Annotated in this window: 42 protein-coding genes (2 of these 42 only partly in view); 21 read left to right on the top strand and 21 right to left on the bottom strand. The window is 48.3% G+C overall.

Annotated elements, in window-relative coordinates:
• Positions 1–329, bottom strand: the 5' end (the start) of a protein-coding gene (locus KW844_RS03360; protein ID WP_218375300.1) for a YihY/virulence factor BrkB family protein. The gene continues 568 nt to the left of window position 1, outside the view; 329 of the gene's 897 nt are visible here — the first part of the coding sequence; the start codon lies at positions 327–329; its stop codon lies beyond the left edge, outside the window.
• A 79-nt stretch (positions 330–408) separates the two neighbouring features.
• On the opposite strand from KW844_RS03360, the gene KW844_RS03355 reads away from it, so the two are divergent.
• Together KW844_RS03355 and KW844_RS03350 are read left to right on the top strand one after the other, a co-directional pair.
• Positions 409–936: a dihydrofolate reductase family protein gene (locus KW844_RS03355; RefSeq protein ID WP_218375299.1), complete on the top strand. Its 528-nt coding sequence runs from the start codon at positions 409–411 to the stop codon at positions 934–936.
• Between the two features lie 151 nt (positions 937–1,087).
• Positions 1,088–3,325, top strand: a complete 2,238-nt coding sequence (locus KW844_RS03350) for a cation:proton antiporter (RefSeq protein WP_218375298.1) — start codon at positions 1,088–1,090, stop codon at positions 3,323–3,325.
• Between the two features lie 86 nt (positions 3,326–3,411).
• Here the strand turns inward: KW844_RS03350 and acnA are convergent, their stop codons facing one another.
• Together acnA and KW844_RS03340 are read right to left on the bottom strand one after the other, a co-directional pair.
• A complete protein-coding gene (acnA, locus tag KW844_RS03345) occupies positions 3,412–6,138 on the bottom strand; it encodes an aconitate hydratase AcnA (protein ID WP_218375297.1) in 2,727 nt (908 codons plus the stop codon).
• Between the two features lie 40 nt (positions 6,139–6,178).
• Positions 6,179–6,814 carry a metalloregulator ArsR/SmtB family transcription factor gene (locus KW844_RS03340; RefSeq protein ID WP_218375296.1) on the bottom strand — a complete coding sequence of 212 codons (636 nt, stop codon included), beginning with the start codon at positions 6,812–6,814 and terminating at the stop codon, positions 6,179–6,181.
• A 75-nt stretch (positions 6,815–6,889) separates the two neighbouring features.
• Here KW844_RS03340 and KW844_RS03335 point away from each other — a divergent pair, with 75 nt between their 5' ends.
• The 10 genes from KW844_RS03335 to KW844_RS03290 all read left to right on the top strand — a co-directional run bounded on the left by KW844_RS03335 (position 6,890) and on the right by KW844_RS03290 (position 23,789).
• Positions 6,890–7,447 carry an NADPH-dependent FMN reductase gene (locus KW844_RS03335; RefSeq protein WP_218375295.1) on the top strand — a complete coding sequence of 186 codons (558 nt, stop codon included), beginning with the start codon at positions 6,890–6,892 and terminating at the stop codon, positions 7,445–7,447.
• Between the two features lie 182 nt (positions 7,448–7,629).
• A complete protein-coding gene (locus KW844_RS03330) occupies positions 7,630–8,628 on the top strand; it encodes an LLM class flavin-dependent oxidoreductase (RefSeq protein ID WP_218375294.1) in 999 nt (332 codons plus the stop codon).
• Positions 8,629–8,808: 180 nt separating this feature from the next.
• Positions 8,809–9,981 carry an MFS transporter gene (locus tag KW844_RS03325; protein WP_218375293.1) on the top strand — a complete coding sequence of 391 codons (1,173 nt, stop codon included), beginning with the start codon at positions 8,809–8,811 and terminating at the stop codon, positions 9,979–9,981.
• A 162-nt stretch (positions 9,982–10,143) separates the two neighbouring features.
• The gene (locus tag KW844_RS03320) at positions 10,144–10,770 is read left to right on the top strand and encodes a TetR family transcriptional regulator C-terminal domain-containing protein (protein ID WP_218375292.1); all 627 of its coding nucleotides are present in this window, start codon (positions 10,144–10,146) and stop codon (positions 10,768–10,770) included.
• Positions 10,771–10,772: 2 nt separating this feature from the next.
• Positions 10,773–12,104, top strand: coding sequence for an AarF/ABC1/UbiB kinase family protein (locus KW844_RS03315; RefSeq protein ID WP_218375291.1), 1,332 nt, complete (start codon positions 10,773–10,775; stop codon positions 12,102–12,104).
• A gap of 73 nt (positions 12,105–12,177) precedes the next feature.
• Positions 12,178–13,212 (top strand): sensor histidine kinase, encoded by a 1,035-nt coding sequence (locus tag KW844_RS03310; RefSeq protein ID WP_218375290.1) that lies wholly within the window; start codon positions 12,178–12,180, stop codon positions 13,210–13,212.
• A complete protein-coding gene (locus KW844_RS03305; RefSeq protein WP_218375289.1) occupies positions 13,212–13,925 on the top strand; it encodes a LytTR family DNA-binding domain-containing protein in 714 nt (237 codons plus the stop codon). Before KW844_RS03310 ends, KW844_RS03305 begins: the two co-directional genes overlap by 1 nt.
• A 119-nt stretch (positions 13,926–14,044) precedes the next feature.
• On the top strand, positions 14,045–16,606 hold the full coding sequence (locus KW844_RS03300) for an outer membrane beta-barrel protein (protein ID WP_218375288.1): 2,562 nt from the start codon (positions 14,045–14,047) through the stop codon (positions 16,604–16,606).
• 191 nt (positions 16,607–16,797) lie between these two features.
• Complete coding sequence (locus KW844_RS03295) at positions 16,798–17,847, top strand: helix-turn-helix domain-containing protein (RefSeq protein WP_218375287.1); 1,050 nt, start codon at positions 16,798–16,800, stop codon at positions 17,845–17,847.
• Positions 17,848–17,963: 116 nt separating this feature from the next.
• Entirely contained in the window at positions 17,964–23,789 is a 5,826-nt protein-coding gene (locus KW844_RS03290; protein WP_218375286.1) for an Ig-like domain-containing protein, read from the top strand.
• Positions 23,790–23,849: 60 nt separating this feature from the next.
• Here KW844_RS03290 and KW844_RS03285 read toward each other — a convergent pair whose 3' ends face one another.
• On the bottom strand, positions 23,850–24,527 hold the full coding sequence (locus KW844_RS03285) for an epimerase (protein ID WP_218375285.1): 678 nt from the start codon (positions 24,525–24,527) through the stop codon (positions 23,850–23,852).
• A gap of 50 nt (positions 24,528–24,577) precedes the next feature.
• Here KW844_RS03285 and KW844_RS03280 point away from each other — a divergent pair, with 50 nt between their 5' ends.
• Together KW844_RS03280 and KW844_RS03275 are read left to right on the top strand one after the other, a co-directional pair.
• Positions 24,578–25,888: a PAS domain-containing sensor histidine kinase gene (locus KW844_RS03280; RefSeq protein WP_218375284.1), complete on the top strand. Its 1,311-nt coding sequence runs from the start codon at positions 24,578–24,580 to the stop codon at positions 25,886–25,888.
• A 4-nt stretch (positions 25,889–25,892) separates the two neighbouring features.
• Positions 25,893–26,939 carry a response regulator gene (locus tag KW844_RS03275; RefSeq protein WP_218375283.1) on the top strand — a complete coding sequence of 349 codons (1,047 nt, stop codon included), beginning with the start codon at positions 25,893–25,895 and terminating at the stop codon, positions 26,937–26,939.
• A 129-nt stretch (positions 26,940–27,068) separates the two neighbouring features.
• On the opposite strand, the gene KW844_RS03270 is transcribed toward KW844_RS03275, so the two are convergent.
• The 3 genes from KW844_RS03270 to KW844_RS03260 all read right to left on the bottom strand — a co-directional run bounded on the left by KW844_RS03270 (position 27,069) and on the right by KW844_RS03260 (position 29,847).
• On the bottom strand, positions 27,069–27,446 hold the full coding sequence (locus KW844_RS03270; RefSeq protein ID WP_218375282.1) for a hypothetical protein: 378 nt from the start codon (positions 27,444–27,446) through the stop codon (positions 27,069–27,071).
• Position 27,447: 1 nt separating this feature from the next.
• Positions 27,448–28,137: a hypothetical protein gene (locus KW844_RS03265; protein ID WP_218375281.1), complete on the bottom strand. Its 690-nt coding sequence runs from the start codon at positions 28,135–28,137 to the stop codon at positions 27,448–27,450.
• Between the two features lie 210 nt (positions 28,138–28,347).
• Positions 28,348–29,847, bottom strand: a complete 1,500-nt coding sequence (locus tag KW844_RS03260; RefSeq protein ID WP_218375280.1) for a glycosyltransferase family 39 protein — start codon at positions 29,845–29,847, stop codon at positions 28,348–28,350.
• 611 nt (positions 29,848–30,458) lie between these two features.
• Between KW844_RS03260 and KW844_RS03255 the strand changes: the two genes are divergently transcribed.
• Both KW844_RS03255 and KW844_RS03250 read left to right on the top strand, forming a co-directional pair.
• Complete coding sequence (locus tag KW844_RS03255) at positions 30,459–31,421, top strand: D-glycerate dehydrogenase (RefSeq protein WP_218375279.1); 963 nt, start codon at positions 30,459–30,461, stop codon at positions 31,419–31,421.
• Between the two features lie 112 nt (positions 31,422–31,533).
• Positions 31,534–33,801, top strand: coding sequence for a glycoside hydrolase family 3 protein (locus KW844_RS03250; protein WP_218375278.1), 2,268 nt, complete (start codon positions 31,534–31,536; stop codon positions 33,799–33,801).
• Positions 33,802–33,925: 124 nt separating this feature from the next.
• Here the strand turns inward: KW844_RS03250 and KW844_RS03245 are convergent, their stop codons facing one another.
• From KW844_RS03245 to KW844_RS03185, 13 genes are all read right to left on the bottom strand, one after another.
• Positions 33,926–34,330 (bottom strand): DUF6691 family protein, encoded by a 405-nt coding sequence (locus KW844_RS03245; RefSeq protein WP_218375277.1) that lies wholly within the window; start codon positions 34,328–34,330, stop codon positions 33,926–33,928.
• 10 nt (positions 34,331–34,340) lie between these two features.
• Positions 34,341–34,913, bottom strand: a complete 573-nt coding sequence (locus KW844_RS03240; protein ID WP_218375276.1) for a YeeE/YedE family protein — start codon at positions 34,911–34,913, stop codon at positions 34,341–34,343.
• 2 nt (positions 34,914–34,915) lie between these two features.
• Positions 34,916–36,328: a rhodanese-like domain-containing protein gene (locus KW844_RS03235; RefSeq protein WP_218375275.1), complete on the bottom strand. Its 1,413-nt coding sequence runs from the start codon at positions 36,326–36,328 to the stop codon at positions 34,916–34,918.
• Positions 36,329–36,395: 67 nt separating this feature from the next.
• Entirely contained in the window at positions 36,396–37,019 is a 624-nt protein-coding gene (locus tag KW844_RS03230; protein ID WP_218375274.1) for a Crp/Fnr family transcriptional regulator, read from the bottom strand.
• Between the two features lie 84 nt (positions 37,020–37,103).
• Positions 37,104–38,531 (bottom strand): glycoside hydrolase family 30 beta sandwich domain-containing protein, encoded by a 1,428-nt coding sequence (locus KW844_RS03225; RefSeq protein WP_218375273.1) that lies wholly within the window; start codon positions 38,529–38,531, stop codon positions 37,104–37,106.
• A gap of 20 nt (positions 38,532–38,551) precedes the next feature.
• Positions 38,552–39,973: a glycoside hydrolase family 30 beta sandwich domain-containing protein gene (locus tag KW844_RS03220; RefSeq protein ID WP_218375272.1), complete on the bottom strand. Its 1,422-nt coding sequence runs from the start codon at positions 39,971–39,973 to the stop codon at positions 38,552–38,554.
• 12 nt (positions 39,974–39,985) lie between these two features.
• Positions 39,986–40,828: a family 16 glycosylhydrolase gene (locus KW844_RS03215; RefSeq protein ID WP_218375271.1), complete on the bottom strand. Its 843-nt coding sequence runs from the start codon at positions 40,826–40,828 to the stop codon at positions 39,986–39,988.
• A gap of 124 nt (positions 40,829–40,952) precedes the next feature.
• Complete coding sequence (locus tag KW844_RS03210; protein ID WP_218375270.1) at positions 40,953–41,831, bottom strand: hypothetical protein; 879 nt, start codon at positions 41,829–41,831, stop codon at positions 40,953–40,955.
• Between the two features lie 30 nt (positions 41,832–41,861).
• Positions 41,862–43,388: a RagB/SusD family nutrient uptake outer membrane protein gene (locus tag KW844_RS03205; protein WP_218375269.1), complete on the bottom strand. Its 1,527-nt coding sequence runs from the start codon at positions 43,386–43,388 to the stop codon at positions 41,862–41,864.
• Between the two features lie 21 nt (positions 43,389–43,409).
• A complete protein-coding gene (locus KW844_RS03200; protein WP_218375268.1) occupies positions 43,410–46,784 on the bottom strand; it encodes a TonB-dependent receptor in 3,375 nt (1,124 codons plus the stop codon).
• A gap of 342 nt (positions 46,785–47,126) precedes the next feature.
• Positions 47,127–48,314, bottom strand: coding sequence for a FecR family protein (locus KW844_RS03195; protein WP_218375267.1), 1,188 nt, complete (start codon positions 48,312–48,314; stop codon positions 47,127–47,129).
• Between the two features lie 95 nt (positions 48,315–48,409).
• Positions 48,410–48,997, bottom strand: a complete 588-nt coding sequence (locus tag KW844_RS03190; RefSeq protein WP_218375266.1) for an RNA polymerase sigma factor — start codon at positions 48,995–48,997, stop codon at positions 48,410–48,412.
• 157 nt (positions 48,998–49,154) lie between these two features.
• Positions 49,155–50,120, bottom strand: coding sequence for a YheT family hydrolase (locus KW844_RS03185; RefSeq protein WP_218375265.1), 966 nt, complete (start codon positions 50,118–50,120; stop codon positions 49,155–49,157).
• A 158-nt stretch (positions 50,121–50,278) separates the two neighbouring features.
• Here KW844_RS03185 and KW844_RS03180 point away from each other — a divergent pair, with 158 nt between their 5' ends.
• The gene (locus KW844_RS03180; RefSeq protein ID WP_218375264.1) at positions 50,279–51,478 is read left to right on the top strand and encodes an MFS transporter; all 1,200 of its coding nucleotides are present in this window, start codon (positions 50,279–50,281) and stop codon (positions 51,476–51,478) included.
• 2 nt (positions 51,479–51,480) lie between these two features.
• Positions 51,481–52,899 carry an amidohydrolase family protein gene (locus tag KW844_RS03175; protein WP_218375263.1) on the top strand — a complete coding sequence of 473 codons (1,419 nt, stop codon included), beginning with the start codon at positions 51,481–51,483 and terminating at the stop codon, positions 52,897–52,899.
• 79 nt (positions 52,900–52,978) lie between these two features.
• Here KW844_RS03175 and lepB read toward each other — a convergent pair whose 3' ends face one another.
• Positions 52,979–54,145, bottom strand: a complete 1,167-nt coding sequence (gene lepB / locus KW844_RS03170; protein WP_218375262.1) for a signal peptidase I — start codon at positions 54,143–54,145, stop codon at positions 52,979–52,981.
• 213 nt (positions 54,146–54,358) lie between these two features.
• Between lepB and KW844_RS03165 the strand changes: the two genes are divergently transcribed.
• The 3 genes from KW844_RS03165 to KW844_RS03155 all read left to right on the top strand — a co-directional run.
• On the top strand, positions 54,359–55,333 hold the full coding sequence (locus KW844_RS03165) for a sugar phosphate isomerase/epimerase (RefSeq protein WP_218375261.1): 975 nt from the start codon (positions 54,359–54,361) through the stop codon (positions 55,331–55,333).
• Between the two features lie 176 nt (positions 55,334–55,509).
• Positions 55,510–56,727 carry a tetratricopeptide repeat protein gene (locus KW844_RS03160; RefSeq protein ID WP_218375260.1) on the top strand — a complete coding sequence of 406 codons (1,218 nt, stop codon included), beginning with the start codon at positions 55,510–55,512 and terminating at the stop codon, positions 56,725–56,727.
• A gap of 119 nt (positions 56,728–56,846) precedes the next feature.
• Positions 56,847–57,671 carry the 5' portion of an XdhC family protein gene (locus KW844_RS03155; RefSeq protein WP_255578188.1) on the top strand. 321 nt of this gene lie beyond the right edge of the window, so only the first 825 of its 1,146 coding nucleotides appear in the window; its start codon is at positions 56,847–56,849; its stop codon lies off the right edge, out of view.

Genomic DNA, 57,671 nt, shown 5'->3' with positions numbered 1-57,671 from the left:
TTAAACAGCGTAGTAGCCACAAACAGCAGAAATACAAACCCCAGTGTAGTGATCAGCTGATTTTGCGCAATACCGCGTATAGCCTGCAACGTGTCTGCCACCATATGGGCAGTTTCCACTCCTATGATGCCCTCCAGCTGTTCAAACAGGCGCTTGCCGGAGCGTGGCACCCGGAAAATCAGCCTCAGCAACTGGATTACTATTACGAGGATAGCTGGAAGCGCAAACGTGGCAAAAAATGCGGTAGCCCCTGCCAGTCGCAGCGGATCATTAATCATGAGGTTCTTAAAAGCTTCCTTAAAGGCTGTCAACAGTCTCTTCCAACGCATACACGAAATTACGACAGTAGTCATTTGTAAAAAAAGAAAAAAAAGTGTATCCTTATCTGGAACCAAAAAATACGGAAATATGCGAAAGATTAAACTTTACATTGCTGTAAGTTTGGATGGTTACATCGCCACCAATGACGATAACCTGGACTGGCTGATCAACTTCCCTCCCCTCGAAGGAGTAGATTACGGCTACACTGACTTCCTCGCAGGAATCGACACCTGCCTGATGGGCAATGAAACCTACCGCTGGTTGCAACGCAACCAGGAGGAGTGGGCTTATCCTGATCTCACAACTTACATTTTCACGCGTAATGCCAACACACCGGAAGCACCATATGTCAAATTTTTCAGCGGTGATATGGTATCTCTAGTGAAAGAGCTAAAATCCGGCACCGGCAAGGACATCTGGCTGATGGGCGGCGGGCAGATCAATTCCATTTTACTGGAAGCAGGCCTAATTGATGAAATGATTATTACCCATATGCCGGTAACATTGGGAACCGGTAAACCATTGTTTGGTGCGAGGGTTTCGCAACAGTTGTTTAAACTAACAAACCTGGAAAAATACAATAACGGTGTCACTCAAATGCACTACAGCAAATAAGGAAATGCACACCTGACCGCGGTTTCCTCGAAAAAAATTAATATATTAGCGAGCAGGCAAAGAATCTCGATTCCGGGCTTTGATCAATAGAATAGCACATTTCTGTGCTGGCACAAAGAATATTCACGCGTAATTAAACCACCTTTTCTGTATGCATGTACCACAACTAATTATTGACCTGGCCTTGATTTTAGGCGCCGCTGGGATAATCACCTTACTGTTCCGGCGGCTGAAGCAACCCATGGTGCTAGGTTATATAATTGCAGGTTTTATCGTAAGTCCTAACTTCAGCCTGTTCCCTTCCATCGGGGATACTACCGGGATCAAGACCTGGTCTGAGATTGGGGTGATATTCCTGTTATTTTCCCTTGGCCTTGAATTTTCCTTCAAAAAATTAATGCGGGTAGGAGGCACCGCTGCCATTACGGCCTTCACTGAAATTGCCTGTATCACCGTTGCCGGTTATTTTGTAGGGCAATGGATGGGATGGTCCTTCATGGATAGTATTTTTCTCGGCGGCTTGCTCGCCAGCTCCTCTACCACCATCATTATCCGCGCCTTTGAGGAGCTGGGTATTAAAAAGAAATCCTTTACCAAAATAGTTTTCGGCGTACTCGTTATTGAAGATATTGTAGTGATCCTGATGATGGTATTGTTGTCTACAATGGCCGTCAGCAAACAATTTGAAGGCGTAGAGATGATCCTCACCATCGGCAAACTGATGTTCTTCCTCGCACTCTGGTTTATTGCCGGCATATTTCTGCTGCCAACTTTTCTTAAGAAAATGGAAAAATATATCAACGGTGAAACGCTGTTGGTAATAAGTATAGCCCTCTGCTTCGGCATGGTCATCCTGGCCACTAAAGTAGGTTTCTCGGCTGAACTCGGCGCCTTTATCATGGGCTCCATTATCGCAGAAACCACCTCTTCTGAAAAAGTAGAACACCTGATCCAACCGGTAAAAGATTTATTTGGTGCCATCTTCTTCGTATCCGTGGGTATGCTCATCAACCCGGAAATGATCATTGAATACAAATGGCCGGTGCTGTGGATTACACTGCTCACCATCGTGGGTAAATGCATCAGTACCACCCTCGGTGCGCTGCTATCCGGCCAGCCACTCAAGCAAGCCTTACAGGTAGGTATGAGTATGGCGCAGGTAGGTGAGTTTGCATTTATCATTGCTACGCTGGGTATGACGCTGGGTGTTACCAGTGACTTCCTCTTCCCGGTAGCTGTTGGTACGTCTGCCATCACCACATTCACCACACCTTACATGATCAAATTTGCGCTGCCATTCTATAACTGGCTGGAAAAAGTACTGCCGGCAAAATGGATGGAATCGCTCAACCGATACAGTGCCAGTTCCCAAACCCTGCAAGGGGAAAGCGATTGGAGGCGCGTACTGCGTTCATACGTTCGCGTGATAGTGCTCAATGGTATTCTGATGCTGGCCATCACGCTGCTGTGTAAGTATTACATCGGACCATTCTTCATGAAACAGTTTGCCAGTCCGTTCTGGGCACGCATGGCCACAGTATTGCTCGGCATGATTGCCATGGCGCCCTTCATATGGGCCATGGTGGTGCAAAAGATCCAAAGTATTGCGTATAAGTCGCTCTGGCTCGACTCCAAGTACAACCGTGGCCCGCTCGTGGTGGCGGAGCTGATGCGCAGCGTGGTAGCTGTACTGATTGTAGGTTTCTTCATCAACCAGTTTTTCCCGCTGCTGCCGGCCCTCATAGGTACTATCCTGGGTATGCTGGTAGTATTGATTTTAGTGAGAAGTCAACTGCAGAAGTTTTATAACCGCATAGAAAAGCGGTTTATGACCAACCTCAACATGCGGGAAACAGCGGCGGAAGAAGCGAAGGCCAAACAGCTGGTAACACTGCCATGGGATGCCCAGGTGAGTGAAATCGACATTGATCCGTGGAGCACCCTGGTGGATATTCCGCTGGAACAACTGGAACTCCGCGAAAAATATGGCATTAACATCGGAGCTATCCGCCGGGGCGATGTGATTATTTACACCCCCAGCCGCTACGAAAAGTTATTCCCTTACGATAAAATCACGGTGATAGGCACTGATGCCCAGCTGGAAGAATTTAATAAAATCGCCAGCAGCAGCATCGATCATTCCAAAGGGGAAGAAAACGGCTCCAGCGAAAATATAGGCCTGGTAAGTATTGTAGTAGATGAAAATAATGGCCTCACCGGTAAAACACTGCGTACCTCCGGTATTCGTGAGAGTACACAGGCACTGGTAGTAGGCATCGCCAGAGGTGGGGAGAAAATGCTCAACCCTTCTTCTGATACGGTGTTTGAGTGGGAAGATGTAGTTTGGCTCGTGGGTAACCGCAAGCGGATACAGGATTTCCGCGGGTAATTTTTTCAGGCAACGCAAGAGGGGCGGCCAGGTGGCCGCCCCTCTTGCGTTTTATCGATCGCCGAAGGCGATCGATAAAACGCACACTATGATTTCTTCAAAAAATCCCTCAATACATACTGCAATATGCCACCATTGGTATAATACGCTATTTCAATGGCAGAATCCAACCGGCATTTTACGTTAAATACAATGTTGTTACCTTCAGCCGGTGTAGCCGTTACCGTTAATAACTTTCCTGGTTCCAGCGCCTCGGCAATGCCGCTGATACTGTACAGCTCCGTGCCGGTAAGCCCCAGCAGTTCTGCTGTTTGCCCATTAATATACTCCAGCGGCAACACGCCCATCCCTACCAGGTTACTACGGTGAATACGTTCATAACTCTCTGCCAGCACTGCTTTCACACCTAACAGGTTGGTACCCTTTGCGGCCCAGTCGCGCGAAGATCCGCTACCATACTCTTTTCCGGCCAGTATCAACAGTGGCACTTTATGTTGTGCATACTGCACACTGGCATCATAGATAGACATCACCATACCGGAAGGAATCACAGTAGTAAATCCTCCTTCTTTAGGTGACAGTTCATTTTTGATACGCACGTTCGCGAACGTTCCGCGGATCATCACTTCGTGGTTGCCACGGCGTGAGCCGTAGGAGTTGAATAAGCGCGGGTCGATCCCGTGATCTATCAGGTATTTTCCTGCGGGAGTATCTGATTTAAAGGACCCTGCGGGAGAGATGTGATCCGTTGTTACTGAGTCGCCAAGTTTCAGCAGTACCCTTGCACCTGCAATATCCTGTGCCGGTGCAGGTGTATCAGGCAGATCCTCAAAAAAAGGTGCCTCGCGGATGTAGGTACTGTTGCGGCTCCAATGGTAATTTTCTCCAACCGGCGCCAGAAGTCCCTGCCACTGGTCGTCCCCATCAAAAATCACGCGGTAGGTTTCCGCATAATCTGATTGCAGCACGGCTCTTTCAATGGCTTCATTTATTTCTTCCTGTGTAGGCCATATATCACGGAGATATACCGCTTCCCCGTTGGGGTCGTAGCTGAGTGGTTCTGTGAGCAGGTCGGTATCGATGCGCCCAGCCAGCGCATAAGCCACCACCAGCATAGGCGAAGCCAGGAAGTTCATTTTTACCTGCGGATGCACCCTTGCTTCGAAGTTGCGGTTGCCGGAGAGTGCAGAGGCCACTACCAGGTTGCCTTTGTCCACCGCCTCGGCAATATGTGGCGGCAGGGGCCCACTGTTACCAATACACGAAGTACAGCCATAGCCTACAATGTGGAAGCGCAGCGCTTCCAGGTCGGTGAGGAGGCCACTTCGTTTAAGGTATTCCGTTACCACCCTGGAACCGGGCGCCAGGCTGGTTTTCACCCAGGGCTTCACGCTCAGGCCGCGTGCTACTGCTTTGGCTGCCACAAGGCCTGCGCCTATCATTACGCTGGGGTTGGAAGTATTGGTACAACTGGTGATGGCAGCAATCACCACTGCCCCATCACTCAGCACATATTCCTGGTTTTTCAGCTTGATTCTTACGGATTGTAAACTGTCCTGTTCCACTTCTACGTCTTCTGTGGGCTTTTGTATCTCGTAGGTAAAAGTAGTACCGGAGCCTCCTTCCGACAGCCAGGCGGTATCGCGGCGCTTACTTTCCGGGGTGTACATCCGTTTGAACTCCTTACCAAGCAGTTCTTCAAAGCGGGCATGTACATCTTTGACCGGGATGCGGTCCTGTGGGCGCTTAGGACCGGCCACAGCGGATTCTACGCGGGCGAGGTCCAGCTCCAGGATGTCGGAATATTCGATCATATCTTCTCCGGTGCGCCACAGCATATTTTCCTTGCAGTATTCCTCTACTTTACGCACCAGCTCTTCCGGGCGATTGGTGCGGCGCATGTAACGTAACGTTTGATCATCAATCGGGAAGTAGGTAACTGTACAGCCAAATTCCGGCGACATATTGGAGATGGTGGCCCTGTCGGGAACGGTGAGGTGATCGAGACCATCGCCGAATACTTCCACGAACTTGTTTACCACGCCGTATTTACGCAGCAGCTCCGTGATGGCCAGCACCATGTCAGTGGCGGTAACGCCTTCTGAAAGTCGGCCGGTGAGCCGGAGGCCCACTACCTGCGGACATGTAAAGTACAGCGGCTGCCCGAGGATAGCGGCTTCCGCTTCGATGCCACCTACGCCCCAGGCGATCACTCCAATGCCATTCACCATAGGTGTGTGGGAGTCGGTACCTACCAGTGAATCCGGGAATATCCAGCCATCGCGCTCAATGATGCCGTGGGCAAGGTATTCCAGGTTTACCTGGTGACAAATACCCATACCTGGTGGTACTACGGTAAAGTTTTCAAATGCCTGCTGGGCCCATTTCAGCAGCTGGTAACGTTCCGTATTACGTTCATATTCGTAGGCTACATTTTTGGTGTAGGAGTAGTTGGTGCCGTAGAAGTCCACCTGCACGGAATGGTCCACAACCAGGTCCACCGGAATCAGCGGGTTAATGCGCGTACCATCTTTTCCTCTGCGTATTACCTCTGAGCGGATGGAGGCGATGTCCACCACGGCGGGCACACCGGTAAAATCCTGCATCAGCACGCGTGCCGGCTTGAAGGGAATTTCTTTATCTATTGGCGCAGGTGTCCAGTTGACAAGTGTTTCCACATGTTCATCCGTGATGGCAAACTTATCATAGTTACGAAGTACGTTCTCTAATAGAATCCTGATGGAAAAGGGGAGCCGGGAAATAGGTTTTCCCTGTTTTTCCAGCTCTGTCAGCGAGGCTATTTTTGCTTGCATTAGTATAGATTTTGACCATACTCTACAACCAGTAAGCCGCCTATATTGTTCGCGGAGAAATGCGGTAGGCGCAGCGGCGGGCGCCTTGTACGATATGATCTATACGGTTGACAATCACCTCCTTACCGAGCACCGACTGAAAAGCCTCCAGTTCTGCTTTGCAGAAGTTCTGACAGGCTTTGGCGGCCGCGCAAATGGGGCAATGATTTTCTACGAGCAGCAGCCCTTGTTCATCCTCGATACATTCGGCCATATAGCCTTCGCTGTTGCGGATGCCAGCCAGGGCGGCTACTTTATCTTTCAGGTGGGAGTATTGTTTTAATTCCGTGTTATATTTACGTATACTGTTTTTCTGCTGCGATTTTATCACTGCTTCGAGGGCGTCATCACCCAGTGTGTCGCGGATGGAGTTGATGAGGCGGACGGTGAGGTCCGCATGGGTATCCGGGAACTTTGCCTGGCCATTTTCTGTCAGGGACCAGATTTGCTGGGGGCGCCCCCTACCCTTGACAGCGGTGGCTGCCTGCACCAGCCCTTCTGCCGCCAGTTTATGCAGCTGAAAGCGGGCGCCTTCGGTGGTTACGCCTAATGCATCGGCGAGGGCCTGTAAAGGCAAAGAACCCTTTGTTTTAAGGATCCACAGCGCCTGCTCATTATCCGGCAAATTATTTTTCATAATAAACAAAGTAATTATTTGGTTTATTCACAAAACTACTAACTTTGTTCCACACTAAAAATTCAGACTGCCAGTATGAAAGTTTTATTATTTAACGGTTCGCTGGAGAAAAAGCCTACCAGCACCTCCTTTGCTATCATTGCCTACCTGCGTGAGCAGCTGGAGCGAAAGGGCATGGAAGTAACTGTATTCAACCTGGCGGAAGCATCTATCCCATTTTTTGATACCGCAGGCCTGCAGGAAATCCCTGATGCCGCCAGAGAAATGACTAAAATCTTCCGCGACGCGGATTTGCATATATGGCTGACGCCATTGTACCACGGCAGCATGACGGGCGCCATGAAAAATTGCCTGGACTGGATTGAAATCAGTTCACGCGAGCCCGTACCATACCTGACCAATAAAGTAGTTGGTATGGTTTGTTGGGCAGAAGGCGGTCATGCGATGCAGGGCATCAACACCATGGAAAACGTAGCCAAGGCATTACGCGCATGGGTACTGCCCTACTCTGTGCCGGCAGTCAGGGGCCACCTGTATAATAAGGCCGACTACAGCATTTCGGAAGAATACGGAAAGAAATTTGACCTCCTTGTAAATCTGTTAACAGACGTTAAATTCCAGTTTGCAGAGTAACAGCCCTGCCTGGAGATGTAGCAATGGCAGCATCGGGCTGCTGCTATTGCTACATTACGTTATTGCGCCCCACGGGAGTTATACCCTTTTATCTATACCCGCATAGTTATTACCAATACCTTATTCCCTTCTGATACTTTTTTCAGCGGTAAATTTGTATCTCTCCACAAATACCTGAAAATATGAAGAAAATTAAGCTGGGCATATTGGATCAATCGATTATAGCAAGACAAGATACCGCTGTGGATGCCATTCGCCGTACATCGGCGCTGGTAAAGCTGGCGGACGAGCTGGGGTACACCAGGTTCTGGGTATCGGAGCATCACAATTTCCCAAGAATTGCGGGTTCTACGCCGGAAGTGCTGCTGGCACACCTGGCCGGCGAGGCTAAACGCATCCGTGTTGGCTCCGGTGGTATCATGCTGCCTAACCACAGCGCCCTGAAAATGGCGGAAAACTTCCGTATGCTGGAAACGCTCTTCCCTGGCAGGATTGATCTGGGTATTGGCCGCGCCCCCGGCGGCGACCGCCAGACTGCCTCCCTGCTCAATCCATCCAACACCTTTAACGACCAGGAGTTTTTGCAGCAGCTTAAAGACCTTCGCAGCTGGCTCACGGATCATAAAAGCGGCGAAGGAAATTATGATAACATCATCGCCATTCCACAGGCCGAAACAGTCCCTGAAATGTGGATACTGAGCTCCAGCGGCGGCAGTGGCTATTTTGCGGCACACCTGGGCATGGCGCTGTCTTTTGCGCACTTCATCAATCCAAACGGTGGCCCGGAGGCGGTACAGCAATACCGCCAGCATTTCCGGCCTTCCGAGCTGCTGAAGGAGCCACAGGTAAATGTGGGCATCTTCGGGTTCACCTCAGAAAAGCAGGAAGAAATTGACCGCTGGCTCGCAGAAATGGATTTCCGCATGCTCTGGATCGAAACAGGCGCACGCGGGGAATACCCTACCTACGAAGAGATCCTGGAAATTGAATACACACCGGCACACCTGGCACGTATTGAATATAACCGCAAACGGATGCTGTACGGTACACCGGACCAGATGAAGGCAAAGCTGCTCCAGATCGCGGAAGATTATGATACAGACGAAATCATCCTCTCTACTTTTGCAGATGATTTTGAGGCGGTGAAAAATTCAGTGACGATCTGCGCTAACTTATTTTAATAATCACTATCTGCCCCGGCTTTCAGTCGGGGAGGCCGCGAGGCCGGGATTAGCGAGGCCAGGAACCTGAGATCCAACGCCCTGAAGATTTCTCCTACCTTAGCGGGAGAAATCTTCCGACCTGATAAAATATTTCTAACTAATTTTGCACTCTTCTAATAACTGAAGAACCGCGCGAGGATGTTTTTAAACTTACACAACGAGACCCGGGAACTCACTGCCAAACAATACAGAATAGCTACTTCCGTATTTTTCTTTATTTCAGGACTAGGTTATTCTTCCTGGGCTTCCAGGATTCCTTCTATTCAGGCGCAACTGCACCTGAATGAAGCGCAGCTGGGATTTGTACTGCTGGCACTCCCCATTGGCCTGATGGCCACCATGCCTATCACCAGCCACCTGCTGGGAAAATACAGCAGTCGTAAGATCATGATGTTTGGTGCGCTTTTCTTCAACCTCATCCTCAGTATGCCCGGATTCACGCAATCCATCTGGCAGCTGGCGCTGGTGCTGTTCTGCTTCGGCTCCGCACGTAACCTGCTCAACCTGAGCATGAACGGGCAGTCGGTGCTGGTACAAAAACTCTTCTCCCAATCCATTATAACTACTTTTCACGGAATATGGAGCATTGCCGGTGTAACCGGTGCAGGCCTCGGTTTCCTGATGATCAAATACAATGTGGCTCCCAGCTGGCACCTGTTTGGCGTAAGCTTGTTGCTGCTGGTGTTTACGATACTTTATTATCCCACTACGTTCCCGGATACACCTACCCCTGCCAGGGAATCGGAGAAAAAGCCGGCTTTTTCTCTCCCCGACAAATCCCTGCTCAAATTTTCGTTTATCTGCTTTGCGTGTATGGCTACAGAAAACACCATGTACGACTGGAGCAGCATTTATTATGAGAAGGTAGTAGGCGGCACCAAGGCTGATGCAGCCACCGCTTTCTGGATTTATATGAGCGCCATGACGCTGGGCAGGCTGTTTGGTGATAAGGTAGTGCAGCGTACCGGCATCAAACCTATTCTTAAATACAGCGGGGTGCTGATCCTTGTTGGACTCGGTACCGCTATCATTTTCCCGCATCCGGCAACGGCTATCGCCGGATTTATCTGCGCCGGCCTCGGCGTGGCTTGCGTGGTACCACTGGTATTTAGCCTGGCAGGCAAAACCGGCCATGCCAACAGTGGCCAAACCATTGCCAGCATATCCACCATTGGCTATCTCGGATTCCTCGTAGTACCACCACTGGTAGGCTTTGTGGCACAGGCTTCCAGCCTCCGTATCTCCTTTTCCATCATGGCCGTTTGTGGTCTGGTGATTATCTGGATGGTCAGCAAAATCAAGGAGGATTAATTCGTTTCCATCATTGCCATCTCCAGCCTTGGGATCATTCCCGCGGTCAGCAAATCATGGAGGATTAACGCGTTAAGAGATTTAACATTTCCAGGTGCAAAAAATTTCACTTTGTATTACAAAGTGACGTAAATTTGTTGTGTGACCCAAAATTGTCATTCTATGGACAAACAACAAATCCGCAACGCATATAAGATGTATTTGCTGGAAAACGGGAAAGAACCAGTATCGGTGTACATGCTGTGCAAAAGCATTGACATGCCGGAAAGTGATTTCTACGGATATTACAGCTCCCTGGAAGCAGTGGAAAGAGACATCTGGCTGGCTGTGTTTGAAGACACCATCCAGCAACTACAGGCCGACGAAACCTACCCGCAGTACAATGCGCAGGAAAAATTACTCTCCTTCTACTTCTTATGGGTATCCAAACTGCGGGAAGACCGCAGCTACTTCCTGCTGCAGCGGGATATTTTTACCGTTCCTTTAATTTACCGTAATAAACTGTCCACTTTCAAAACGGCATTTTACGATTACATTTCAGGCCTGGTAAAAGAAGGATATGTATCTACCGAAATAAAAGAGAGAAAATATATTTCCGACCAGTACGTACACGGATTTTGGGTACAGGCCCTGTTTGTACTCAAATACTGGCTGGAAGACTCCAGTGAGAACTTCGAACTCACCGATGCCGCCATCGAAAAAGCGGTGAACCTCAGCTTCCAGCTGATAGGCTCTAATACACTCGATAGTTTGCTCGATTTTGGCAAGTTTATTTTTATGAAGAAATAGTGATGAAGGAACAATCTAATATACCCACCGGAAAAGTTGAACGCGCCGGAAAGTTTGTTACCACCGGCCTTAAAGTAGGCACCAACTATATCAAGCATTACACCCGTAAGCTGATGGACCCTTCTGTCAGTAAGGATGAACTCCACCAGGATAATGCCGCCGATATTTACAATACCCTCAGCAACCTGAAAGGCAGTGCCCTCAAAGTGGCGCAAATGCTCAGTATGGACAAGGGTATGCTCCCAAAAGCCTATTCAGAAAAGTTTGCCATGTCCCAATACAGCGCGCCGCCGTTATCCGGCCCGCTCGTGGTAAACACGTTCATAAAAACACTGGGCAAAACGCCCACACAGCTGTTCGATAAATTTAACATGCATGCCTCCAATGCCGCATCCATAGGGCAGGTACACAAGGCAGAAAAAAATGGTAAACAGCTGGCCGTTAAAATCCAATATCCGGGCGTAGCCTCCAGCGTGAAGTCGGACCTGCGCATCGTAAAACCTTTCGCCATGCGTATTGTAGGCATGAACGAAGTGGATATGGATAAATATTTTGAAGAGATAGAAACCAAGCTGCTGGAAGAAACCGATTACCACCTGGAACTCCGCAGATCCATGGACCTGTCGGCCGCCTGCGCCCACATTCCCGGACTCCTGTTTCCCGGCTACTACCCGGAATATTCCTCCGACCGCATCATTACCATGGACTGGCTCAACGGCCTCCATCTCAAAGAGTTTCTGCAAACAAATCCCAGCCAGGAAATACGTAATAAAGTAGGGCAGGCACTGTGGGATTTTTACCAGTTCCAGGTGCATAAACTCCGCCAGGTACATGCTGATCCGCATCCGGGTAATTTCCTCATGCAACCGGATGGTAGCGTGGGCATCTTCGACTTTGGCTGTGTAAAAGTAATACCCGACGATTTTTACGAAAACTACTTCCAGCTGGTAGATAAGGAGATATTGAAAGATACCGCCCGCCGCCATCAGATCTATATCAACCTGGAAATGCTGCATCCTAACGATACCCCGCAGGAAGTGGCGTTTTTCTCAGAGCTGTTTCAGCATATGATCGACCTGATGACATTACCGTTTACGCTGGAAACGTTTGACTTCGGCAACGACAGTTACTTCAACGAGGTGTATGCCTACATGGATGAACTGTACAACATGAAAGAAGTACGGGAATCCAAGGTGGCACGCGGCTCCAGTCACTCCCTTTATATCAACAGAACGTATTTCGGCCTGTACAGCATCCTCAGCGATCTGAAAGCCAATATCATCACTGGCCAGCACCGCATCCAGCAACTGGTAGACGGTCATCAGCCCGAATAAGGATTCGTCGTATATTTTTCGCAGTTGGTCGCATTATGGCCCCCTAAAAAGCTATTATCTCTACCTTTATCGGATGAAACAAGGGTGGTATAATAATAAGTGGGCCATAATTGCCATGCATATATTTGCCTGGCTGCTGCTGTTTATGTTGCCCCGACTGCTGAAGCCTTCCTACGAAGATCCAAAGCCATCACCGGACCACGATGCATGGACCATTTTTTCTTTCATTTACTTCATGGCGCTGATCGGCTTCTTTTATCTCAATGCATTGGTATACATCCCTTCCTTTGTATATAAAAAGCGCTACCTGGAATATGCCGCCAGCATACTTACCGTACTCCTGGCCCTTTACAGCCTGCGCTACGCGTTTGAAATGGTTTTTACCCAGGCACATAAGGTAGATGTAAAACCAGCTTTCCTCTTTACTTTTTTCACTGCTTTCTTTATACTTTCTACCAGCACAGCGTTTCAAATGATACGCGACCGTTTACGGGAGGAAAGGCTGGCATCTGAAAAAGTAAACGAAAACTTACAGACCGAATTATCGCTGCTACGCTCACAGGTGAGCCCGCACTTTATGTTTAATGTGCTTAATAACATGGTGGCGCTGGCAAGGAAAAAGTCCGATGCCCTGGAACCCTCGCTGATCAAGCTCTCCAGCCTGATGCGGTACATGATTTATGAAACCGATGAGCAACAGGTGGAACTGGCAAAGGAAATAGATTACCTGCAAAGCTATATTGATTTACAGCAACAGCGTTTCGGGAAGAACGTGACCATCTCCTCAAAACTAAATGCACCTGAAACAGGCTACCAGATTGAACCTATGCTGCTGATACCCTTTGTGGAAAATGCATTTAAACATGGTACCGGAATGATCCAGGATGCACTGATTGCCATCAACCTGGAAGTACAGGAGAATGTGCTGTATTTTACCGTGAGGAATAAATATATGGACCTGCCACAGGAGATCAAGGACAAAACCAGCGGCATCGGACTCGTGAATGTGAGTCGCCGCCTCAACCTCCTGTACAATCAACAATATAAGCTCGATATCCGTAAACAGGATGGCTGGTTTTCTGTATTATTGCAACTAAATCTGCACTGATGCTGAAATGTATTGCCGTCGACGATGAACCACTGGCACTCGACCTCCTGGAAGATAATATTGCCAAAGTTCCCTACCTCCAGCTGATAGCCAAATGTAACAATGCGTTTGAAGCCATTGAGGTGTTGCAGCGCCAGTCGGTAGACCTCATTTTCCTGGATATACAGATGCCCGGCCTTACCGGGCTGCAGTTTCTGCAGTCGATGGCCAGCAAGCCCATGGTCATCCTCATTACCGCCTACGAAAAGTATGCGCTGGAGGGTTTTAATTTAGACGTGACCGACTATCTGGTAAAACCCGTGGCCCTGGAGCGTTTCATCAAGGCATGTAACAAAGCCCACGAGCTGTTTTTATTGAAAAGTGCCAGCAAAACCGGCAAAGAAGCGGCCCCGGAATTCTTCTTCGTAAATGTGGACTACAGCCTGTTTAAAGTGGTGTTCGACGATATCATCTGGATCGAAGGGCTTAAAGACTATGTACGAATTCACTTACGCAGCAGTTCCAAACCTGTTGTAACACGTATGTCCGTTAAGTCTATGGAGGAGCAATTACCTGCCAGCAAATTCCTGCGCATACATAAATCCTATATCATAGCGGTGAGCCACATTACCGCCATCCGCAAAAACAGTATTTTCCTGGATGAGCTGGAACTGCCTGTAGGCGATACTTTCAGGGATGCCATACAAGCGCTTACCGGTAAGTCAGGATTTTAAACTTTCGCAACACAACGAAGAATTCGGCATTTTCGTAGCATTATTTTCACCACTGGTCGCATTTACTGAAAAACATAATTTCTGCGGAATACTTTTGCATATTCATAATTCCTTCTATAATGCAAAAGTATTACTTGTTAATTACCATGTTGCTGTTGACCCTCGGTGTTTGGGCACAAGCCCCTGCCGGCGCACCTCCGCGCGGTGGCGCTATGCCGGCTATGGGTGGTATGACCGGACATTTATATGGTAAGATTCTCGACAACGATGGTAAAGCAATCCCCTACGCATCTGTAATCATCCTTCAACCAAAACTGGACCCGGCCACCAAAAAAACGAAGGATGTGCTGGTAAAAGGTGCACTCACAAAAGTAAATGGTGAATTTAGTCTGGACGAAATCCCCATGGGCCGCGGACTAAAAATGCGTATCAGCATGACGGGCTTCAAAGCGATAGAACGCCCGGTAACATTTCCTCCTTTCGATAAAGACCTGGGTAACATCAAAATGGCAGCAGATGTAAGTCAGCTTCAGGGTGTAACCGTTGCCGGTAGCAAGCCGCTCATGCAGCTGGATATCGACAAAAAGGTGTTCAACGTAGAAAAAAACCTCACCAGCGCCGGCGGTACAGCCGTAGACGTGATGAAAAACGTTCCTTCCGTAAACGTAGACATCGACGGAAACGTATCCATCCGAAATGCCAGCCCACAGCTGTATATCGATGGCCGCCCCACCACGCTCACCCTCGAACAAATCCCTGCTGATGCGATCGAAAGCGTAGAGGTGATCACCAACCCATCCGCCAAATATGACGCCTCCGGTGGTAATGCCGGTATCCTCAACCTGGTACTGAAGAAGAACCGCAAAACAGGATACAACGGTAACCTGCGCGCTGGGGTGGATAAACGCGGTGCGGTAAATGGCGGCGCCGACTTCAACCTGCGTCAGGGCAAATTTAACATCAGCGCCAGTGCAATGGGCAACCAGTCCAAAAGCAGAAGCACCGGCTTCACAGATAGAAATAACTTCGGTGATCAAACCCCATCCCACGTCCATCAGGACAATAAAAACAGAACCGACGGTGGTTTTGTATTTGGGAAACTGGGTGTTGATTACTTCATGAACAACCGTACTACTTTGTCCGTTGCCGGTATCAAAGTACATGGTTCCATGAAACCTAACGAAGTAATTGACATCACCACAGACAGCCTCTTCTCAGGCACTAAGGAGAGCTATTACAGTCAAAGGGTATCAGATATGAAGAATGAATTCAATGCCAACGGGCTGGTATTGGGCATGAAACACCTGTTCCCTAAAGAAGGTAAAGAACTGACGGTTGATGTCAACTACTTCGGGGGTAAAGCCGAAAACAATTCGCTGTATACTACCAACTACCTCAAGGCTACTGAGCCTGCCAGTATGGACCAACAGCGCATCAACGGCGGTGGTAAGATCTCTTTCCTCACCGCACAAACCGATTACGTAGATCCGCTCACCAAAACCATGAAGCTCGAAACGGGGCTGCGTTTCTCCAGAAGAACGACCGACTCCCGCAGCGACAACTACTTCCTGGATGCGGCCACCGGCGAGTTTAAATACCAGGATGCTGCCAGCATTCACTACAAAAACTACGATAACGTATATGCAGCATACGCCAGCATTTCCGATAACATCGGTAAGTTTGGTTATAAGGTAGGGTTGCGCCTGGAAAGCAGCAGCTATGATGGTGAAATTTTAGGCAAGAGCGAAAAGTTCAGCAACAGCTATCCTGCCAGCCTGTTCCCTTCGCTGTTCCTGAGCCAGAAGCTCAACAAAAACCAGGAGCTGCAACTGAGTTATACCCGCCGTATCAACCGGCCTAACTTCATGCAGCTGATTCCTTATACGGATTCTACTGACCGGCTGAATATCAATAGGGGTAACCCAGACCTGGTACCGGAGTTTACGCAGTCGCTCGAGTTTTCTTACCTGAAAACCTTCGATAATAAGGCAACGTTCATGGCTACACTGTATTACAAATACACCACTAACCTGATCACCCGTTACCTGACCAAGGAAGCCAATCCTGCTACCGGCGACAGCATCCTGATCAACACCTACATCAACGCTAATTCCAGCTATGCTGCAGGCGCGGAGTTCACTGCCACTAGCAACATTACCAAATGGTGGAATTTGTCGGCCAACGTGAATATTTACAACAGTAAAATCAATACTGACATTGCCGGTGCTTCGCAGGACGCGCTGTGGAGCTGGTACGGTAAACTGAACAACAACATCAAACTGCCGCTGGCATTTGAGTTACAGCTGTCAGGTACCTATCAGTCCAAAACCAACCTGCCTGTAAACAAAGAACAGCGCATGGATGGCCCGCCAATGCAGCAGGCGCAGAACGCATCTCAGGGTTATATCAAAGGCTTTTATGGAGTAGATGCTGCGTTGAAAAAGAGTTTCCTGAAAAATAATGCGGCCAGCGTCACCTTTGCTGCCAATGATATTTTCAGGAGTCGCATCAACGAGCAGTATTCAGAAAGCACTTTCTTCAATCAAACGTATAGCCGTTTGCGTGATCCCCAGATGTTCCGCCTCACCTTCGCTTACCGCTTTGGTAAAATGGATGTGTCCCTCTTCAAACGTAAGAATATGGGCGCAGGCATGGAAGGGATGTCAGGTGTAATGCAATAACACACACAAGTCCTATAGTTTATAAGGCCGGGCAGCGGAAAGGTTCACTCCGCTCCCGGTCTTTTTTTGTGCCCTACACCACATTTTTTCATGATTTGCCTGGTGCGGAAGGCGCTGTCTGTTGATGATAACACGACTGAAGATTTGCAACTATTTTGTTATTTTTACCCCATACCTATACCACTATTCCAATGCCTGAAGCGCCAAAAAGTGCCAGCCTGAGCTGGAAAGTACGGGACCTTGATAATATAGCTGAAACACAGTCGCTGCCAGCCAAAACCGGCAAACCAGATGCACATACCCGGCTTGCACCACGCATTACCGAAACGGAACAGCGTTACGAACGCGTGTCATACGAAATGTTGGAAAAAGGCTGCATGCTGGTATCGGTACATATTCAGGCAAAGCAGGACACCCATTATCACCTGGCACCCAACTCCAACAGCGATTTTTATTACCTGGCTTACGCCAACTATACAGGCGATGTGGAAAGGAAGCCACTGGTACCCAACGCTGGTGGTGAAGTGTTGGGCGGCAAAGAAATCTGTAGCTTCTACAACAACCAATATGGCTACGAAACCACGATGAAAGCCGGCGCTGTGATCGACTCCCGCATTTTCGCATTTACACGCGAGTGGCTGGAGAAACGGGTGAACCTGGCTGTCATACCGGAGGAGCACGCGCTGATGTGCATTATCAACAAAACATCGGACCGCATTGCCATACGTTCTCATCATTTCAATACAGACCCCTTACGCGAACTGAATGCACTGCTGGAGGAAACGCCGCGCTCCCCACTATTTCCACTGCTGCTGCGCAAATTTGCGTATAGCCTTATCAGTAATATTTTCTCTTTGCTTTCACAGCCGGCGGAGGCATTGCTGGGCAGCAATGGTTCCCACGAAATGTCCGTAAACCGCATCATACATTACCTCGAACAACATTACCGCGCGGGATTTCCGGGGATTCCGTTCCTGGCGGCACTTGCAGGCATGAGCGAGGCCACCATGCGCCGACATTTTTTACATCTCACCGGAAATACAACACATGAATATTTCACGAAGGTACAAATGAACTTTGCCTATGAAAGCCTGCAACAGCAGGTAAGTGTGAAGGAAGTAGCGCTCACATTGGGATTCCGCAATCCGGCCAATTTCACCCGCCTGTTTAAAGCTAATTTTGGCATTACGCCTTCTGCGTTCAGGCAGAAGATTTTTCCTGCCACCGCTGAACACAAGTGAGTGGTATATGAACACATTGGAGTAAGCCCCCCGCCTATCTTTGCACGTTTAAACCGATACATCCCTGCCGTTTAAACATGCCATTTAGTATGCGTCCCTTTCAAATTTTCATATACATGAAAAAAGTTTGCACCTCCTTCCTGTTCCTGCTGATATCCTTCCAGCTCTTTGCACAAAATATCTGCTACGTAAAAAAGTTAGCCACACCTGGCGGCGATGGCAGAAGCTGGGCTACGGCATTCAACAACATGGATGATGCTATTGCAGCCAATACCAACGACCCTGCTGTTAACAAAATATATGTGGCAGAGGGCACCTATGTTCCCGCCATCCCCGTTTACTCCTCCGTACCAGGTACCAAAACGTATAACGTTTTAAATAACCTGAGTATTTATGGTGGCTTTCCTTCCAATGCCTCCGGAACAATGGGTTTGGAATCAGCAAACCCCACCCTGTATATCACCACTTTCGGAGATCCATCCCTGGCCAATAACAACAAGCCTATACGTATATTTACAGTATTGGCCCGTTCACTGGAACTTCAGGGTGTTACCATTGCCGGCGGTTTTGCCCAGAACAGGAATCCACCTGCACACATATATTATTCTGCCAGCATTGTGGCCAGCGAGTCAGCCGGAGGCGGTATCCAGGTGAACAACGGTACGCTTACTTTGCGGCAATGTATTTTGAAAAATAACAGCTCCCTCAATGGCGGCGCTGTTTATAGCACCAACAGTACCGTAGTGATAGACCGCTGCTTGTTTAAGAACAACTACGGCTACCAGGGAGCGGCGCTATATTTCACAGCTTCCCCTGCTACTGTTTCCAACTCCATTTTCATTGGCAATACGACTGATGATGATGATGGTAACATTATTACAAACAATTCCTACGACCCGCGGGAATTAAAAGTGATGAACTGCAGCTTCTATGACAATCGCGCCCCGAGATTTGTGTTAGGAAAAATTAATATCCTTGTTTATAACAACATTTTTGCACTGAACAAGACCAATGCAAATGGAATGGTGGCCTCTTATGATCCAGGAGCCGTTACTTCCGGTTTCAATTTTACCCTGCACGATGAAACGGGGATTGAGCGCCTTTGGCCTGGCTATGCCCAGGAGAACTTTATGCCTGGTGAAAATTCAGATGTAATAAATAATGGGAACAATACAGTGGCAAGTGGTTTAACGCAGGATTATAACGGCAATAACAGAATTTTTGCAGGCACGGTGGATATGGGCGCAATAGAATCGCCCTGGCGTAACACAGCTACCACTACCTCCTTTACGGGAATGGATAAATTAAGAACAAATGCCGCCAGCGTGAGATTTCGGGTAATGTTTACCACGGCCATTTCAGGGCTTTCGGTAGCCAACTTCCAGCTATCCGGAACTGCCACCTCTGCTATCACTAATCTGCAAAACGATCCAATGGACTTGCGTGCCTGGATCATTACAGTTACCCCAAGTACTGAAGGAACCGTTGGCCTGACCATGATTAACGATAATGGCCTTGATTACAGGGTTTTAAATTTCATGATGTCGGATCAGGGGTACACCATTGATCGTACGCCGCCGGAGCTACGTACGCCTGTGATGGGCTCCAACAATGGCATTACTCCGTCCCGTTTTGCAAAGGCTGGCGACGTTGTATCGATCACCTTTAACACGAACGAACCAGTGACGTCGGCAGGCGGCACTATCTCCGGCATTAATATGTCCACCACTGCTACCGGTAATAACTATCGGGCCTATGTAATAGTACAAAGCAACACTCCGGAAGGGTTAGTGGTACCAGATTGTAGCTTTGGTGATGCAGCGGGAAATATTTCAAAAATCACCAGTACCTCATTTACTGCTGGTGTACCTATCACTATTGACAGAACAGCACCTGCATTAACGGTGAACCCGCTGACGGTATATCCCAATAGCCAGGGGGCTGCCACTGTAACCATGGCGGACCTTACGCTTTCGGCCACCGATAACTATACAACACCGGGTGAAATGGTATATGGTTTTAATACCACTACCCTAAACTGGGCATCTAACATGGGTACCACTAACCTGAATGTAACCGCAAGGGATCTCGCAGGAAACGTGACTACCCAGGCAGCAGCAGTAACGCTGGCGAAACGGAAGATAGTAGCTATTGCCTCGCTGCCATCCATGAATATCCCTTTTGGCACCGCACCTGCTACGGTAGTTTTACCTGCTACGGTTAAGATAACCTACAATACCGGCGAAATAGAAGACAGGCCACTGTTATGGAATACAGACAATTTACAAACACAGTCTGTGGGTCCGAAGATTTTATATGGCGGTATTATTTTCAATGTATTTGATGATGGAGATAATAAAACTGTCATTAGCCAGCCTTATGTTGTTGGCCCAAAGATCATCCGGAGTATTGCAGCAGCAGGTGATATTACCAGGCCATATGGCACTTCACTGAGCGGGTTGACTCTGCCATCCAAGGTATTTGTAAATATAGTAAACCAGGGGTTCCAGGAACAGGTACCGGTTACCTGGAACACGACCAGCTATAACCCTGCCAGTCCGGGAACTTACACGTTTACCGGTACACTGAATCCTCCTCAAGGGTATACCAATCCGAATGGTTTAAGTACATCCATTACCGTTATCCTGGAGAAAAGGCACCTTACAGCGTATACGACAATTCCTGTTGCAGTGTTGCCGGTAGGCTACTCCGGCCCATTGGTAAAACCAGCTCAAATAGCCGTAAGCCTCAGCGATGGTACTAATACCAGTTACCCTGTAATCTGGAATGGTACTGCTGATTACAATACCATTGGCAATTATGTTTTTACCGGCAGTATACAACTGGATAGCAAAACAGATAATGCCCTGGGTATCATTCCTACGTTTACCATCAGTGTGGTAAAACGTAATATGCAAACACTGGAATCACCAGCGGGAGCCACTGTTGCTTACGGCACTGCGTTTGCTCAACTGCCTTTGCCAGCCACCTTATACACCATCTATAACAGTAATTTAAAAGAAAATATCGCTATCAACTGGCAGGAAGGAACTTACAATCGCCTGATACCAGGTACTTACACCATCAATGGAGATCCAGTGGCAGATGCCATCTCCACCAATAACTTAAATTTAAAAGCCATTATAAACATCACGGTAGATAAACGATATATAACAGCAACGGCTACACTGCCACCGATACATGTGCCGTTTGGCAGTAATGCATCCGCGTTAGTGCTGCCATCAACCGTAGCAGGTACCTATATTGATAATGCTACGGTTAACACCGGTATCACCTGGAATGGCAACGCTGATTTCTTCACTGCCGGCATCTATACCTACACCGGTACGCTGGTAATGGATAATGTATCGGACAATCGTAACAACCTGCAGGTAACGCAGGAAGTGATTGTGGATAAACGTAATCTCACCGGTATCGCGCCTGTAGGGGATATTACCGTACCCTACAATACAACGTTTTACAACATTGGATTGCCGGCAACAACGCAGCTTTCTTTTGATGATCATACATCAGTTGCTGCCAGCATCAGCTGGGATGGTGCGGCATACCAGCCGGCCACTCCCGGTGAATACCTCCTCCCGGCTACATTCACGCTGGATGCTAACACGCTGAACCCGGATAATATTAGCCTGCATGCGAAAGTGATAGTAGACAAACGCTATGTAACGGCAACGGCTATACTCCCGCCGATCCATGTGCCATATGGAAGTTCCGCAGCGGCTTTACAGCTACCTGCAAATATCCATGCTGTGTACAGCGATCAATCAAACATTATTACGAGCCTTACCTGGAACGGCAACGCTGATTTCTTCACTGCCGGCACCTATACTTACACCGGTACGCTGGTAATGGATAATGTATCGGACAACCGCAATAACCTGCAGGTAACGCAGGAAGTGATGGTGGATAAACGTTACATCACCGCTATCACCGCAGCGGCGGATATTACGGTACCACTCAGCAGTGACCCTGCCAGCATTACTTTGCCGGCTAACCTTTCCACCACCTTCAGCGACGGCACTACCGCCATGGTGCCATTCAGCTGGACAGGAAGTACGGATACGGAAACTGCCGGAACGTATACCTACCAGGGTGTCCCGGTATTGGATGCCGAAACGGACAACCGTAATAATGTACAGACCAGTACGCAGGTGATAGTGAAAAAACGCCTGGTAAGCGTGGTGCATTCACCAGCAGCCATCAACGTAGCTTATAACACGGCTTTCAACCAGACAGGATTCCCGGCCAGCATCCAGGTAGATTTTGATAATGGAAGTAAGGCCCAGGTGCCTGTCAGCTGGCTCACCGGCAGCTATGATCCGGTATTACCGCAAACATATACCCTCACAGGCAACTTACAGATAGATGTTAATACGGATAATCCGGCCGGAGCAACTGCCCAGGTGCAGGTAACAGTGGATAAGCGTTTTATCAGTAGCATCAGCAGGCTCGCCGACATACACGTAACACTGGGCAGTGATCCTGCGGATATTCGTATACCCGCCACCGTTAACATTATTTATAGCGATGTAACCTCCGCCGCGGCCGGCATCAGCTGGGCGGGTAATACAAACACTGCACAAGCGGGCCACTATACCTATACCGGAAAGGTTATCATGGATGCCGTTACTGACAACCGTAACCAGTTATTCGCAGGCATGCAGGTAATAGTGGACAAACGGAATATGACAGCGGTAGCAGCGCTTAACAATGTCACCGTACCGGTAGGTACAGCGTTCCAGCAGCTTACACTACCAGCTACCGCCCGCATCAGCTATGATAATGGCGACCATGCTGATGCGGCCATCACCTGGCTGCCTGGTAATTTTGATGGTAACACTGCTGGTACTTACGGATTAGCAGGCACCTTAGCTGTAGACGCTAATAGTACCAACCCGCAAGGGCTTGCCGCCACTATCACCGTCAATGTGAACAAGCTGCAGCAGCAAATACAGTATACCGCCCCGGGAGTTATCCACGAAGGGGACGCAGACTATGACCTAAAAGCTTTATCCAGTGCAGGTTTGCCGGTAAGTATTCAGTCGGGCAACCCGCAGATTGTTAGCATCCAGGGTGGCCATCTGCGATTTGAGCAGCCAGGTAAAGCCATCATCACTCTCTCGCAAACTGGCACCGGGACTTATGAACCAGCCGCACCAGTCACCTTTGACATAGAAGTGCTCGCATGGCCGGAGGCAGCAATCAGCGCTGGTAGCGGAGTAGTTTTTTGTCAGGGAGATAGGGTGGTACTCACCGCCACACCCGGGGCAGCCTGGCAATGGCTGCACGATGGCATAGCCGTCACTAACGCCACCGCACAAACGCTGGAAGCGTCGGCATCCGGCAACTATCAGGTGCAAGTCACCTATGCCAATGGTTTCCGTAAAACGAGCGTACCTGTAACAGTTACCGTACATCCGTTACCGGTAGGAACCATATCTGCCAATAATACCAATATCAGCAAAGGCTCCGTGGTACAATTGCAGGCTGATGGTGGCGACAGCTACAACTGGACTTCCACGGCCACACTCAGCAACAGCAGTATTGCCAACCCGGTATCCCGCCCGGAAAGCGATGCCCGGTATGAGGTAACTATCACCAGCACCGCAGGTTGCAGCGTGAAAAAAGATATCACCATCAGCGTGAAAAGCGATTTCAACCTGACAGCAACGAATATGCTCACTCCAAATGGGGATGGTATAAACGATACCTGGGTGATTAAGAATATTGATATGTACCGCCAGAATGAGTTAAAGATTTTTGACCGTAGCGGCAGGCTCGTATATAGTGCCAAACAGTATACCAATAATTGGAATGGTACTGTAAACGGACAGCCGTTATCAGAAGGGACTTATTATTATATATTGGAATTTGAGAATGGTAAGCACCGGATGAAAGGGTTTATTACCATTATCCGATAATACCCCGGACTTACCTTTCGCCGATGGCGAAAGAATTAAAAAAGCGCCTATGGCGCTTTTTTAATTCCCGGAAGAAGAAGTTTTTAACACCCGCACAATATCCCCCGACTCCAGCGTATTTTTACTATATCCTTGTCTTGTTACCGTTATCATAGCCCTACCGAGCTCTCCCAGGGTACATACATAACTCCGAAATCCCCATCGCCATAGGGGGTAAAGCCATGCCAAAGCGTAATAGAATCTATGAGTGTTCTTTGAACCGCGCATAGGCTGTATATAGGCTGGCCGGAAATTGTATACTGCCTTAAAAGGTAGCTGCTGCAGGTCGTTTTCCGTCTGCCCCTTTATTTTTGCCCACATGCGCCTGCTGGTACCGGTGGTATCTGTGCCGGCGCCCGACACGTAGCAGAACGTCATTCCAGGGTTTTGCTCCGCAAACACACCTGCCATATGCAAGGTGAGATCGTAGGTAAAATGCCTGTAAATTTCCTCTTTCATACCGAGGGAGGAAACGCCCAGGCAAAAATAACAGGCATCATATCCGCGTAACTGCGGAACAATTGCAGTAATATCAAAGAAATTGTGGTGAATTATTTCTTTGAGTTTGGGATGCACTACGCCACAGGTCTTGCGATTAATGACCAGAACAGCGGCAATGTCAGGATGTTCGAGGCATTCATACAAAACGCCTTCGCCCACCATACCGGTCGTACCTGTTATGATCACATTAATTTTCATCGAAATATGTCATTGGAAAGTTACAGAAAGTAACTGGAATCCTTAAATTTATGTATGACCGTATTCATATGACCATCAGCAACAAGGGGCAAATTATAGGGTTTAGTGCCGAACAGCAGGCTTTGTTTGACAGCCAGCTGGAAGAGCGTACGCGCGCACTTACCCATTCAGTGGAAGAACTGAAAAACAGGCTCCGTGCGGAAGAGGCCAAGGACAATGCCTTGCAGCGCATGAACAGCTTCCTGAACAGCATCTGGAACAATGCCGATGCCATTATGATGGTGTTTAGTCCGGAAGGCTATATCCGTTACTTTAACCCTACGGCCGAGCGTCTGCTGGGTTACAGGGCCGTGGATGTGATTGAGATAGAATCCCCCCTCCTGTTTCATGACGTTGCAGAAATGGAAACCCGGGCCGCCGAGTTTTCCCTGCAGCTGCAGCAAATTGTTGACCCGGGCCTGGACACACTTACCATAAGAGCAAAGCTGAACATGCCTAATGAGTACGAATGGAACTATCTTCGCCGGGATGGCACTAAGCTGCCGGTCTCACTCACTATCAGCGCCATCAGGAATGCCAACCAAATTACAGGTTATGTTGGCATAGCTATCGATATATCAGAAAAGAAAAGTGCAGAAGCGGAATTAAGGCAGGCCCTGGAGAAAGAAAAAGAGTTGAATGAGCTGAAATCCAGGTTTGTGTCACTGGCTTCCCACGAGTTCCGTACTCCTTTAAGCACCATCTTATCTTCTGTATACCTGATCAGCCAGTACCAAACCAGTGAAGATCAATTGAAACGAGATAAACATATCCAGCGGATCGTTTCTTCTGTTAATATGTTAACTGATATTTTGAATGATTTCCTTTCTGTAGGTAAAATAGAGGAAGGAAAAATTCAGGTCCGGAATAGTACCTTTGAGCCGGGCAAACTAATAGGCACTGTCATTAGCGAAATGCAGGGACTACAAAAGGCATCACAACAGGTAGCGTATACACATGAAGGGGAGCAGGAAGCAATGCTCGACCCGGGCCTCCTGAAACATATTGTGATGAACCTGGTGTCCAATGCCATTAAATTTTCACCGGAAGGATCTGTTATCACTGTCCGGAGCAATAGCGATCATCGACATCACCTGCAACTGTATGTCAGGGACAATGGAATCGGCATTTCGGAGGAGGACCGCCAGCATTTATTTGAGCGGTTTTTCCGGGGTAGCAATGTATCTCATATCCAGGGTACTGGCTTGGGCTTACATATCGTATCGCGGTACACCGAAATAATGGGCGGTAACATCGAATGCCACTCTCGTATCAACGAAGGGACTGAGTTCATTGTAACCTTTCCTGTGCGGGAAATTTAAGCTTATGGAGAAAATTTTATTGATTGAAGACAATCGGGAGATTTTGGATAACATGACCGAAATCCTTGAATTGGCCAACTACCAGGTGTTAACTGCAACCAACGGTAAAACAGGCGTGGCTATGGCTATAGAGCATAAGCCCGACCTGATTGTATGTGATATTATTATGCCGGTCCTGGATGGATTCGGCGTGTTGCACCTGCTACATAAAAATGAAACACTTCAGCATACTCCTTTCATATTCCTGACCGCTAAAACGGAGCGCAATGATATGCGCAAAGGCATGGACCTGGGAGCTGATGACTATATTACCAAACCTTTTGAAGGCACGGAATTACTAAATGCGATCGCATCCCGGCTGCGCAGGCGCACAGAACTGCAATATGAACCGGTAGCAAGCACTACACAGCTCCTGCAGCATTTAAGCGCGCAGGAACTGCTCGAAACCCTGAAGCAGCATAAGCCCACCAATCACTTCAAAAAGAAGCAGCAGGTATATGCCGAAGGAAACCAGCCGCAGTACCTCTACTATATAATCCAGGGGAAAATTAAAATCTCCAAAAGAAATGAAGAAGGCAAAGAACTGATTGTTGGATTATATAACGAAGGCGATTTCTTTGGCTACCAGGCCATGATGCAGGAAAGCGCTTACCAGGAAGATGCCGAGTGTATGGAAGACAGTGTGCTGGGACTCATACCAATGGCGGATTTTGAGCTACTGATCAATCAGCATCCGCAGGTGATGCGTAAGTTTGTGCAGCTGCTGGCCAGGAATGCGGCAGAACGCGAGCAGCAGCTGATTGGGCTCGCCTACAATTCGCTCCGTAAAAAAGTAGCGGAAGCCCTGCTGACGATGGATAAAAAATTCAATGATACCGGTAACGAATATACGCTGCATATCAGTCGCGAAAACCTGGCTGCCATGGCTGGTGTAGCCAAGGAATCACTGATAAGAACGCTCGGGGATTTCCGAAATGAATCGCTGATACAGTTAAAAGAAGGAGATATTATTATAACTGACAGAGAGAAGTTAGCGACTATTATAGCGTGATTTTTTTGTTCTCTAAGGCTTTCAAAAAGCAGGATCACCCTATGCGACCCTGCTTTTTGAAAAAGTCCCGGTGCTATATAGCACCGGGACTTTTTCAAAAACATAAAATACAATCTAATACAAGTAATACTATTTGTGCTCCCCCCCTGCAAATTGCAGGAAGTTGGCCCTGAGTGTTACAAAGTCCAGCTCAGTACGGTCTATATCGCGTTGCAATCTTTCGGGCGAATGTGGATTTGTACCTTTTTGTTTGCCTTTAAGCCATTGCCTTTGTTCACCTATTTCATGACGTAATAAAAGTAGTCCTTCTTCAACAATAAGAAACCTGGCCTGGTATTTTTCAGCGGCTTCCACAAACTCCTGAGAAACGGTGGTCGATAATACTGCAGCCAGCAGCCGGATTAACAACGCATTTTCTTCTCTCAGATCCTCTACTATTGTTAACCATGAACAACAAATCCTGTCCAGTTCCGCCTTTGAATGAGTGCTATTCTCTAAATATTGCATACTAGTTCAGATATACCTGCCTGTTGTGCTGCTGTTGCCGCTGGTTCCACTGCTGGAGTACGGAAATAAGCTGGTACTGGATAGTATTAAAGGCTCTGATAGCCACTATTACTTCTTCTACATCCTGACGGGTACAATCGGATGGCAGGTGGTTATAACTATTTTCTGTGTCAAGGTTTTCCTGTAAAAATTCTATGACCGTATTGCCGTTTAAAATAAACTGCTTGATCAGGTGCGACCACTCATTGCTGTATACATTGCCGGCATTGGTACAGTCAGGCGCACGCTTCACCATGGGCTTGGCCGCCTCCTGCTGACGCAGTAATACCACCGACTGATAGTTGGATAACTCATTGTAATAAGTGCTGAGCATATCCGTAAAGGTGGTAAATACCGCAGCAGTAGTATGCTCCGACCTGTTATTGCTTTCAAACAACCGTTCTACCTGGCGCATCAGTGCTATTCCGTTTGGAATGGCCACCTTGTTGATCTTCTCCAACAACTGCTGTGCAAAGAAAACATGAAAATCAAACGCCACTTTCCGTTCCTCCAGCACCTGGCGGATACCGGAATTAGGCTTATACTGCTTGTATATATAGTTACCTGACTTCTTCAACTGCTTAAACGGAAAAAACAGAAAACCTTCGCAGAATCTTTGTTGAATTGAGTTGAGAGAAAATTCAGTATACATATGATGGTACTTTTAATTGTAATTGTCACTGGAAAAAATGTCACCGCAGCTAGCTGCGGTGACGAGATACCGGTAAAGACCGCCATCCGTTTAACTTTAGATAGATGTTAACTGTACAACAAATCTAATACACCTGACATCTAAAACAAAATGATGTTTATACAATCGATGATGATTCTAATCAATAAAACCATTGACGACAATCATCGGTTATTCTACAACCTTTTCTGCCGGCGGATTGTATCCGATACACCGAAACACCAGCCATTTCCTTACCAGCCTGCCGTTACGCTTCACCACGATTGGCTCCAGCGGTATCACACTGCTGAAATAAGGCTGCAAATCCTTCACAAAGGCCTGCTCGTCAATATCATCTTTTACATCCGTCAGCGAATTGATAAAAATAGCATTCCTGCCTTTCAGCGACTGCAGGTCAGTGCCCACATAGTCAAACTCCAGCGCCCTTTTACCAATTATGTTCTGAGAATAAACCATCTTACCCATATAAAGGTTGAGTATAGCACTGGTTTTATAGTCGTCCGCTGAAAAAATAAAATCATCTGGATAAGTTGCGTGAATTTGCTGCACCGCTTTTCCCAGGCCAGGCCAACCCGCCCAGGTATCGTCCGACTTCACCGGCACCGGATAAAATAATATCTCTGCCGCCAAAGCCAGGTGCACCACCAGCGAAATAATGTATTGCCACCGCAGCCAGCGATTACCCAACCAAACACTTACCCATATAATTCCCGTAATGTAACCAGGCATCATCCAATTGAGTTTCACCCAGTAAACAGGGCTTATCAGGAAGAAGCCAATGAAAACAGGTAAAAAGAAACATAGCAGCCAGAGTTCTTTCTCCGGCACACGCCACCACCGCCATCCGTAGCGCCGCGCAGCTTTCCAGATAAAATAACACAGTGCAAAAAATAATACCGGTATCAATATAGCAGCCTGATGCCCCACTACTCCCAGTACATCCAGCCAGTTTAATTCAATATCCCCTGCACGCTCGGACGACTGAAACTTAAACGAGGCAAATCCATTATTCACATTCCAGATGATCACAGGAGAGATTGCCACAAAAAAACAAACAATGGAAAGCAGGAACCACGGAGATATTAACCACCGCCTGCTACGGGCACTCAGTAATAAAAACAATACGGTACCAGCCGGCAGCAACACTGCGGTGTATTTACTATCAAAAGCCAGCCCCATGGCCATTCCTGTCCATATCCACCAATGGCCCTTATGCTCGAATATCACTTTATACAAACACAACAGCGATACTGCCCACCACAACATCAACGGCACATCCGGCGTAGTCACCAACGACAAAATGGTGACCATCAGCGTGGAAAGCATCAGCAGTAAAGACTTCCAAACTTTATGCGGGCTCAGAAACTTTTTCGCAAGCAGGTAAAAGCAACCCACCATCAGCAAGGTGACTACAGTATCACCCAACTTAATAGCAAAACTATGCCGCCCGAAAATATCTGTAAAAGTTCTGGTCAGTACCGCCACACCTGGCGGATGATCAAAATAGCTGAGCGCAGGATGCTGCCCGTAAAAGTAATAATAGGCATCTTGTGGCATGGGTCCCATCAGCCATATAAAAGCCACCCGCATTATTAAAATAGTCACCAGGGATATAAATACCCACTTATCAGTTTTAATATAGCCATATAGGTTAGTCGCCGGTTGGATCATGCATACCCCAGTTGTAGTGTGTGACAGTCTTGCTTTTACCCTTGCGCAAATACCATGCCCCCGAAGAAAATACCATATTATAACAAACGAACATAAGTATTGTTGCAATTTTTCCTCAGCAATCAGTAAATGCAGGGGCAAAGTATGGACAGTGAACTAAATATGCACACAAGAATCGATGAGGGTTCGTTTTTTGTCTGCCTGCCACTTCACCATGGAAGCCGGCAGCATGGGGAACATCCCCGGGACCCTTCATGCGGTCAAGGATCTTGCTGCTGCGCCGCTCCTGGTGGTTGGTATCAATAAGTTTTAATATCAGCTTGATACAAGTGAGCAGGCAACAAGATGCTGAGAGAATTAATAGCAGGGCCTTTCAGCTACAGGAGTGCTGTGGCGTTTCATCATTGTTACACTGTTCGGGGGCTAAAGGTATAAAAAGAGAATAGATTTTTTTAAATTAATTACCGCGTTTTCCGGAGAATCCGCCTGCCAGCGGCCGGAGGGCGCTCCGGCATGGATAAGGACACCGAAGGCGCTCTTATTCACACCGGCAAAGAACAACCGGAAAGGCATTATCTTTGCAACATACCCCCACCACCAATAAATAATATATGAAGGTTTTTGCAACAAGAGTGATTCCTGCTGAAGGCCGCATCCGCATGGAACAGGCAGGCATACAGGTAACAGAATGGAAGGAGAAAAGAAGCCTCTCACCGGATGAACTGGCGGATACATTACAGTCCTACGACGCACTATATTATGCCGGTGGCAAAGCCATGAACCGTGAATTTCTGACTAAATGCAGTCACCTGAAAATCATTGCGCTGATGAGTGCCGGCTACGATAATATTGATATTCTTGCTGCAAAAGATATAGGCATTCCCGTTACCAACGTACCGGGAGTACCCAGCAAATCCACTGCCGACGTGGCTTTCCTCCTAATGCAATCTGTTGCCCGCAAGGCGTTTTATATGCATAAGCGCATTCTCAGCCAGGAATGGGGCTTTTCTGATCCTACCGCTAACCTGGGCATCGACCTGGAAGGCAAAACCCTCGGGGTATGGGGACTCGGGAACATCGGTACGATACTCGCCCGCCGCTGTCAGCGCGCGTTCGATATGCCCATCATCTACAATAACCGCCACCGTAATACTGCTGCTGAAAAAGAATTGAACGCCACCTACGTCACCTTTGAAGAACTGCTGCAGCAAAGTGACGTACTCAGTGTACACACCGCCCTTACACCGGAAACAAAAGGCAGGTTTAATAAAGATATATTCAGGCAGATGAAACCGACGTCCATCTTTATTAACACCGCCAGAGGTGGTATTCACGATGAAACATCCCTGTACGAAGCTATTCAGGAAGGCCTCATATGGGGCGCCGGACTGGACGTAACCAACCCGGAACCCATGAGCGCTGATAATCCGTTATTGTCGCTGCCTACGGTAGCCATACTACCGCACATAGGCTCTGCCACCTCGGTAACGAGAGGCAAAATGGCGCTGCTGGCCGCAGAAAACATCATTGCCGCTGCCACTGGGCAGCCACTGCCCAGTCTTATTAAAAGCTAAAAAAAATACGGTAAATTGAATATCTTGGGGGTAGCAGATACTGTTCCCTATGAAGTACAACATCCCCCCGTGCTTGTCCATCCCTATCCTGTTAGGATTAACAGTTCATACGATGGCACAGGATAAAAACAATATCAGACTTACAGACAAACAAAGTATTCCCCGCGTAGTTGCAGCTATGACCGCAGCTGAGAAGGTGAGCCTGGTAACAGGTATGGGCCTCAAAATTGAAGGCCTCCCACCCGGCCTCCTGCCGCCCGGCGATCCTAAGGATGATGACATCCCGGAGAAAGTACCCGGTGCCGCCGGCCGCACACATGCCATTCCCCGCCTCGGCATCCCCACCATCATCCTGTCCGACGGCCCCGCAGGCATACGCATCAACCCCTACCGCAACAGCGATTCCACCAAACCTTACTTTGCCACTGGCTTCCCCGTAGCCACCCTCCTCGCCTCCAGCTGGGATACGGCGCTGGTAACACAAATCGGCAAGGCCATGGGTAAGGAAGCGCTGGAATACGGTATTGATGTGATCCTTGGTCCGGGTATGAACCTACAGCGTAATCCGCTGGGCGGGCGCAACTTCGAATACTATTCGGAAGATCCACTGCTAACCGGCCATATGGCCGCGGCCATGGTTCGGGGTGTGCAATCCACCGGTGTAGGCACCTCCATTAAACATTTCGCTGCCAACAACCAGGAATTCAATCGCATGCAACTCAATACCATCGTGAGTCAGCGTGCCCTCCGTGAGTTATACCTCCGCGGGTTCCAGCTTGCCGTAAAACACGGACAGCCATGGACGGTAATGTCTTCCTATAATAAAATCAATGGCGTATATACTTCCGAAAATCCCGTGTTGCTCAAACGCATCCTGCGCGATGAATGGAAATTCAAAGGCACCGTAATCACTGACTGGTTTGGTGGCACCAACCCCGCGCAACAGCTCAATGCCTGGAATAACCTGCTGATGCCCGGTTTCTATGCGCAATCGCAAGCCCTGCTCGGCGCCCTGCAGGATGGGTCACTGTCCGCCCAAACGCTGGATGCCAACGTAGCCGCTATTCTGCAACTGGTGGTACAATCCCCCGTTTTTAAAAAATATAAATATTCCGATAAGCCGGACCTCAGCGCCAGCGCCGCCATCGTGCGCAGGGCCGCCGCAGAAAGTATGGTGCTGCTTAAAAACGACAGCGCGCTGCCTATTACTGCACCAGGGAAAATTGCACTGTTTGGCGTTACCTCCTATAAGCTCATTGCCGGCGGCACCGGCAGCGGGGATGTAAACAAAGCCTACGTCACCGATCTCGATAAAGCGATGCTGCAAGGCGGTTATGTACTCGACGCCGGATTACAAACTGAATACGGGCGCTACATCACAGAGAAAACAGCCCAGCTGCCAAAATCACCATCTCTCTTTAGCACGCCGCCACCCATCCCGGAGCAGCAGCCGGATTCAGAGGCCATCAGCCGCCTCGCCAAATACATGGATGTGGCCATCATCACCATCGGCCGAAACGCCGGTGAGGGCAGCGACCGTAACATCGAAAACGATTTCCTCCTCCGTGAGGATGAACGCACCATGCTGAAAGTAATCAGTGAAGCATTCCATGCGAACAATAAAAAAGTAGTGGTAGTACTCAATATAGGAGGTGTCATTGAAACAGCCAGCTGGCGCCAGTATGCAGATGCGATCCTGCTGGCATGGCAACCCGGCCAGGAAGGAGGCAGCAGCATCGCAGATGTGATCAGCGGAAATATTAATCCTTCCGGGCGACTAGCAGCCAGCTTTCCCATGCAATACACTGACGTGCCCTCATCGGCCGGTTTCCCCGGAAAAGAACTTCCAGGCGGCAGCAACAACGGCAATCCTATGATGGGCAAGCCTTCGGAAGTACAGTATACAGAAGATATTTACGTTGGGTACCGGGGATATACCACGAATAATATTGCCACTGCTTTTCCTTTTGGATATGGATTATCCTATACGAACTTTACGTATAGCCGTCCACGTGTGACCAGTGCGCCCGGTGTGGCACCCATCCGTGTAGCCGTTACTGTTACCAACAGTGGTAACCGCCCCGGCAGAGAGGTGGTACAACTGTACGTATCTGCACCAGCCATCAAACAAGGCCGCCCGGTACGGGAACTGAAAGCCTTTGCTAAAACAGGAATCCTGCCACCCGGTGGAAAAGAAACGGTGCAGTTAACGCTGGGGATGTCCGATCTCGCATGGTTTGATGAAGCGAGGATGGCGTGGGTAGTGACACCGGGGACTTATAAATTAGAAATCGGCGCTAATGCGGAGATGGTTATTACGTCTACCGAATATAAAATCGGAAAAGAAATGATGTTGGAAAAAAACCTGGCAGCCCTGTAGAGCCACAATGCTTGTGGCTATCCGCTTAGATCCTGCTCATCAGCGGGATCTAAGCGGTTTTATATTAGCGAGGAGCCGCAAGCATTGCGGCTCTACCTACATAAATTAAAATATAACGCAACCATCAATGCGGTAACCTTTCCCTCACCTTACCATATACCCACGTTCCCGCCACGGCACTCAACAATGTAACCGCGATCACCGTGGCGCCACCGCCGGCCTGCGCCAGCAGCGGCCCCGGACAGGCACCGGTGAGCGCCCAGCCCAGCCCGAAAATCAACCCACCGTAGATATTTCCCTTATGAAACTTTTTGTCAGGGATAACAATCGCATCTCCCTTAATAGTTTTGATACCAAACTTTTTAATAAGCAAAACCGAAATCATACCCACCACAACGGCACTGCCGATGATGCCATACAAATGGAATGATTGCAAACGAAACATTTCCTGGATACGGAACCAGCTCACCAGCTCCTCTTTTACCAGTATAACGCCAAAGGCTATACCGGCGAGCAAATATTTTAACATAATAATTTACTTAGATGGAAAGAATAAAAGGTAAAATTAAATTCGCCATAATAAAACCGCCGGCCATAAAGCAACAGGTAGCTACCAGCGATGGCCATTGCAAAGAAGACAACCCCATGATGGAGTGACCACTCGTACATCCGCCGGCATAGCGGGTTCCAAAGCCTACCAGGAAGCCACCACCCACCATCATGATGACACCACGCCAGGTAAATAGCTGCTGCCAGTTAAACAGGTCAGCAGGTATCAATGAGGAGTAATCCTTTATACCATAGCCCGACAACTCATTTACCAGGTGCGGATGTACAGTTACGGCTGTACCATCCCGCAGAAAGGTCATCGCAAGAAAACCACCCAGTAATATTCCCAAAGCAAAAACTAAGTTCCATTTTTCCTTTTTCCACTCGTAGGTAAAAAAAGGAATTTTAGCAGGGATACAAGCGGCGCACACGTGTCGCAACGAGGACGATATCCCGAAAGTTTTATTCCCTAAAATCAGCAGTAAAGGCACGGTAAGCCCGATCAGCGGCCCGGCCACATACCATGGCCAGGGCTGACGCAGCCACATTATTATTTGTTCCATTCTTATTTATTAGTTGTTCCTGATTGGCATACGAAATCGGTAACAGGTACCGATGTTTTGTTAATAGCATTTATTCCACCGGCTACTTCGCTGAAATTGCGATAGCCGTGCATTTGCAGGATACTGGCCGCCGCCATGCTGCGATAGCCTCCTGCGCAGTGTACATAAAAATGTTTTTCCGGGTCCAGTTCTTTAAGCCAGCTGCTGATATCAGCGAGCGGTTTGCTGTCCGCATTTGTGACATGGGACGCACTGTATTCACTGTCTTTTCGTACATCTATCACCGTAGTATCGCTGTTGTATTGTGCTGCAAATTCATCTGCAGAAATACGTTTAACCGTATCCGTTACTTTGCCGGCATTTTTCCAGCTGTCGAAACCACCGTCGAGGTAGCCGATCACATTGTCGAACCCAACGCGCCCCAGTCGCTCAATGGCTTCCGATTCAGTACCTGGCGTACTTACGAGCAATATTGGCTGTTCCACATCCCCTATAAGCGCACCTGCCCATGGGGCAAAATCGCCCCGGAGGCCAATATTCACCGACTGTGGCACAAATCCTACTGCAAACTCCGTGTTATCTCGGGTATCGAGGATCAACGCCCTGGTATTGTTGGCCGCATTTTCAAATGCCTGCGGGTCCAGTGCCATGAGGCCTTTTTTCATCACCTCGTCCATACTGCGGTAGCCTTGTTTATTCATCAGCACGTTGGCCGGAAAATATTCCGGCGGCGGCAGCAGGCCGTCCGTTACCGACTTGATGAACGAAGCCTTGTCAGGTTGATTCAGCGCGTAGTTGATTTCTTTCTGATGACCCAGTGTGTCCACTGTTTCCTTCATCATATTTTTACCACAGGCGGAGCCTGCACCATGGGCAGGATAAACGATCACCTCATCTGCAAGGGGCAGGATTTTATTATTCAGGCTATCATACAGCATGCCGGCGAGGTCTTCTTTCGTAATACTGTCCTTTTTCTGTGCCAGGTCCGGGCGCCCCACATCACCGAGGAAAAGCGTATCGCCACTGAAAATGGCGTAGTCCTTCCCCTGCTCAACTTTGAGCAGGTAGGTCACACTTTCCAGCGTATGTCCGGGTGTATGCAATACTTTAATAGTAATGTCACCTATGCTGAATTCCTGTCCATCTGTAGCGATAATGGCGTCAAAGGCAGGGTCAGCGCCGGGACCGTACACAATAGGCGCGCCGGTGGCCTTGTGCAGGTCAATATGGCCCGACACAAAGTCGGCATGGAAATGCGTTTCAAAAATATATTTGATGGTAACCCCGTCTTTCTCTGCGCGACGCAGGTACGGGGCGGTATCTCTTAAAGGGTCAATTATGGCCGCTTCTCCGGCGGATTGAATATAATAGGCTCCCTGAGCCAGGCATCCGGTATAAATCTGTTCTATCTGCATAGTAAAAGCCGTTTAGATTAGATATACCAAAGGTCACGTATTATGTTTTCTTATACGGTGACATTTGTCACATAAGAGAGATTTTATTTCTTCCCAGCTTCACCGTACCGTCGGCCTCCAGTTGCTTCAGCAACCTGGAAACCACTGCCCTGGCCGTTCCCAGCTCATTGGCCAGCTGTTCGTGCGTCACCTGGAGGTTATTGCTATTGGTTAAAGCCGCTTTTTTACGGAGTAGCTGGAGCAGGCGCTCATCTGTTTTGCGGAAAGCCACTGCATTCACTACTTCCAGCAATTCTTCAAAACGCTTATGGTATAATCTGAATATATAATCCAGCCATTCGGGGTATTCTTTGATAAACAGCCCTACCTTCTCCACCGGCAGAAAATAAATCTCCGCCTCCTCCTCTACTACAGCCTTTACCTTGCTTTCTTCCTGGTGCAAACCACCGAGAAATGACATAATACAGCTTTCACCGGCACGGATATAGTACAGCAGGATTTCACGCCCGTCCTCATCCGTACGGAGCACACGCATGCTACCCCGTGTAACGATAGGAATAGCACGGATATTAGCGCATTCATTCAGGATCACATCCCCTTCCTTAAAGGTTTGCACCGTACTATACTCGTAAAGTTTCTCCCGCAGCTCCGGGCTGGACTGAAACGCCGTTATACTGTTCAACACATCCATACTGCAAATATACGAAAAGCCCTCCGGACGAAACGGAGGGCTTTATATCATCATCTACTCGTTATGAAATACTTGAATCTTTACTTATTCAACTATTAAAGTATTTATAGAGTGTGGCTGACTAACAGCAGGCGCTGCTTTACCGCTGATCCAGAGATTGTATTTGATCTCTTTATCGCTGGCATTGAGGACCACTACCGCCAGTTTACCATCTTTATTGATGAAGGCAGTAGTTTGCAGCTGTGACCGGCTGCTGGAGCTTACCACACGCTTTGCTCCCGGACGGATGAATTTTGAAAAATGGCCTAAATAATAATACGCGTTTGTATAAATGAGTTCACCTTTTTTAGTGTCTGCATGCACGGGGGCAAAGCAGAAGTTGCCCACGTGGTTCGGACCACCGTTTTCATCCAGGAGGATGTTCCAGTCTGTCCAGGCTACGGTGCCGCTATTGAAATCATTCACCAGGGAATAACCATACTTCTCGCCGATGGCCCAGTCCTGCAGGCGGTTGAAATCAAATTTTTCGATACAGCCTTCTGTAAATACGAGGTTTATGTTCGGGAATGCCTGGTTCACCAGTTTTTCGTTCTGGAACTGCATATCGCTGCCGGTCCAGGTTTCGTACCAGTGGTAGCCGATACCCCAGATGTATTTTGCTGCTTCTTTATCCTGCAGCAAGGTGCTGGCACGTTGATACAGCAGGTCGCGGTTATGATCCCAGGCAATCAGTTTTTTGTTACCTAAACCATTTTTCGCCAGGGTTGGTCCGAGGAATTTTTTGATAAAATCTCTTTCTTCTTCGGCGGTGAAGATGCAGGATTCCCAGCGCTGTTTGGCCATTGGCTCATTTTGTACGCTGAGGCCCCAAACAGGAATGCCCATGGCTTCGTAAGCCTTAATGAATTTCACGTAGTGGTTGGACCATGCCTGGTAAAAACGCGGCAGCAGTTTCCCTCCCTGCAATACACTGTTGTTATCTTTCATCCATGCCGGCGGGCTCCAGGGGCTTACAAAAAGCGGTAAGGTTCCGCCAGCCGCCTGTGTAGCCGCTTTGATGAATGGCACCTTATACTGAAGGTCGTGTTGTACGTTGAAGGTTTTAAGGGCGCTGTCGTTATCCGCTACGTATGCATAAGTACCGCTGCTGAAATCGCAGCTGGCTATATTGGTTCTTGAAAACGTATAGCCAATACCGTTATTAACATTAAAATAGGCTTTCAGCAGTTCGGCCTGTTTTTCTTTCGGCAGCTTGTAAAAGGTTTCGGCGGAAGCGTCGGTAAGGGCGCCACCAATACCCTGGAAAGTCTGGAATGTAACTTTGGGATCTACGAACACGCAAGGTTCTGTTTCAAAAGGTTGCGGCATCGCATGGAATTCAAGGGTGCCGTTTTGAGCCAGTCGCATTTCGGTATTTTGCGCCGTAGTGTACACGGTCACTTTTTTTTGCTGGCTGTAACCCTGCGCCACAAAGGCCAGGAACGCAGCACCTGCCAGAATTGTCTTTTTCATCTCTTTAAAAAAATAATTAATTACCAGACATAAGTACCTACGGCGTGACTGCCGAGTTTAACTGCCACCAGTTTACCATTTTCACGTATCTGAAACTCCTGCTCAGCAGGATGGTTATTTACTACTACCAGTACTTTTTTCCCTTCCTGCGTGCGGAATGCCACATTATCCAGCTGCTCCGGCTCGTTGGAGGCGATTCTTACGGATCCGGGCGCCACAAATTTAGAAGCATGGCCGAGCACATAGTAAGAAGAGTTACGGGTGATGTTAGCGCCGTCGATTGTTACACCACCGAGGCACTGTCCACAACCACCCTTATCCGTATGCGGGGTCAGGGCCGGATTGGAAGTAAGGTTCCATTGCAGCACATTGCGGCTCCAGTTTCGTATAGCCCCAATCGTTAGGCGGGTAGTGTTTCCGGTTAGTTCCCGGGAGAAGCTACCCTTACCGTCTGACCACTGTTCCGTGAAGTAGAGGTGCTTTTCCGGATAGGCATCATGAACAGTAGACATCGCACTGATACGACCGCCATAAAGGTGAAATGCTGAACCGTCGATATACGGGTAGGCGTCTTTGTCGGCCAGGATGTTCATTGGGTACTCCGGTTTATCGCAGTTGTGATCATACAATATGATCTTGGTTTTCAGCTTAGCCTGTTTAAACACGGGGCCCAGCGCTTCTTTCACGAATGCCGCCTGTTCCGCGGATTGCATGACCATGCTGGGATTGTTGCCCCCATGCAGCGGTTCATTCTGAATAGTGATAGCATCGATGTTGATACCTTCGGCTTTCATGGCGTGGATGTACTTCACGAAGTAGTTCGCGTAGGCGTGGTAGTACTCCGGTTTCAGGCTGCCGCCGATGAAGGAATTATTTGTTTTCATCCATGCCGGTGCGGTCCATGGGGAACCCAGTATTTTTATGCCGGGGCTTAATTTCAATATTTTTTTCAGTACAGGGATCAGGTCCACTTTTTCTTTATCGATGGAGAAGTGCTGTAGTGCAGTATCTCCGGCTACATCGTCGTAGGTAAATACTTCCGCGCTGAGGTCGGAAGCGGCGATGCTCAGGCGCAGGTAGCTGATGCCGATCCCGTTGCCTTTGGTGAGGAATAATTCTTTCAGCAACGCGTCCTGGGCGGCGCCAGGCATTTGATTAATATGGGTGGCACTGCCGCCGGTGAGGGTAAATCCAAAGCCATCAATCGATTGAAATTGTTTGGTAGCATCCACGTCAATTACGGGAGTGCCATTATCGGTGTTAGTAAAAGAAAGGCTATTCGTTTGTTTTTGCAGTAAAGCGGAGCGGTCAGGGTTACTGATCCATGCTTCCACCTTACTGTTATTTTTTGATGTCCCTTTTTTCTTTGCCTGGCCATAGGCAGTAGTACCCGCCAGCAAAAGAGCGAGGGTATATAAAACGATATTGCTGTTTGCTTTCATCTATACGTGGATTTATTGATCTATCATCTTATACACTCTAACGTAATCAATCTGCATTGCAGTGGGGAAAATGCTGTCATCTACGCCTTCTTTCCCTCCCCAGTCGCCTCCTACGGCTACGTTGAGCAATATGTGAAACCGTTTATCGAATGGCCATACCAAATATCCCTGTCCTTCATTCTTCATGTCAAACACCGGCTTATTATCAATGTAAGCGCGGATGGCGGCGGGTGTCCAATCGAGCCGGTAAGTATGAAAGGCATCATAGATGCTGTCTACTTCCGTTATACTGGTTTTCTGGGTATTGATTTTAAAATAGTATGCTTTTGTATGCATAGTTACATGGACTTTACCCGGATTATATCCAACGTGTTCCATGATATCAATTTCCCCTGAGTTTGGCCAGCCGCCGTACGCCCAATCGGTGGGCAGCATCCAGATGGCGGGCCAGGTGCCTTTACCTGCGGGCAGTTTTGCTCGTATTTCGAAGCGGCCGTACAGGAAATCTCCTTTGCCTTTGCTGATCACGCGGGCGGAGGTATAATGTTTGTTTTCTTTTTCCTCCTTGCGGGCGGTAATGGTGAGTACACCATTGCCAACGATGGCATTGCCGCTGTCGGAGTAGTATTGCAGTTCATGGTTTCCCCAACCACCGCCGCCAATGTCATATCCCCATTTGGCAGGATCGGGCATGCCGGAATAGTCAAACTCATCGGCCCAAACCGGAGTCTGTTCAAATTTCCAGGCTTTATCAACCGGAACTGGTAGTTTTTTGGGTGAGGTAGTGTCGCTGTTGGCCAGGCATAGCTGTGAAGCCATCAGCATGGAAACGAAAGATACTGCAACCGCGTTCATGAGGGGAAAAAAATTGATGAGTGGTAATTTCCTTTTTTTTATTCAAAGAAATCCAGTGCTTGCGGCACTGGATTTCTTTGAATAATTCCATCGCTGATGGCGATGGAATTATTCGAAATGTATATTATCTGATCTGCTCCAGCAGCTTCACACTGTCGACTGTGATACCTGCGGCACCCAGGCCATTCGCGGAAGAATTACTTCCTGCTTTAATGACAATATAGAAATCAGCTGCGTCGGTGAATTTAACCAGGCTGGCTTTACCGGCAGCTGCACCTGTACAGGCAACAGGTACCACATCGCCGTTCATGGCTACCAGGCCACAAGCGCTGTTGGTATTGAAACCCGCTACCAGGTTAGTGGCATAATTAAAGTTATTCAGCGGTAAATCTTTACCGATGTAAGCTTCGAACCAGGCGGAATCACCTGCCTGTTTAACCATTTGACCTCTTGCAAATACCTGCAGGTAATAGTCGCGGCCAGGATTGATTTTCACCTTGCGATAAATACCACCGTTGGAGGCAGTATTAGCCGGCTTTGAAAAATTCACGCCAGCAGGTGTATAGGTAATAGTGGTACCTACCGCTCCCATTTTCAGCGGCAGCCATTGGGTGTCTGCCTTAGGTTTGGTAAGATCATAAAAACCAACGATTTGTGTTGGTGGAATATCTGCGGCAACAGTCACCTGTTGCTTTGTGATTGCAGCACCTCCCTGCGTATAGGCGGTGAGGTTAATATCCCAGGTACCTTTTCGACCGAAGGTGAGGGTATCCGTTACTTTCGTAGAGGCACCACCGTTAGAGGCGGCCCATACGCTCATAAACGCACCGGTGGTGGTATTGCTTACCACAAAACGGTTACCGTCGTTAGCCACCGGTGTAACACTGAAGTTACCGGCAGGAATAGGGCCCAGGGATTTTTTATCTGATTCCGGCGTGCAGGCTGCAAAGGCACTCATGCCCAGCAGCATTGCGGCAAATATATTTTTATTGGCAAATTTCATGAATCGACTTTTTAAAGGTTGTTGACATCTTTATTTAGTACCACCATATTCTTTGTTCTGCAGAATTTTGGTGTTTTCCAGTTCCTGTAAAGGAATAGGGAGGATTTCGTTCTTACCGGGTTTGAAACCTTTAGTGGCCAGCACAGTTGCTGCATCACCGGTTCTAACGAGGTCGAACCAACGATGACCTTCACCCGCCAGTTCAAGACGTCTTTCTTTCATGATATTGTCGATCGTAGCAGATACAGGGTTGAGGCCTACCCGCTTGCGTACTGCATTCAGGAGCGCATCGGCGCGACCGGCGTCACCACCGCCCCTTACCAGCGCTTCTGCTTCCATCAGGTAAGCATCTGCCAAACGGATTTCATAGAGGTTCTGACCAAAGTTCAGTTCCACGTTACCACCACCGGTAGTTCTGTCGGAGTTTTTAGCCGCAAACTTAGCGAGGAAGTAACCAGTGTTCATGTAACCTTTCTCATATTTAGCAATACCGTTTTTCTCCAGGCTATCCAGGTTTAAGATGGTAGCATTGAAACGAGGGTCGAAATGCAAGGCATCAAACAGCGACTGTGTAACAGGCAGGAAGCTCCAGCCTGAATAGTAGTCAGGTGCTCCTGGTGTAGGGTTATAACCGCGAGGGCCCACCATCACATTCAGCACATTACCTTCTGTACAGGAAGTACAGCTCCAGGCACCACCACTCAAGGAAGAGAAGGAAACTTCGAAAATGGATTCAGCATTGAACTTATTGGTAAACTTCCACAGGTCTGCATAATTAGGCAGGAGGGAGTAACCGTAGCTACTGGTACCACCCGGAGTGCCATTTACCAAAGCAAATTCAGCAGCCGCCTCGGTATATTTTTTCTCCCAGAGATATACTTTTCCCAATAATGCATGTGCAATACCTTTGTTCATTCTTCCCGATTCATTACTGGCCAGTTTATCAGGCAGCTGGGTTTCGGCAATTGCTTCGGTAAGGTCTTTTTCTATCTGCGCCCAAACCGCTGCGGGATCTGCCTGCAGCACATTATAGAACTCGGAGGTAGCAAGTGTTTTTGTTAACAGTGGAATGTTTTTGAACAAACGTACCAGGTCGAAATAGAAATACGCACGCAGCACTTTACTTTCTGCCACAAAACGTTTCTTCTTATTTTCATCCATTGGTACATTGGGCAGTTTCTCCATCAGGAGGTTAGCCCTGAACACACCGGCATAGCCTTTCTGCCATAATTCTGCAGAGGGCCCTGTGGCTGGATCTACTGTGTAGTTAGACATCACCTGCAACGCAGAAACGTCCGTAGAACTACCACCACCAGCGTAGTGATCATCAGAGGCCGCATCGGCCATACCAGTTTTAGTAATATAACCATTACCCTGCCAGCCTACCACATCATACACCGCTACCAAACCGTTAAACGCTTCCGTTTCATCACGGTAGTAATTGTTTTCTGTTGGCGTTCCGGTAGGATCTGTTTCAAGGAAACTTTTACTGCAAGCAGCAAACACTAACAAGCCACCAGCTGCTATTATTATTGATTTAAAGAATTTTCTTTTCATTTTGTCCTGCTTTTTAAATTATCAGAAAGTAACATTCAGACCAAACATGTAAGAGCGCGCCTGTGGATAAATACCACGGTCGATGCTGGATACAGCACCACCGATTTCAGGATCGAAGCCAGTGTATTTGGTGAAGGTAAACAGGTTTTCACCGGTAACGAATACACGTAAACGTTGTGCTCCGATGCGTTTCATAATGTTGTTGGACAAAGTATAACCGATCTGTAATACTTTCAGACGGAGGTAATCACCATCTTCCAGGTAGAAGTCAGAAGGATTGGAGTAGTTACGGTTAGGATCATCCAACGTCATACGGGGATAAGTATTGGAAGTACCTTCACCAGTCCAGCGGCCCAGCGCTTTATTCTGCATGTTCGCTTCTTTGATATCCAGGCGTTTCAGACCCTGGAAGATTTTGTTACCACCAGCACCTTGTGCAAACAGGTTGATATCAAAGTTTTTGTAAGTAGCAGAGATGTTGAGGCCATAAGTCCAGGTAGGCATTGGGTTACCGAGCACCTGACGGTCAGCTTCGGTGATCGCACCGTCGCCATTGGCATCTACCCAACGGAAATCGCCTGGTTTGGCATTCGGCTGGATTTTGTTGCCTTTACCATCTACATACCCATCTACTTCCGCCTGATTCTGGAAGATACCGGCAGTTTTGAACCCATAGAAAGCATTCAGCGGGTTACCCAGCACGGTACGGGTGATAGGGTAAGTGGAGCTCTGGAATGTTTGCTGGTTGGTAGTGATGTATTGCACACCATCGCCCAAGTACAGTGATTTATTTTTAACGTAGGAGGCGTTACCGTTTACATTTAATTGCACTTCACCCACTTTTCCGTGGTAACCCAGCTCCAGGTCGATACCGCGGTTTTGGTTATCCGCCACGTTTGCAGGAGGATTAGAGTACGCACCGGTGTAAGTCGGTACACGCGGGTTCATCAGGATACCAACTGTTTTCTTGTTGAACCAATCAAAAGTGAAATTGAAATGTTTCAGGAAAGCGAGATCAAAACCGATGTTGGTCTGATGTGTTTCTTCCCAATGCAGCAATACGTTTGCAGGTGCATTCGGGCTGTTACCTACCAGGATTTCATTACCGATGTTATAATTTCTGCCATCTCCGATGGTAGACAAATACCCATGTTCATTCAGGTTACCGTTATCCACAATGTAATCATTACCCACACTACCGTAACCTCCGCGGATCTTCAGGAAGTCGATCACGTCATTTTCAGGAAAGAAGGCTTCTTTGGTAGGTACCCAGCCGGCAGACACAGATGGGAATACCCCATATTTTCTGTCAGTAGGGAAACGGGAAGAACCATCCCGGCGAATGATACCGGTCAGGAGGTACTTTTCAGCGTAGTTATAGTTCACACGTCCGAAATAGGATGCAACAGTGTGTAACAACCCATCTTTACCACCAGCGGTTTTATTGGTATTCGCAATTTTGTAGTTCAGGGATGCATCATGGAAAGTGGTAGCAGGAATACCAAAGTATGCTACGTTGGTATTTTGCAGGTATCCATCCTGATAAGCACCCTGGCCAACCAGCACACTGAAGTCGTGTTGCTTAATTGTTCTGGAATAGGAAATGGTGTTTTCCAGGTTCCAGGAGCGATTGTTATTCTGATCCCTGGTGAAGCTTGTTCTGGCGTTGGTAGTAGAAGAGTTCAGGTAGTACACCGGAACAAAGTTATCAGAGCCATAGAACGCCATTTTACCACCGAAAGTAGATCTCAGTTTCAGACCTGCGATCGGTTCTGCTTCGAGGTAGGCATTACCCACCAGGTTATGAGAATAGCTATAGTTGCCCAGTCTGGTTTGAATGTAAGCCAGCGGGTTGGTGATTTCCTGTTTTACCGCGTCGGAAATACCATAAGGATTGCCGAAAGCGTCACGCACCACCCCCGTGTTGGTATAAGGTGCATTTGCCGCCACTGTTTTATCGTATACAATCGCCGGAGTAATTGGGTCCAGGTTGATAGCAGAGCTCAGTGGACCGCCGAACTCACTGTTGGTGTTACCCAAACCGGAGTTTTTCTCGTAGGCATAGCTCAGGTTTTCACCGAAAGTCAGCCATTTGGCAATCTTGTGGGAGGAGTTGATACGGAAAGTAGCACGCTGATATTTGGAGATATCAGAAGCTACGATACCTTCCTGTTTCATGAAACCGAATGAAGTATAGAAAGTAGAACGATCGTTACCGCCGCTGAGGCTGATTTCATGGTTCTGACGGAAAGCATTGTTATTGAAGATGAGATCCTGCCAGTCAGTACCTGCACCTAAGGAAGCGGGATTAGCGTATTTAGGTGCTTTCCCGTCAGCAGCAAGCCCTTCGTTGATGAGGGTAGCATATTCGGTAGCGTTGAGGAGGTTCAGTTTACGGGCAGGCGCGGAAGTACCTACGTAACCGTTATAGTTTACGCGCAGCTTACCTTCTTTACCTTTTTTAGTGGTGATGAGGATAACACCATTTGCAGCACGTGTACCGTAGATAGCAGCGGAAGCGGCATCTTTCAGTACTTCCATGCTTTCGATATCGGACTGGTTGAGATAACTCACGCCACCGTTATCGACCACCACACCATCTACCACCCATAGTGGATCATTGTTGTTGAAGCTGGTATTACCACGGATACGTACAGACGAAGCTGATCCCGGCTGGCCGGAAGAAGATACGACGGTCACACCGGAGGTGCGGCCCTGCAATACCTGCTCTACGCGGGTTACCGGCTGATTTTCAAACTCACTGGATTTGATAGAGGAAATAGAACCGGTTACCACACTTTTCTTTTGCACACCATAACCTACTACCACGGTTTCTGTCAGGGAAGTGGATGACAGCGCCAGTTTAATATTCATCGGGTTGGCCGACGCCTGCAGCACCTGCTGATTATAGCCGATAAAAGAAAAAGCCAGCTGGGATTTAGGGCTGGGAACTTTAAGGGAAAAGTGCCCGTTAACATCCGCGGCTGTACCAGTGTTGGTTCCCTGCACGCGGATGGTAGCCCCGGGGATAGGGTCACCTTTCTCGTCGGTTACTTTACCGGTAACGGTGATGGAAGAATCGGCAGCAGCCGTATTTTCCACACTGGCTCTTACCAGGGTGATACGGGAACCATCTACTTTATAGGAAAAAGGCTGTCCGGCCAGCGCTTTATCCAGCGCAGCCTGTACAGATACATTTTTTACAGAAATAGTTACTGGATAAGTTGCTGCCAGCTGAGCTTCATCATAAACTACAGAAATGCCAGCCTGGCGGGCTACCTCTCTCAATACTTTTTTCAGGGGAGCGCCTTTCTCTGAAAGCGTGATCTGCTGCGACAATCCTTTTGCGCTGATATGTAGGCAAGCGGCGAGCAGCAAAAAGGCAGTCAATTTCATAACGCAGAACGTTTTTGTAGATACAAATTTCCGGGCACCGGAAACTATACCACTCAAGTTAAATTGCATACTTTTGTAGTGTTTGGGAATTGACGAATATGATTCGATAAGGGAATTCGGTTCAGTTTATATGCCCAAATTATTGCCGGGAGTGTTGCGAGCGCTTCCGGTTTTTTTTTGGACACCTAAACTGTTAGCTAGTTTCGGTTGTCATGTTTGTTTCGGTTGTTTTCAGTTTTAACTTTAATAATTGAACGTGGTACTGCCGGCGTGGATTCCGGCTGATTTTATACGCTGTCCCTTACTTTACGAGTTGTTTTAGTTAATAATTTTCTATTCCTCTCATTTCGATGAAGGCGTTATTATCAGCGTTCTCCCGTTGAGGGTAAAATCCGCTCCTGCGCTCTTCAACATTGGCAATATTTCAGACAACGGCAGGTTCCGGCTGATACGCCCTCCCAGCCTGCTGTTGCTATAAGCAAACTTGTTAACAATATCCAGATCGTACCAACGCCCCAGCTGTCGGAGTATCGTTGGTAAACTCACATTATCAAATTCAAAGAAGCCGGTTTTCCAGGCTATAACGCCCTGTACATCCGCATCTTGTACAGTTGCCACTCCGGTTTCATTATCCAGAGCCACCTGCTGCCCCGGCTTCAGGTATTTTTCTATCGCGCCTGCTTTCACTTTTACTGCACCTTCCACCAACGTGGTCCGCTGCTCTTTCTCGTCGGCATACGACATAATATCAAAACCGGTTCCCAGTACCTGAATAGTCGTGCTTTCGGCCTTGACTATAAAGGGTTTATTACTGTTCTGGGCCACTTCAAAATAAGCCTGGCCCTGGATTTCCACGGTACGGGTGCTGCCCGTAAATGCAGTAGGATAGCGCAGGCTGGAAGCGGCGTTGAGCCAAACCGTTGATCCATCAGGTAATACCAGTTTAAACTGGCCGCCACGGGGTACGTTAAGCGTATTATAAGTTTCAGCCTGTGTAGTCCGGCCATCTGTTTCATACAGTAACTGGCCATTCTGTTGCTTAACTTTTGTACCTCCCTGAACGATTACCTGATTTCCCGCGCTATCTAAAGTTACCTGAGTACCATCTGCCAGTGTCAGAATAGCTTTATCCGACCCTGGTTTAATATCTGCCACTGATGCTATGTGCTTTACCACCGCAGGTTGTGCCCTGTGTGCGGTATACATATAGAAGCCTGCAGCCACCACTACTCCCGTCATTACTGCCGCTGCCACCATCCATTTTCTGCGGCGCAGCGAATATATGGGTACCACTTTATTTTTACTGATTTCCTGCAATAACCTGGTTTCCACCCGGTTGCTCATTGATTCCGGTACAATGGCAGGTTCCGTCATACTACGTTCAAATTCCTCCTGCATCGCCTGCAAAGCAGTACGTCGCGATTCCTTGGTATCAAGCCATTGACGCAGCGCTTCGGATTCCTCCGGCGTGCACTTGCCATCAAGGTATTTGGCCAATAGTTGCTGGTAATATGATGCAGGGTGATGCATAACGTGAATAACGTGGCAGACACTTTTTTGCAGTGCCTCTATTGTACTATATCCGAAAATTGAAATGAAGGGTACCCCTCCGGAGAAATTTTTTTTTAAAAAAACATCGCAACAAGACAAGATGCTACCAGAATGTCGCCATGCCTGTATATATAGTCCTGAATAAAACGCATGCTCAGCACCATATGTTTCTTCACTGCACTCCTGGAAATACCCAGGATGGCCGCTGCCTCATCATAACTTTTTCCTTCCTGGCGACATAACCGGAATACATTCTGCCGCTGCACGGTAAGCCCCGCAAAGGCTTCCCTGAACAACCGGTCGTACTCCTTGGATTGCACATCCACCTCATTGGTAGATTCACGCTCCTGCAACCGGGCATACAACTGCGCCCGCAGCTCGTGGTCATCAGCGAGTTTATGAATTGTTTTTAAGACATGATTGCGGGCTATTCTGTAGAGGTAGCCACCAAAAGATAATTCAGGGTTAATCCGGTCCCGTATTTCCCAGACCTTCAGAAATACATCATGTACAAGGTCTTCCGCCAGGGACGGAACCTTGCAAAAACGTAACAGGTAAACATATAAACCAGGGTGATAGTGCCGGTAAATACTTGAAAAGGCCGATTCATCTCCCTCACGCATCCTGTATAACACTTCCTCTTCTGAAGGCATTCGCTCCATAGTAATAAGAAATAGATTCTAAGGCTGTGTGTAAATTATTAAAAACTACTAAAATTACAAGCAATTTTATGCCGCGCTGTTATTCTTTGCTAAATCGATTCGTTATTGAATTAAACGTAATTTTTACACTCTTTTTAACTATGCTTCCAACTGCAAACTACCTACAAGATTGCGTAAATTCCAAGGCCCTTTTTTCTGTCCAGTAATAGTAATCTCTAAATCCTACAAAACCAACGTGTCCACCTTTTTCCGGTGTTTCTAAATATAAATAAGGATGGGTAGCCGCTATATCATATGGATAGCACTCCTTGCTGAGAAACGGATCATCCTTGGCATTGATCAGCAACGTAGGCACGTTGATCCGATGTAAAAATCCCAGCGAGCTACACCTCGTCCAATATTCCAGCGCATTGGGGAAGCCATGCAGCGGCGCCGTATAGCGATCATCAAACTGCTGGAAATTTTTTATTTCCTCGTAACCACTCATATCAATTGCACCGGGATACTGCTGCTGCTTTAATGCCAGCTTGCGCCCCAGCGAACGGATAAAGCGGTTCATATAAATACTGTTGTGTGGCTTGGCCAGTTCCGTGGAACTGGTGACCAGGTCGCATGGCACTGAAACCGCTACCGCCGACTTCACCATAGGGTGCAGCTGATCTCCCCTCTCTCCCAGATATTTCAAGGTAACATTACCCCCCAGCGAAAAACCTACCAGGTGAATGGCGCTATACTTTCCGAGTGCAGCTAAATGATGCACTACCACATCCAGGTCACCTGTTTCTCCACTATGGTAAAACCGCAACTGCCTATTTGGTTCGCCGCTGCAACCGCGGAAATTCATCGATACGGTATCAAAGCCTGCTGCATGAAAGATCTGCACCATGCCCAATACATATTTCCTGCCTGCATCCCCCTCTAGGCCATGCAGAATCAGCACCACCCGGTCGCTCCCCCTGGAACAACAGTCCAGGTCCAGGAAATCCCCGTCCACAGTGGTGATACGCTTCCTTTCATAGGCTGCTGGCTTTACCCTCCTGAATAAAGTAGGATAAATCGTCATCAGATGACGGTTGCGCAGCAACATCGGCGCCTCATAATCAGATTTTTTCACTAGCGGCATAACAGCTGTAAAATTAGGTACTTTCCTACATATATCGACACTTTTCGATGTACTACCTTGATGTTATGCCTATAATAAAATCTACCCGCCTTGTTATAACCTGTACTATCCTGCCCTTTCTTTCAGTGCTACCTTTGCAGATGGAAAAAATTTGAGCGATGGAACAGACGATTACAGAAAAAACTCCCGTTAACATTTCACATCCCGGCATCAGCAACGGGATGGTGATGCTGATGGCCATCACCTGCGGCCTGGTGGTAGCCAATATCTACTACAACCAGCCACTGCTGGTGCAAATAGCAGCTACCTTTCATCTCACTATAAACCAGGTAAGCATCATAGCCACTATCACCCAGGTGGGATACACGCTCGGACTGCTTTTCCTGGTACCGCTGGGGGATAAAACGGAACGACGCAAACTCATACTGGTAAAAACTTTCGGTGCAGCCATCTGCATGATTGCCGCCGCCTTTTCGGCCAACTTTTACATGCTCATAGCCGCCAGCCTCTGCATAGGGATTTTTTCCTCCGTGCCGCAGCTGCTGCTGCCAATGGCCGCTACCATGGCCCCTGCCACCTCCAGGGGGAAAATTGTAGGTAAAGTGATGAGTGGCCTGCTTATCGGCATCCTGCTGTCAAGAACCCTCAGCGGCTTCATTGGCGCCCATCTGGGCTGGAGAGCTGTATTCCTCATAGGCGGCCTGGCCACCGCAGGATTGCTGGCCATATTGAGCGTAAAACTGCCTAAAAATCCACCTACCTTTGAAGGTAGTTACGCCAGCCTCATGCAATCATTGTTTACACTCACGAAACAAATGCCCGCTTTGCGACAGGCAGCCATTACCGGCTTTTGTATGTTCGGTGCATTCAGTGTATTCTGGACAACATTAGTATTCCTCCTGGAAGGCAGCCCTTTCTTTTTCAAAAGCGATATGGTGGGCATGTTTGGAGTTATAGGCGCCTGTGGCGCACTGGCGGCCCCGCTGGCTGGTAAGTCGTCCGATAAAAAAGGACCTCATTTCACCATCCTGCTCGGCATCATCGCCGCCGTAATCGCTTATGTGATCATGGGATTTTCCGGCACCTCGCTGACAGGGCTCATCGCAGGCGTAATCCTGCTCGATATAGGTATGCAGGTAACGCATATCTCCAACCAGTCAAAAGTTTTTGCACTCAACCCGGAAGCAAGAAGCCGGCTCAACACCGTATATATATCCAGCTCCTTTGCCGGCGGCTCCCTGGGATCATTGCTGGGCGCCCGCGCCTGGAGCGCCTATGGCTGGACAGGCGTATGTATCCTCGGTGCCACCCTCCTGCTCATTGCCCTACTTATCAATATTAAAAAAAGCAAACAGTGACTATGCTAAAAAAACTCCTCTTCGCCGGTATCACCTCACTCGCCTGTATACACGTACAGGCACAGGAAGCAGCCGATCTTATCATCCGCTCCGTGCAGGTGATCGATGTACATACCGGAAAAATCAAAGCCGGACAGTCCATCGTTATCCGCCACGACAGCATCATTGCCGTGAACGATGATAAAAAAATAAAACGCTATAAGGCCGCCCGCGAGTTCGATGGCGCCGGCAAATACGCCATGCCGGGACTGTGGGACAACCACATGCACTTCGGCGGAGGCGATACCCTCGCCGATGAAAACAAAAGCTTTCTGCCACTATACCTCGCGCATGGCGTAACTACTATCCGCGACTGCTCCGCAGATATCAGCGACCTCGTGATCCGATGGAGAAATGAAGTGAACAGCGGTGCCCTCCAGGGCCCTACCATTTTCACCAGTGGCCCTAAACTGGAAGGCTATAAATCCCTCTGGCTCAACGACCTGGAAATAGGCACCTCCGCAGAATTACAGCAGGCACTGGATTCATTGCAAAAAATAAAAGTGGACTTCGTGAAAGTCACGGATAACACCCTCAAAAGTGACTTGTACCTGGAAGCCTTGCGGGAAGCACGCAAACGCGGATGGGCCGTATCTGCACACATCCCTTACACCCTCACGATGGACCAGGTAACCGCGGCAGGACTCAGTGCCGTAGAGCACCTGGGATATGCCTGGAAAGCCGGTGTGAAAGATGAGGCTAGTCTCTCCCAAAAAATTGCAGCAGGGGAAATCAAAGGACGTGATATTAACAAATATATCATCGAAAACTTCGATAGCAGCGCCGCCCTGAAAACCTACCGTATGATGGCTGCCAGAGGTACTGCTATAACGCCAACGCTTACACTTCCGCACCTGATGGCCTGGCTGGATGTGGATGACCACTCCCACGATGATTATTTGCAATACATCGGCAAAGGCATTGAAGGCACCTACGCCTGGCGTGTTAACCGCGCCAAGCAAGACGATGCAGCCGCTGTTGCTTTCCGCAAAGAAGTATTTATTAAAACAGCGGCCTCCCTCAAACTGCTGCAACAGGCTGGTGTAAAAATTATGGCAGGCACGGATGCCGGCTATCTCAATTCCTACACTTACCCCGGCATCGGCATACATGAAGAACTGGCACTGATGGTGAAATACGGTGGTATTACGCCTTTGCAGGCCTTGCAGGCTTCAGTCATCAACTCACCTGAATACCTGCATAAAGGAAATTACGGTGCGCTGGCGGCAGGAAAAAAAGCAGATGTACTGCTGCTGAATGCCAATCCTCTGGCGGATATCAATAACACACAACAAATTTTTGCAGTGGTAACCAAAGGTAAACTGCTGGATAGAAAAGCACTTGATGACTTGCTGGAACAAGTACGTGCTGCCAATAAATAAATTCACCTGGCGTAGCCTGACCGGGGGGGCCTGGCCACGCCAGGCAGTTTCAATCTCACCGAAGGTGAGATTGAAACTGCTACTTTATCAGGTTAAAAAACCTCCTCCATCTGATACTACTCTTATCATAACTCAACCATATCATCGTCGCCTTTCCCATCACATGATCTTCCGGTAAAAATCCCCAGAAGCGGGAGTCCTCCGAAAAATGTCTGTTATCCCCCATCATCCAGTAGTAATCCATTTTAAAGGTATAGGAAGATGCGGGTGCTGCATTGATCATGATCACGTTGCTGGAAGTATCCACTGTGTTATGCTCGTAGGTGGCAATTGCTCTCGCATACAGGATGATGTTGCTGGTATCCAGTGCAATGGTGAGGCCTTTTTTGGGAATAATGATGGGACCAAAGAAATCTTCGTTATAGAGATGCTCAAAATCCCTGGGAAAGATTCTGGAATCGCGGTCTGCACTATGAATGACCGGTTCAATATGATAGCCGAGCTGCCTGAGTTTCCGGGCTACTACCTGCGTAAAATAGTAGCGGAATTTGGTGCTGTCGCCACGCATCTGAAACGAGTTACTGTCGATTTCAAATTTGGTCACCAGCGAATCCGGCAATCCCTTACATTCATTGTCGAACAGGAAATAGGGCCTCTGGGAATATTCCGGTGGGTCCAATGGCAGATGGTTGATGTATACAATACCTGCATTGATTTCCAGCGTATCACCGGGCAGGCCTATGCAGCGTTTGATCCAGGTGGCACGTTTGTCGATCGGCCGGATATCTGGTGATGGAAATTTCTCAGGATGTAGTTCGCGGTAATAATCCACATCATTGCCACTCTTACTGGTAAGCACTGTATCTCCCACCGGCAGGTTAAATACTACCACATCCCCGCGCTGCACTTTACCGAAGCCCGGCAATCGTTTATATGGCCATAACACAGCGGTACTATAAGGTTTCATATTGGGAAACAGGGGCATCCTGGCCTGGGTAAACGGTAATGCCAGCGGTGTGTTGGGAATACGCGGTCCGTAACTCAGCTTACTCACAAAAATGTAATCATTGATCAGCAGCGTTTTCTCCATCGATGGCGAAGGGATCATAAAGGCTTCAAACAAGAATGTCCTGATGAGGGTGGCGGTTACTACGGCGAAAATGACGGCCTCTATCCATTCTCTTAGCATCGATTTCTTTTTCTTTTCGCTTGTTTCCTTCTGGGGTCTGCGGGCAAGAAACTTCATCCGTGAATCTGATTTAAGGTGCCAATGAATGTACTAAGGGCTACTGCGTTGGCTTCGCAGCTTTTTATTCTCAGCTCAAACTCCCGTCGCCGGTGGCGACGAAGATTTTGAGCAATACCGGTGGCCAAAGGCCACCGGTATTGCTCAAAAGTTATTTCTTTTTTATTACCTTGTCCCACATAAAAATATCCACGTTATAATATTGTTCTTTGTATGAATCACTCAAGACGCTTATTTCTCCAGCAGGCCAGCCTGGCCGCTGCCGGCCTCTTATTGCCCGGTGGCATTTCAGCCTTTGCCAATAGCAATGGCCTACCGAAAAGAGTGGGTATCCAACTGTATACCATGCGGGATCAGCTGGACAAAAACCCAAAGGATACACTGACTCAAATCGCTAAAATCGGTTACCAGGAAGTGGAAACCTATTATGGTACTCCCGGCGTATACGAAGGGAAGTTCTGGGGTGTTCCGGTGAAGGAACTGAAATCCCTCCTCTCCTCCTTAAACCTGACCAGCCCAAGCGGCCATTACGGACTAAACAGCTTCCTTACAGCAGGCGATGGCAAGGATGATGAACTGAAAGCCCAGGTAGACTATGCCGCTGAGCTGGGACAAAAATATTTCGTGATCCCTGCATTGCCTTTTCCACAATGGGATGCAACCCCCACGGCAGATCATTATAAATTCATTGCTGAACAGCTGAATAAGGCCGCAGAGTATTGCAAAAAGTCGGGCCTTCACGTGGCCTTCCACAATCACTTCTGGGAATTCAAACCCCTGGCTGACCAGCCAGGCAGCGGCTATGAGGTGATGTTGAAACATACAGATCCCGGCAAAGTATTCTTTGAGCTGGACTTGTTCTGGGCCATCAAATCAGGCTACGATCCTGTGAAACTTTTTGCACAGGCGCCTGGCAGGTTCTTCGCGCTGCATGTAAAAGATATTGATAAAGCCAGGCCAGAAGTGCTCGTATCTCCTGCCACAAAAGATAAGAAAGCAATGGAATTATTGTCCATGGCTTCTTTTGCAGATGTAGGCACCGGTGCGGTGGACTTTAAACGCATCCTGGCGAAAGCCCCGGCAGCTGGGGTGAAGCATTTGTATGTGGAGCAGGATGTGATTAAAACAGATCATTTTCAGAGCATCACCAATAGCTATGGTTATGTGAAGAATACGTTGCTGAAGTAAACGAAATGCTTTTATATACTGATGAGGGTGAGCAGGCCGGCGGCCTGCTCACCCTCATCTTTTTGTCCATCGCCAAAGGGGATGGATAAAATGATGCTTATACATTACCGGCGGAGCCGTGCATCAACACTTTGGCCGAAAATACCCTAGCTTTGCAGCAAATTACGTTGTTACATATGGCGATGCACGAAATAGAAACCTTGGTGGAAACCTCCATCCTCTGCCTGGATAATAGTCAGGACGAACTGGCCGATTACAGAAGCCTTATCTTCAACCTGTATCAGCTGCAAGACAGCTTTGATACCGGTTTCACTCACTTCAGGGTGATGGATATACTGATTAAACATCGCTACGTATACACCTTCCCGATTACTGCTCATCCTGCTTACCTGGAGCATACCGCCTTTTTCGACGGTCTTGCTGCCAGCCAGAAGTTCAGCTTCATATATGCCAACCCGGCTAAAGAGTGGGATGCCACTACTAATCCGGTTGCCGGCTATGCTAATTACGATCACGCTACCGGTAAGTACATACTGTATTGTGACGCCGGCTCCCTGCTGTGGTCAGCCATGGTAGCGGCAGGCACCATCACCGGCAAAGATGCCATTGCGCCGGAGCCGATGGGCTTCTTCCACCTGGCACTTACCATTACCGAATTTGCTGCGGCCCAACAGGATAAAGACCTGCTGGGACTATGGTACCTGCTGCTCCCTTACATGGTGATGCAGGCAGAACAGGATGGTATTCCCATTCAGACTAAAGACCTGGAAACAATTTTCAATATCATCGTAAACCAGGATGCCATTCCACAGGAAGGGCTGCCTTATATTGAAGATATTCCCAAAGGCGGAGAGCTGGGAGCTTTCTGCGAATGGTGGTATGCGCCTGCAAAGGAATATATGCCTACAGAGCCGGAAGCGGAAGAAGAGATAGACCTGGATGCCATTCCATTTACACAGGAAGTGGAAAAAAGCGCCCACTGGTATTCACAACAGGTGGTAACGCTGATGGAAACGGCTACCAACGCCATCCAGCAGATGGAAGAAAACGGCGGCGATGATACTACCCAGCAGGCCATTCAGCAACAATTGGCGGCGGCGCTCACCTATGCCAACAAAGGCCTGGAAGTTTCGCCCGGTGAGCCTAACCTGCTGATGAATAAAGGGTCTATCCTCATGCTGCTGCAGGACTATCCCGCCGCCATGGAGTGCTACAACGAAGCACTGGCGGCCGCCCCTACCAATCCATACGTACACCTGAACCGTGCTATTTTATTCTATCATATGGATCAGTTCCAGGAATCAAAAGCATCTTTTGAAAAGCTGCTGCAGCTGGAACCATCCAATGAGTTTGCCCAGCAGTGGTTGCAACACCTCCGCGAAGAAGGCTACTAATCAGGTATTCAACTATACAGCCGGTTATTTCCACTCTTCACAAAAAAGTGGAAATAACCGTTTTTTTATATATATTTCATTACAGGATGTAACTGTTAATACAAATTGATTGCAAGTGTATGATTAAAGAGCTGGAAGATATTGTTCGTGCATATGAAGTAGCCAACCGCAACGGCTTACGTACAGCGCTGGCCACTGTTGTGCATGTAGATGGCTCCGCCTACCGCCAGCCGGGCGCCAGGATGCTGGTGACGGAGAATGGTGAACTCACCGGTGCTATCAGCGGCGGCTGTCTCGAGGGCGATGCCCTACGCAAAGCACAGCTGGTGATTATGCAACAACAGCCTATGCTGGTTACCTACGATACCACCGATGAAGATGATGCGCAACTGGGAGTAGGACTGGGCTGCAACGGTATCATCCACATCCTGCTGGAACCGATCGTGGCAGCAGACGCGAACAATCCTATTCACCTCATACAACTCATAACCGGCAACAGGCAGGAATGTATCTTAATCACACTGTTTAATTTAGAAAAGAGAAAAGAAAGGCAACGGGGAACAGTGCTGCTCCGCAGGGATAACTACGTAGACGGCTATACGGACAATTCTCCACTCTGCACAGCCCTGCTCAGCGATGCGCAACTGGCAATGGACGAGCAAACTACGCTGATACGCACTTACATCTCCACAGAAAATTCACAGACCGCCTTACTCTCTTATATTACTCCTGCCATACAATTGCTGATTGCCGGCGCCGGCAATGACGCACAGCCACTGCTACACATTGCCCATATCATGGGATGGCAGGTACACCTGCTGGATGGCCGCCCTAACTACGCCACCGCAGCACGTTTTCCAGGTGCCATTATTCATGTAGCCAAGGCCGCCGAAGCATTACAGCACATTAACGCAGACGCCTATACGGCAGCTGTACTCATGACG

It is taken from the genome of Chitinophaga sp. sic0106 (assembly GCF_019219075.1).
Classification (GTDB): Bacteria; Bacteroidota; Bacteroidia; order Chitinophagales; family Chitinophagaceae; genus Chitinophaga.
Note: the sequence above shows the minus strand (reverse complement) of the source record. Positions and strands in the feature narration are given on the sequence as shown.

Excerpts from the sequence above, each read along its gene's own strand:
- KW844_RS03355 (WP_218375299.1), top strand. The coding sequence starts at position 409 with ATGCGAAAGATTAAACTTTACATTGCTGTAAGTTTGGATGGTTACATC.
- KW844_RS03350 (WP_218375298.1), top strand. The coding sequence starts at position 1,088 with ATGCATGTACCACAACTAATTATTGACCTGGCCTTGATTTTAGGCGCC.
- acnA (WP_218375297.1), bottom strand. The coding sequence starts at position 6,138 with ATGCAAGCAAAAATAGCCTCGCTGACAGAGCTGGAAAAACAGGGAAAA.
- KW844_RS03340 (WP_218375296.1), bottom strand. The coding sequence starts at position 6,814 with ATGAAAAATAATTTGCCGGATAATGAGCAGGCGCTGTGGATCCTTAAA.
- KW844_RS03335 (WP_218375295.1), top strand. The coding sequence starts at position 6,890 with ATGAAAGTTTTATTATTTAACGGTTCGCTGGAGAAAAAGCCTACCAGC.
- KW844_RS03330 (WP_218375294.1), top strand. The coding sequence starts at position 7,630 with ATGAAGAAAATTAAGCTGGGCATATTGGATCAATCGATTATAGCAAGA.
- KW844_RS03325 (WP_218375293.1), top strand. The coding sequence starts at position 8,809 with ATGTTTTTAAACTTACACAACGAGACCCGGGAACTCACTGCCAAACAA.
- KW844_RS03320 (WP_218375292.1), top strand. The coding sequence starts at position 10,144 with ATGGACAAACAACAAATCCGCAACGCATATAAGATGTATTTGCTGGAA.
- KW844_RS03315 (WP_218375291.1), top strand. The coding sequence starts at position 10,773 with ATGAAGGAACAATCTAATATACCCACCGGAAAAGTTGAACGCGCCGGA.
- KW844_RS03310 (WP_218375290.1), top strand. The coding sequence starts at position 12,178 with ATGAAACAAGGGTGGTATAATAATAAGTGGGCCATAATTGCCATGCAT.
- KW844_RS03305 (WP_218375289.1), top strand. The coding sequence starts at position 13,212 with ATGCTGAAATGTATTGCCGTCGACGATGAACCACTGGCACTCGACCTC.
- KW844_RS03300 (WP_218375288.1), top strand. The coding sequence starts at position 14,045 with ATGCAAAAGTATTACTTGTTAATTACCATGTTGCTGTTGACCCTCGGT.
- KW844_RS03295 (WP_218375287.1), top strand. The coding sequence starts at position 16,798 with ATGCCTGAAGCGCCAAAAAGTGCCAGCCTGAGCTGGAAAGTACGGGAC.
- KW844_RS03290 (WP_218375286.1), top strand. The coding sequence starts at position 17,964 with ATGAAAAAAGTTTGCACCTCCTTCCTGTTCCTGCTGATATCCTTCCAG.
- KW844_RS03285 (WP_218375285.1), bottom strand. The coding sequence starts at position 24,527 with ATGAAAATTAATGTGATCATAACAGGTACGACCGGTATGGTGGGCGAA.
- KW844_RS03280 (WP_218375284.1), top strand. The coding sequence starts at position 24,578 with ATGTATGACCGTATTCATATGACCATCAGCAACAAGGGGCAAATTATA.
- KW844_RS03275 (WP_218375283.1), top strand. The coding sequence starts at position 25,893 with ATGGAGAAAATTTTATTGATTGAAGACAATCGGGAGATTTTGGATAAC.
- KW844_RS03270 (WP_218375282.1), bottom strand. The coding sequence starts at position 27,446 with ATGCAATATTTAGAGAATAGCACTCATTCAAAGGCGGAACTGGACAGG.
- KW844_RS03265 (WP_218375281.1), bottom strand. The coding sequence starts at position 28,137 with ATGTATACTGAATTTTCTCTCAACTCAATTCAACAAAGATTCTGCGAA.
- KW844_RS03260 (WP_218375280.1), bottom strand. The coding sequence starts at position 29,847 with ATGATCCAACCGGCGACTAACCTATATGGCTATATTAAAACTGATAAG.
- KW844_RS03255 (WP_218375279.1), top strand. The coding sequence starts at position 30,459 with ATGAAGGTTTTTGCAACAAGAGTGATTCCTGCTGAAGGCCGCATCCGC.
- KW844_RS03250 (WP_218375278.1), top strand. The coding sequence starts at position 31,534 with ATGGCACAGGATAAAAACAATATCAGACTTACAGACAAACAAAGTATT.
- KW844_RS03245 (WP_218375277.1), bottom strand. The coding sequence starts at position 34,330 with ATGTTAAAATATTTGCTCGCCGGTATAGCCTTTGGCGTTATACTGGTA.
- KW844_RS03240 (WP_218375276.1), bottom strand. The coding sequence starts at position 34,913 with ATGGAACAAATAATAATGTGGCTGCGTCAGCCCTGGCCATGGTATGTG.
- KW844_RS03235 (WP_218375275.1), bottom strand. The coding sequence starts at position 36,328 with ATGCAGATAGAACAGATTTATACCGGATGCCTGGCTCAGGGAGCCTAT.
- KW844_RS03230 (WP_218375274.1), bottom strand. The coding sequence starts at position 37,019 with ATGGATGTGTTGAACAGTATAACGGCGTTTCAGTCCAGCCCGGAGCTG.
- KW844_RS03225 (WP_218375273.1), bottom strand. The coding sequence starts at position 38,531 with ATGAAAAAGACAATTCTGGCAGGTGCTGCGTTCCTGGCCTTTGTGGCG.
- KW844_RS03220 (WP_218375272.1), bottom strand. The coding sequence starts at position 39,973 with ATGAAAGCAAACAGCAATATCGTTTTATATACCCTCGCTCTTTTGCTG.
- KW844_RS03215 (WP_218375271.1), bottom strand. The coding sequence starts at position 40,828 with ATGAACGCGGTTGCAGTATCTTTCGTTTCCATGCTGATGGCTTCACAG.
- KW844_RS03210 (WP_218375270.1), bottom strand. The coding sequence starts at position 41,831 with ATGAAATTTGCCAATAAAAATATATTTGCCGCAATGCTGCTGGGCATG.
- KW844_RS03205 (WP_218375269.1), bottom strand. The coding sequence starts at position 43,388 with ATGAAAAGAAAATTCTTTAAATCAATAATAATAGCAGCTGGTGGCTTG.
- KW844_RS03200 (WP_218375268.1), bottom strand. The coding sequence starts at position 46,784 with ATGAAATTGACTGCCTTTTTGCTGCTCGCCGCTTGCCTACATATCAGC.
- KW844_RS03195 (WP_218375267.1), bottom strand. The coding sequence starts at position 48,314 with ATGCATCACCCTGCATCATATTACCAGCAACTATTGGCCAAATACCTT.
- KW844_RS03190 (WP_218375266.1), bottom strand. The coding sequence starts at position 48,997 with ATGGAGCGAATGCCTTCAGAAGAGGAAGTGTTATACAGGATGCGTGAG.
- KW844_RS03185 (WP_218375265.1), bottom strand. The coding sequence starts at position 50,120 with ATGCCGCTAGTGAAAAAATCTGATTATGAGGCGCCGATGTTGCTGCGC.
- KW844_RS03180 (WP_218375264.1), top strand. The coding sequence starts at position 50,279 with ATGGAACAGACGATTACAGAAAAAACTCCCGTTAACATTTCACATCCC.
- KW844_RS03175 (WP_218375263.1), top strand. The coding sequence starts at position 51,481 with ATGCTAAAAAAACTCCTCTTCGCCGGTATCACCTCACTCGCCTGTATA.
- lepB (WP_218375262.1), bottom strand. The coding sequence starts at position 54,145 with ATGAAGTTTCTTGCCCGCAGACCCCAGAAGGAAACAAGCGAAAAGAAA.
- KW844_RS03165 (WP_218375261.1), top strand. The coding sequence starts at position 54,359 with ATGAATCACTCAAGACGCTTATTTCTCCAGCAGGCCAGCCTGGCCGCT.
- KW844_RS03160 (WP_218375260.1), top strand. The coding sequence starts at position 55,510 with ATGGCGATGCACGAAATAGAAACCTTGGTGGAAACCTCCATCCTCTGC.